Origin of the sequence: [Bacillus] enclensis, assembly GCF_001456935.1 — a bacterium.
Lineage (GTDB): Bacteria > Bacillota > Bacilli > Bacillales > Bacillaceae_B > Rossellomorea > Rossellomorea enclensis.
This window is the reverse complement of sequence record NZ_KQ758493.1, coordinates 1-52,599: the sequence shown is the minus strand read 5'-3', so window position 1 is coordinate 52,599 and position 52,599 is coordinate 1. Positions and strand designations below refer to the sequence as shown.

47 protein-coding genes, 2 tRNA genes, 3 rRNA genes and 2 riboswitches are annotated in these 52,599 nt (G+C 43.6%); of the genes, 7 read left to right on the top strand and 45 right to left on the bottom strand.

What is annotated here, in order from left to right; all coding sequences use genetic code 11:
* The 10 genes from AS034_RS21225 to AS034_RS21180 all read right to left on the bottom strand — a co-directional run.
* Window positions 1-177, bottom strand: a 16S ribosomal RNA gene (locus tag AS034_RS21225); the annotation flags it as partial.
* 416 nt (window positions 178-593) lie between these two features.
* Window positions 594-2,675, bottom strand: a complete 2,082-nt coding sequence (gene ptsG / locus AS034_RS21220; protein WP_058300075.1) for a glucose-specific PTS transporter subunit IIBC — start codon at window positions 2,673-2,675, stop codon at window positions 594-596.
* 305 nt (window positions 2,676-2,980) lie between these two features.
* Window positions 2,981-3,823 (bottom strand): glucose PTS transporter transcription antiterminator GlcT, encoded by an 843-nt coding sequence (gene glcT / locus AS034_RS21215; protein WP_032085378.1) that lies wholly within the window; start codon window positions 3,821-3,823, stop codon window positions 2,981-2,983.
* Window positions 3,824-4,007: 184 nt separating this feature from the next.
* Window positions 4,008-5,342, bottom strand: a complete 1,335-nt coding sequence (locus AS034_RS21210) for an NCS2 family permease (RefSeq protein ID WP_032085379.1) — start codon at window positions 5,340-5,342, stop codon at window positions 4,008-4,010.
* A 117-nt stretch (window positions 5,343-5,459) separates the two neighbouring features.
* Window positions 5,460-5,561: riboswitch (purine riboswitch) on the bottom strand.
* Window positions 5,562-5,703: 142 nt separating this feature from the next.
* Window positions 5,704-7,257, bottom strand: a complete 1,554-nt coding sequence (gene guaA, locus AS034_RS21205) for a glutamine-hydrolyzing GMP synthase (protein ID WP_058300074.1) — start codon at window positions 7,255-7,257, stop codon at window positions 5,704-5,706.
* A 385-nt stretch (window positions 7,258-7,642) separates the two neighbouring features.
* A riboswitch (purine riboswitch) is annotated at window positions 7,643-7,744 on the bottom strand.
* 40 nt (window positions 7,745-7,784) lie between these two features.
* Window positions 7,785-9,992, bottom strand: coding sequence for a transglutaminase TgpA family protein (locus AS034_RS21200; protein ID WP_058300073.1), 2,208 nt, complete (start codon window positions 9,990-9,992; stop codon window positions 7,785-7,787).
* A complete protein-coding gene (locus tag AS034_RS21195; RefSeq protein ID WP_058300072.1) occupies window positions 9,989-11,206 on the bottom strand; it encodes a DUF58 domain-containing protein in 1,218 nt (405 codons plus the stop codon). Before AS034_RS21195 ends, AS034_RS21200 begins: the two co-directional genes overlap by 4 nt.
* 1 nt (window position 11,207) lies before the next feature.
* A complete protein-coding gene (locus tag AS034_RS21190) occupies window positions 11,208-12,164 on the bottom strand; it encodes an AAA family ATPase (RefSeq protein WP_058300071.1) in 957 nt (318 codons plus the stop codon).
* Window positions 12,165-12,597: 433 nt separating this feature from the next.
* Window positions 12,598-13,425, bottom strand: coding sequence for an ammonia-dependent NAD(+) synthetase (nadE, locus tag AS034_RS21185; protein WP_058300070.1), 828 nt, complete (start codon window positions 13,423-13,425; stop codon window positions 12,598-12,600).
* A gap of 66 nt (window positions 13,426-13,491) precedes the next feature.
* A complete protein-coding gene (locus AS034_RS21180) occupies window positions 13,492-14,961 on the bottom strand; it encodes a nicotinate phosphoribosyltransferase (RefSeq protein ID WP_032085388.1) in 1,470 nt (489 codons plus the stop codon).
* Between the two features lie 629 nt (window positions 14,962-15,590).
* On the opposite strand from AS034_RS21180, the gene AS034_RS21175 reads away from it, so the two are divergent.
* Window positions 15,591-16,814 (top strand): IS110 family RNA-guided transposase, encoded by a 1,224-nt coding sequence (locus tag AS034_RS21175; RefSeq protein ID WP_058300069.1) that lies wholly within the window; start codon window positions 15,591-15,593, stop codon window positions 16,812-16,814.
* Window positions 16,815-17,347: 533 nt separating this feature from the next.
* On the top strand, window positions 17,348-18,034 hold the full coding sequence (locus AS034_RS21170; protein WP_058300068.1) for a hypothetical protein: 687 nt from the start codon (window positions 17,348-17,350) through the stop codon (window positions 18,032-18,034).
* A gap of 354 nt (window positions 18,035-18,388) precedes the next feature.
* Here AS034_RS21170 and AS034_RS21165 read toward each other — a convergent pair whose 3' ends face one another.
* The 19 genes from AS034_RS21165 to AS034_RS21075 all read right to left on the bottom strand — a co-directional run bounded on the left by AS034_RS21165 (window position 18,389) and on the right by AS034_RS21075 (window position 34,585).
* The gene (locus tag AS034_RS21165; RefSeq protein ID WP_058300067.1) at window positions 18,389-19,279 is read right to left on the bottom strand and encodes a sporulation protein; all 891 of its coding nucleotides are present in this window, start codon (window positions 19,277-19,279) and stop codon (window positions 18,389-18,391) included.
* A 14-nt stretch (window positions 19,280-19,293) separates the two neighbouring features.
* The gene (locus AS034_RS21160) at window positions 19,294-19,911 is read right to left on the bottom strand and encodes a hypothetical protein (RefSeq protein ID WP_058300066.1); all 618 of its coding nucleotides are present in this window, start codon (window positions 19,909-19,911) and stop codon (window positions 19,294-19,296) included.
* Window positions 19,908-20,489: a hypothetical protein gene (locus tag AS034_RS21155; protein WP_058300065.1), complete on the bottom strand. Its 582-nt coding sequence runs from the start codon at window positions 20,487-20,489 to the stop codon at window positions 19,908-19,910. Before AS034_RS21155 ends, AS034_RS21160 begins: the two co-directional genes overlap by 4 nt.
* 55 nt (window positions 20,490-20,544) lie before the next feature.
* Complete coding sequence (locus AS034_RS21150; protein ID WP_058300064.1) at window positions 20,545-20,958, bottom strand: hypothetical protein; 414 nt, start codon at window positions 20,956-20,958, stop codon at window positions 20,545-20,547.
* A 146-nt stretch (window positions 20,959-21,104) separates the two neighbouring features.
* Window positions 21,105-21,749 carry a hypothetical protein gene (locus tag AS034_RS22855; RefSeq protein WP_058300063.1) on the bottom strand — a complete coding sequence of 215 codons (645 nt, stop codon included), beginning with the start codon at window positions 21,747-21,749 and terminating at the stop codon, window positions 21,105-21,107.
* A gap of 75 nt (window positions 21,750-21,824) precedes the next feature.
* Window positions 21,825-22,031: a hypothetical protein gene (locus AS034_RS21140; protein ID WP_058300062.1), complete on the bottom strand. Its 207-nt coding sequence runs from the start codon at window positions 22,029-22,031 to the stop codon at window positions 21,825-21,827.
* Between the two features lie 20 nt (window positions 22,032-22,051).
* Window positions 22,052-22,711 carry a Tad domain-containing protein gene (locus AS034_RS21135; protein ID WP_058300061.1) on the bottom strand — a complete coding sequence of 220 codons (660 nt, stop codon included), beginning with the start codon at window positions 22,709-22,711 and terminating at the stop codon, window positions 22,052-22,054.
* A complete protein-coding gene (locus AS034_RS21130; protein WP_058300060.1) occupies window positions 22,698-23,099 on the bottom strand; it encodes a TadE/TadG family type IV pilus assembly protein in 402 nt (133 codons plus the stop codon). The genes AS034_RS21135 and AS034_RS21130 overlap by 14 nt, the downstream gene beginning before the upstream one ends.
* Before the next feature lie 14 nt (window positions 23,100-23,113).
* Window positions 23,114-23,827, bottom strand: coding sequence for a hypothetical protein (locus tag AS034_RS21125; RefSeq protein WP_058300059.1), 714 nt, complete (start codon window positions 23,825-23,827; stop codon window positions 23,114-23,116).
* Between the two features lie 12 nt (window positions 23,828-23,839).
* Window positions 23,840-24,661, bottom strand: a complete 822-nt coding sequence (locus tag AS034_RS21120; protein WP_058300058.1) for a hypothetical protein — start codon at window positions 24,659-24,661, stop codon at window positions 23,840-23,842.
* Window positions 24,662-24,667: 6 nt separating this feature from the next.
* The gene (locus tag AS034_RS21115; protein ID WP_058300057.1) at window positions 24,668-25,948 is read right to left on the bottom strand and encodes a hypothetical protein; all 1,281 of its coding nucleotides are present in this window, start codon (window positions 25,946-25,948) and stop codon (window positions 24,668-24,670) included.
* Window positions 25,920-27,320: a vWA domain-containing protein gene (locus AS034_RS21110; RefSeq protein WP_058300056.1), complete on the bottom strand. Its 1,401-nt coding sequence runs from the start codon at window positions 27,318-27,320 to the stop codon at window positions 25,920-25,922. The genes AS034_RS21115 and AS034_RS21110 overlap by 29 nt, the downstream gene beginning before the upstream one ends.
* Window positions 27,321-27,404: 84 nt before the next feature.
* Complete coding sequence (locus tag AS034_RS21105; RefSeq protein ID WP_058300055.1) at window positions 27,405-27,611, bottom strand: hypothetical protein; 207 nt, start codon at window positions 27,609-27,611, stop codon at window positions 27,405-27,407.
* A gap of 46 nt (window positions 27,612-27,657) precedes the next feature.
* Window positions 27,658-28,593 (bottom strand): type II secretion system F family protein, encoded by a 936-nt coding sequence (locus tag AS034_RS21100; RefSeq protein WP_058300054.1) that lies wholly within the window; start codon window positions 28,591-28,593, stop codon window positions 27,658-27,660.
* Window positions 28,594-28,597: 4 nt separating this feature from the next.
* On the bottom strand, window positions 28,598-29,524 hold the full coding sequence (locus AS034_RS21095) for a type II secretion system F family protein (protein ID WP_058300053.1): 927 nt from the start codon (window positions 29,522-29,524) through the stop codon (window positions 28,598-28,600).
* Entirely contained in the window at window positions 29,502-30,857 is a 1,356-nt protein-coding gene (locus AS034_RS21090; RefSeq protein ID WP_058300052.1) for a TadA family conjugal transfer-associated ATPase, read from the bottom strand. Before AS034_RS21090 ends, AS034_RS21095 begins: the two co-directional genes overlap by 23 nt.
* A gap of 19 nt (window positions 30,858-30,876) precedes the next feature.
* Window positions 30,877-32,037 carry a CpaE/TadZ family protein gene (locus tag AS034_RS21085; protein ID WP_058300051.1) on the bottom strand — a complete coding sequence of 387 codons (1,161 nt, stop codon included), beginning with the start codon at window positions 32,035-32,037 and terminating at the stop codon, window positions 30,877-30,879.
* 17 nt (window positions 32,038-32,054) lie between these two features.
* Entirely contained in the window at window positions 32,055-32,819 is a 765-nt protein-coding gene (gene cpaB, locus AS034_RS21080) for a Flp pilus assembly protein CpaB (protein WP_074440100.1), read from the bottom strand.
* A 557-nt stretch (window positions 32,820-33,376) separates the two neighbouring features.
* Complete coding sequence (locus AS034_RS21075; protein WP_058300050.1) at window positions 33,377-34,585, bottom strand: alanyl-tRNA editing protein; 1,209 nt, start codon at window positions 34,583-34,585, stop codon at window positions 33,377-33,379.
* Window positions 34,586-34,733: 148 nt separating this feature from the next.
* Here AS034_RS21075 and AS034_RS21070 point away from each other — a divergent pair, with 148 nt between their 5' ends.
* Window positions 34,734-35,909 (top strand): glycoside hydrolase domain-containing protein, encoded by a 1,176-nt coding sequence (locus AS034_RS21070; protein ID WP_058300049.1) that lies wholly within the window; start codon window positions 34,734-34,736, stop codon window positions 35,907-35,909.
* Between the two features lie 40 nt (window positions 35,910-35,949).
* Here the strand turns inward: AS034_RS21070 and AS034_RS21065 are convergent, their stop codons facing one another.
* The 3 genes from AS034_RS21065 to AS034_RS21055 form a co-directional block, all read right to left on the bottom strand.
* Window positions 35,950-36,891: a nucleoside hydrolase gene (locus AS034_RS21065; RefSeq protein WP_058300048.1), complete on the bottom strand. Its 942-nt coding sequence runs from the start codon at window positions 36,889-36,891 to the stop codon at window positions 35,950-35,952.
* 17 nt (window positions 36,892-36,908) lie between these two features.
* Window positions 36,909-38,606: a transglutaminase domain-containing protein gene (locus tag AS034_RS21060; protein WP_058300047.1), complete on the bottom strand. Its 1,698-nt coding sequence runs from the start codon at window positions 38,604-38,606 to the stop codon at window positions 36,909-36,911.
* Between the two features lie 334 nt (window positions 38,607-38,940).
* Window positions 38,941-40,185 (bottom strand): MFS transporter, encoded by a 1,245-nt coding sequence (locus AS034_RS21055; protein ID WP_058300046.1) that lies wholly within the window; start codon window positions 40,183-40,185, stop codon window positions 38,941-38,943.
* Window positions 40,186-40,346: 161 nt separating this feature from the next.
* Here AS034_RS21055 and AS034_RS21050 point away from each other — a divergent pair, with 161 nt between their 5' ends.
* Window positions 40,347-40,772: a MarR family winged helix-turn-helix transcriptional regulator gene (locus tag AS034_RS21050; RefSeq protein ID WP_058300045.1), complete on the top strand. Its 426-nt coding sequence runs from the start codon at window positions 40,347-40,349 to the stop codon at window positions 40,770-40,772.
* A gap of 474 nt (window positions 40,773-41,246) precedes the next feature.
* On the opposite strand, the gene groL is transcribed toward AS034_RS21050, so the two are convergent.
* Together groL and groES are read right to left on the bottom strand one after the other, a co-directional pair.
* Window positions 41,247-42,878: a chaperonin GroEL gene (groL, locus tag AS034_RS21045; RefSeq protein ID WP_032085421.1), complete on the bottom strand. Its 1,632-nt coding sequence runs from the start codon at window positions 42,876-42,878 to the stop codon at window positions 41,247-41,249.
* A gap of 54 nt (window positions 42,879-42,932) precedes the next feature.
* Entirely contained in the window at window positions 42,933-43,220 is a 288-nt protein-coding gene (gene groES, locus AS034_RS21040) for a co-chaperone GroES (protein WP_032085422.1), read from the bottom strand.
* 497 nt (window positions 43,221-43,717) lie between these two features.
* Here groES and AS034_RS21035 point away from each other — a divergent pair, with 497 nt between their 5' ends.
* Together AS034_RS21035 and AS034_RS21030 are read left to right on the top strand one after the other, a co-directional pair.
* The gene (locus AS034_RS21035) at window positions 43,718-44,461 is read left to right on the top strand and encodes a CPBP family intramembrane glutamic endopeptidase (RefSeq protein WP_032085423.1); all 744 of its coding nucleotides are present in this window, start codon (window positions 43,718-43,720) and stop codon (window positions 44,459-44,461) included.
* A complete protein-coding gene (locus tag AS034_RS21030) occupies window positions 44,458-44,664 on the top strand; it encodes a YdiK family protein (RefSeq protein ID WP_032085424.1) in 207 nt (68 codons plus the stop codon). Before AS034_RS21035 ends, AS034_RS21030 begins: the two co-directional genes overlap by 4 nt.
* 19 nt (window positions 44,665-44,683) lie before the next feature.
* Here AS034_RS21030 and tatC read toward each other — a convergent pair whose 3' ends face one another.
* Genes tatC through AS034_RS21015 form a run of 3 tightly spaced genes read right to left on the bottom strand, consistent with a single transcriptional unit; the run spans window position 44,684 to window position 46,375 of the window.
* On the bottom strand, window positions 44,684-45,457 hold the full coding sequence (gene tatC / locus AS034_RS21025) for a twin-arginine translocase subunit TatC (RefSeq protein WP_058300044.1): 774 nt from the start codon (window positions 45,455-45,457) through the stop codon (window positions 44,684-44,686).
* 18 nt (window positions 45,458-45,475) lie between these two features.
* A complete protein-coding gene (locus AS034_RS21020) occupies window positions 45,476-45,643 on the bottom strand; it encodes a twin-arginine translocase TatA/TatE family subunit (RefSeq protein WP_032085426.1) in 168 nt (55 codons plus the stop codon).
* Window positions 45,644-45,697: 54 nt separating this feature from the next.
* Window positions 45,698-46,375 carry a redox-sensing transcriptional repressor Rex gene (locus AS034_RS21015; protein ID WP_032085427.1) on the bottom strand — a complete coding sequence of 226 codons (678 nt, stop codon included), beginning with the start codon at window positions 46,373-46,375 and terminating at the stop codon, window positions 45,698-45,700.
* A gap of 224 nt (window positions 46,376-46,599) precedes the next feature.
* On the opposite strand from AS034_RS21015, the gene AS034_RS21010 reads away from it, so the two are divergent.
* Entirely contained in the window at window positions 46,600-48,546 is a 1,947-nt protein-coding gene (locus AS034_RS21010; RefSeq protein ID WP_058300043.1) for an ABC-F family ATP-binding cassette domain-containing protein, read from the top strand.
* Window positions 48,547-48,830: 284 nt separating this feature from the next.
* On the opposite strand, the gene tsaD is transcribed toward AS034_RS21010, so the two are convergent.
* The 8 genes from tsaD to AS034_RS20970 all read right to left on the bottom strand — a co-directional run.
* Complete coding sequence (gene tsaD, locus AS034_RS21005) at window positions 48,831-49,847, bottom strand: tRNA (adenosine(37)-N6)-threonylcarbamoyltransferase complex transferase subunit TsaD (RefSeq protein WP_058300042.1); 1,017 nt, start codon at window positions 49,845-49,847, stop codon at window positions 48,831-48,833.
* Window positions 49,844-50,281, bottom strand: coding sequence for a ribosomal protein S18-alanine N-acetyltransferase (gene rimI, locus AS034_RS21000; protein WP_232354014.1), 438 nt, complete (start codon window positions 50,279-50,281; stop codon window positions 49,844-49,846). Before rimI ends, tsaD begins: the two co-directional genes overlap by 4 nt.
* 20 nt (window positions 50,282-50,301) lie before the next feature.
* Window positions 50,302-51,000 (bottom strand): tRNA (adenosine(37)-N6)-threonylcarbamoyltransferase complex dimerization subunit type 1 TsaB, encoded by a 699-nt coding sequence (gene tsaB / locus AS034_RS20995; protein WP_058300041.1) that lies wholly within the window; start codon window positions 50,998-51,000, stop codon window positions 50,302-50,304.
* Entirely contained in the window at window positions 50,997-51,452 is a 456-nt protein-coding gene (tsaE, locus tag AS034_RS20990; RefSeq protein ID WP_058300040.1) for a tRNA (adenosine(37)-N6)-threonylcarbamoyltransferase complex ATPase subunit type 1 TsaE, read from the bottom strand. Before tsaE ends, tsaB begins: the two co-directional genes overlap by 4 nt.
* A 506-nt stretch (window positions 51,453-51,958) precedes the next feature.
* Window positions 51,959-52,035 (bottom strand) — tRNA-Asp (locus AS034_RS20985).
* Window positions 52,036-52,091: 56 nt separating this feature from the next.
* Window positions 52,092-52,165, bottom strand: a tRNA-Met gene (locus tag AS034_RS20980).
* Between the two features lie 79 nt (window positions 52,166-52,244).
* A 5S ribosomal RNA gene (gene rrf / locus AS034_RS20975) occupies window positions 52,245-52,361 on the bottom strand.
* Between the two features lie 99 nt (window positions 52,362-52,460).
* Window positions 52,461-52,599: ribosomal RNA gene (locus tag AS034_RS20970) — 23S ribosomal RNA — on the bottom strand; the annotation flags it as partial.

Sequence of the window (52,599 nt, the reverse complement as noted above, 5' to 3'; positions counted from 1 at the left end):
ATCCGGTATTAGCCCCGGTTTCCCGGAGTTATCCCAGTCTTACAGGCAGGTTACCCACGTGTTACTCACCCGTCCGCCGCTGATCTCAGGGAGCAAGCTCCCATCGATCCGCTCGACTTGCATGTATTAGGCACGCCGCCAGCGTTCGTCCTGAGCCAGGATCAAACTCTCCGATAAAAGTTTGAATAGCTCTTGTTTGCAACGATTAAATCGTTGCGGTAAATCTAGAATTAACGTTGACGTATTGTCTTGTCTTGTTCAGTTTTCAAGGTTCAATTTGTTGCTTGCTTCGTTTGAAGCGACTCAACCAACATACCAAGTTTCAAGCGGTTTTGTCAACAACTTTTTTAAAAAAGTTTTTTGGCTTTTCTATTAAATGAAGTTGTTCCCGCGTCTCACTTGCGACGGTTTTTAAAGTATATCAACCATTTCGAGTTGCGTCAACAGTTTTCGGTAAATTAATTCAAAACTTTTTAATAGAATTTCATACACCCTCTCAAATACGCTCCAACCAGGGGTTCCGGCACCCTTTTCTTCTATATAAAATAAAAGCCCCTGCACCTTTCTAAGGCGGAGGGGCTTTTAATACAAAATCAATCGATCTTGATGATGTCCTCATCGTTGCGATTCACTTTGCCTGTCTTTTCAAGAGTCACTTGCTGACCCTCTTTCAGGTTCGTGAATACAATCGGAGTCATAATAGAAGGAGCGTTTTCTTTGATGAAGTCTAAGTCTACTTCAAGCAGCGGTTGACCCGCTTCTACTTGGTCTCCCTCTTTTACAAGTGCCTCAAAGCCTTTTCCTTCAAGTTTCACTGTGTCGATACCAACGTGGATCAACACTTCGCGTCCGTTCTTGGATTCAAGGCCAAGGGCGTGTTTTGTCGGGAATACATTTACGACTTTACCATCTACAGGAGAAACGATTGTTCCTTCTGTAGGAAGGATCGCAAAACCGTCTCCCATCATTTTGCCTGAGAACACTTGATCAGGCACTTCTGTGATATCTTTGATTTCGCCTGTGATAGGCGCTACAAATCTTTCGTGCTTTTCTTCTTCAGTTGTTTGAAGAGCTTCTGGATTCACTTCTTCAATTTGCTGTTCTACTTCTTCACTTGCACTTGTTTGTGCTTTGCGTGGAGCTTTACCGCGCATAATATCCTGCATTTGTGATTTCAATGTATCAGATTTTGGACCAAAGATCGCCTGAATGCTGTTACCCACTTCAAGTACACCTGAGGCACCCAATTTTTTAAGTCTTGGCTTATCAACGTTTTTCGCGTCATTAACGGATACACGGAGACGAGTAATACAAGCATCAAGATGGGCGATGTTTTCTTCGCCGCCAAGCGCTTCAAGAACATTATATGGAAGTTCGCCTGCTCCACCAGCTGCTGCTGTACCTTCTTCATCTTCGTCTTCCACTTCTTCACGTCCAGGAGTCATAAGATTCCACTTACGGATAGCGAAACGGAAACCGAAGTAGTAAATGACTGCAAAGACAAGACCTACAGGGATAACGATCCATGCATTAGTCTGCGGGTTGATCAGACCGAATAAGATGTAGTCGATCAGACCACCTGAGAATGTCATACCGATTTTTACGTCCAAAAGGTGCATGGTCAAGAATGATAGACCTGCAAAGATTGTATGGATCCCGAATAATACAGGAGCTACGAATAAGAATGAGAATTCGATCGGCTCTGTGATACCAGTCAAGAATGATGTCAAAGCAGCAGATCCCATGATACCCGCTACTACCGCTTTACGCTCAGGGCGCGCTTCATGGTAGATCGCAAGTGCCGCAGCCGGAAGACCGAACATCATGAACGGGAATTTACCAGTCATGAAGGTACCGGCAGTAAGATCCTGCACACCATCTTGGATTTGTTTCATGAAGATTGCCTGGTCACCACGGATGATGTTGCCAGCTTCAGATGTATACGAACCAAATTCAAACCAGAATGGTGAGTAGAAAATGTGGTGAAGTCCGAATGGAATCAACGCACGTTCGATTACACCAAAGATGAATGCTGCAAATGCTCTGTTTTCACCAAGCATGAAGTTTGAGAATGAGTTCAAACCATTTTGGATCGGCGGCCAGATGACAAGCATCAATAGACCTAACACGACTGCAGATGCTGCAGTGGCAATTGGAACAAATCGTTTCCCAGCGAAGAAACCTAAATAAGATGGCAATTCAATCTGGAAGAATCGATTGTACATATACGCTGCCAGAATACCGACGATGATACCGCCGAACACACCGGTTTGAAGTGTCGGAATTCCGAGGACAAGTGCATACGCAGGGTCTACCCCTTCACCTGTAACATCTGGAATGCCGAGTCCTTCCACGGTTCCCATTGTTACGTTCATGATCAAGAAACCGACGATTGCTGCCAGCCCGGCAACACCTTCACCGCCGGCAAGTCCGATGGCTACACCGACTGCGAAGAGCAGCGCGAGGTTACCGAAGATGATTCCGCCGGCTTGCTCCATGACACTGGCAACCATTTCGACTCCACCGTTTGAAAGGAATGGAGCTATTTCTAATAGTGTTGGGTTCTGCAAAGCATTACCAAATGCAAGCAGCAGCCCGGCAGCCGGTAAGATCGCAACCGGAAGCATTAGTGCTTTACCGACTTTTTGTAAAACGCCAAAAGCCTTTTTAAACATATGAGTTTTCCTCCTTTTGATAATTGGTTTTATTCAGCAGATTGGATGATAGCAAACAAGAAAAGCGCAGGCGCCTCATTCAGCCCCGACCAACGCTCTTGGGCCGACCAGTGATGTCGTTCTTTGACTTCATTGGGCGGTCCGAAACGTCTCGAGGGGCTAGGCGCCGGAGCTGGCCATGAAAAAAAGGCATGAGAAAAGAGGATAATGAACGTATAGGGATAGACTGCCCCAATTTACACGTTTCAATTATCTTCTTTACTCATGCCTGATCGAATCAGTAACACGTAAGATAGATAAGTACATTATTTAACTTTAGTCTGTATGCGCTGCAGATGCATCGTCAGATACACCGCTTCTGCATCATAAACAGGTTTTCTTAATGTTTGCTGCATCATCTTGATCAGCTTCCAAGATAGATTATAGCAGAGAGGGTATTCCTCTTTCAACAGTTTTGCAATTTTTTCTGGTTCCTCCACCCGTTCTTCGCGGAGGACGCGTTCGATTGTGTATCGAATATGACGGACCAGCCTCATATAGTCTACACTCTCTTTGTTTATCTTCACGTCCAGCTGCTGTTCGATCATGGTCGTCAGCCTTGATATCAACTGGGAATGCTGGTTCACCTCGGAAAGATCTTTATTCATCATCGCACTATGAATATGGAGGGCGATGAACCCGACTTCCCCCTCGGGCAGATTCACGTCGGTCATATCGTTAATCATTTCCACTACTTCACGTGCGATTTCATATTCAAAAGGATAAAGAGTCCTTGTTTCCACCAGGAAAGGATTCCGGATTTCCATGCCCCTCATCAGCCTGTTGATGGCAAAGAGGATATGGTCGGTCAGGGCAATATGGATGTGTTCATTCAAGAACGAATTTGTCCTCTCCCTGATAAGTTCGATGGCAGAGATGGTTACATTGGACATGTTCTCATCAAGGAAAGGCAGAAGGTTTTTATACTGCTCCTGTTCTTTCTCTCCTTTCAGGACGAACATTTTTTCGGCTATATCGTTTTGAATCGGATCTCCTTTTTTCCGGTTAAACCCGATTCCCTTCCCGATCAGCACGACTTCTCCGTAACTCTCATGTTCGGCGATCAGAACATTGTTATTCAATGTTTTTTTAACACTCAAAGTAGACATATGAATTTCTCCCCATCATTTCGACCATTTTCGACAAGTATCCGATTTCATGATTTTAACGAAAATGAACACATTTATCAATAATATAACTTCCCTTTGAGTATTACATTCTCTCCGATTCCGTCACATCCTCTTTTCAAATGAAAAAACTGACCTCAAAGAGAGATCAGTTTTAAAGAATATGTTAAGCAATAAAAATGAAATACAGTACAAAGATGACGAACAGTCCGTACATGATCGGGTGGATTTCTTTCGTGCGCCCTTTGATCATCATCGTGATCGGGTAGAAAATGAATCCGATTGCGATACCTGTGGCGATGCTGTAGGTAAGCGGCATAGCAACGATCGTCAGGAATGCAGGTACTGCAATTTCGAACTTCTTCCAGTCGATTTCACCAAGCGATGAAACCATCAGGACCCCTACGATGATCAAGGCCGGTGCTGTGACCGGTGCTGTGATGACCGCTAGGAGCGGGAAGAAGAAGATTGACAGCAAGAATAGAATTCCGGTGACGACTGAAGCAAACCCTGTTCTTGCCCCTGCCGCAACCCCCGCGGAAGATTCGATGTACGACGTAGTGGTTGAAGTACCCAAAATAGCCCCTACCACTGTCGCACAAGAGTCCGCGAATAATGCTTTGCCGGCGCGCGGAAGTTTATTGTTTTTCATTAATCCTGCCTGGTTTGCAACGGCAACAAGTGTACCAGCCGTATCAAAGAAATCAACGAATAAGAATGTAAGAACGACAACGAGCATTTGGATGGTGAAAATGCTGCCCGCATCGTTGAACAGCGGATCAAGCGCAGCCCCGAATGTCGGCGACAGGCTCGGCGCCGCATCCACGATACCTTTCGGAGTATCGATGAGCCCGACGATCATCCCAACGATGGCAGTCGCGACCATCCCGATGAAAATTCCGCCTTTGACGCCTCTTGTCATCAGAATGACCGTAATGACAAGACCAAAAATCGCAAGCAGCGTGTTCCCGTGTGTCAGATCCCCTATTCCTACAAGAACAGCATCATTATTGACAATGATTCCTGCATTCTGAAAACCTACAAATGTAATGAACAGCCCGATTCCTGCTCCAACTGCAAACTTCAGTTCTGCAGGAATGGAATTGATGATTTTTTCACGTATTCCGGTAAGGGTCAAGGCAATGAAAATCAACCCTGAAATTAAAACGCCTGTTAGTGCGGATTGCCAGGAAACACCCATAGTCAGCACAACCGTGTAGGCGAAGAATGCGTTAAGGCCCATTCCCGGTGCAAGCGCAATTGGATACTTCGCAAGCAGCCCCATGATCAAAGAACCGATTGCAGCCGCAAGCGCGGTTGCCACAAATACCGCTCCGGCATCCATACGCATGCTGTCCGGCAGGTCCGGTACTGATTGAAGGGTCAACGTTAACGGGTTGACCACCAAAATATAAGCCATCGAAAGGAATGTTGTCAGTCCCCCGATTATTTCTCTTTTGTAGTTGGTTCCAAGTTGTTCAAACTGAAAGAAATTCCTCATATCCTTACTCCTCCCTCGTGCCGTCGCAGATCTCAAAATAAAAAAGCTCTGAACTACCGAAAGTTCAGAGCTTTGACTGTAAGATAAAAAACAGAAGGGACTTGCAGTAATACGAAGTCCATCTATCAATTACCTCGTAGTCAAGCCATTTACGGTAGCTTGGTAGAAACGCTCGGGCCCTATTCCCGAAATTATACGACGTAACAATTACTATTAAGATTTATTAAGACATGACTATTGTACCAACGAACACAGCCGCGGTCAATAGAAAAACCGAACATTTTATAAAAATAATTCATAAAATGTTCGGTTTGAGACACAGCAACCTTCCGATGGAGCTGATTTTATTTAGTTAAGAAGCTTATTCCCACTCGATCGTAGCAGGCGGCTTGCTTGTTACATCATACACGACGCGGTTGATGTGATCGACTTCGTTTACGATACGGGTCGAGATTTTTTCAAGAACATCCCAAGGGATGCGTGCCCAGTCGGATGTCATGCCGTCAATCGACGTGACGGCGCGGATACCGATTGTGTAATCATATGTTCTCGCATCACCCATCACACCAACGCTGCGGATATCAGGAAGAACGGTGAAATACTGCCAGATATCGCGGTCAAGACCGGCCTTCTTGATCTCTTCACGTAGGATATAGTCGGATTCACGCACGATTTCAAGCTTCTCTTCAGAAATCTCTCCGAGTACGCGGATTCCAAGACCAGGACCAGGGAACGGCTGCCTCCAGACGATATCATCCGGAATGCCAAGCTCTGAGCCCAATGCGCGGACCTCATCTTTGAACAATGTATTTAAAGGTTCGATCAGTGTGAACTGCATATCTTCTGGCAGCCCGCCAACGTTGTGGTGGGACTTGATTGTCTGCGCAGTCGCTGTTCCACTCTCAATGATATCCGTATACAGCGTCCCTTGAGCAAGATAATCGATACCTTCCAATTTTGTTGCCTCGTCATCAAAGACATAGATGAATTCGTTACCGATGATTTTACGCTTCTGTTCCGGATCGGATACACCTTTGAGCTTGTCCAGGAATCTGTCCTGAGCATCCACTTTGATCACGTTCATATTGAAGCCGTCAGCGAAAGTTTTCATGACACTGTCCGCTTCCCCTTTGCGAAGAAGGCCGTGATCCACGAAGATACAAGTCAATTGATCGCCGATCGCTTTATGAATCAGGACTGCTACGACAGAAGAATCCACTCCGCCGCTCAATGCGCACAGAACTTTTTTGTCTCCGACGACCTGGCGGATTTTATCCATTTCCATGTCGATGAAGCTTTCCATCGTCCAGTCGCCTTCACAGCCGCACACTTCGAATACGAAGTTCTTGAGCATTTCATTCCCGTGTACAGAATGGCGGACTTCCGGATGGAATTGTACAGCATACAGCCCCTGCTCTTCGTTACTCATTGAAGCAATCGGGCATGACGGGTTTGTTGCGTTCACTTCAAAACCTTCAGGGGCTTCTACAACAAGATCCCCGTGACTCATCCAGACAACCTGCTCATCTTCAAGGCCGGAGAAAAGCTTCGATGTTTTCTCGATATTGATGGCAGCCTTCCCGTATTCACGGTGCTTGGCGCGTTCTACTTTACCGCCGAAATGCATCGTCATCAGCTGCATGCCGTAGCAAATGCCGAGGATCGGGACATCAAGGTCGAAGATACGTTCATCACAACGGAACGAGTTTTCACCGTATACACTGTTCGGACCACCGGAGAAGATGATCCCTGTCGGATTCATTTCCTTGATTTCTTCAAGGGTGATGGTGTGCGGGTGCAGCTCGCTGTACACCCCGAATTCACGGATTCTTCGTGTGATCAACTGATTATATTGACTTCCAAAGTCTAAAACGACGATCATTTCCTGATTATGCAATTCCTCTTTACCTAGCATTCAGTTCACCTCATCCATTTATTTATCTCTCTTTTGTGTATGATTCCCTTACCATCCACAAATACATCCTTTTTGTTAGCAATTCTTTTTAAAATGGCCTTCTTAACAACGCTTTTGGTTTCCGTGCAGGACTTCGCTTTCCGCGGGTAGCTTGTGAGCCTCCTCGGCTATCGCCTCCGGGGTCTCACATCAGCTACTCTTCCCGCAGGAGTCTGCGTCCTGCACTCTAACCAAAAGCTGGATCCAGTAAAACCAACAGGCAGTCTACACAGAAAGCATTTAGTTTTACTGAATTCAAACCGCAAAATGACCTCTTTTAAAGCAAAAAAACTAGACTCCGCCTGTATAAAGGCAGGATTCTAGTTTTTGGACTTGCGTTGATGTCTAAATAGAACACTGCCTTCATAGTCCAGTCATTTACGGTGACCGGGTAGAAACTTTCGAACCATATTATCGAGGATATACGAAGGATGCTAACGAACTCTATTATTAAGTTGACATCATTTTAAACCTTGTTGATGAAGCGGTCAACCAGTTGTCTTTTTAATTAAATTTTCCCATAATTCTCTCATCTTAACCCAATCTTCATGATCAGGCTTATGACCATACAGCGTACGCTCATAACGGTTGGTCAGGCTCGTCATCTCATAGGTTCCGAAGAACGTATCAATGTAACGGGAATACCCGCGGAGGGTCTGGCCATCCTGCATTTTTAATCCATATCTGCCTAATTGTTTCACCAGGGAGATATACGCTTCCGAATAGACATCTTCAGACTTTCTCCTTCTGTAATAAATAATCAGGTAATACGGGAGCCAGCGCCTTCTGAAAATATAGGCCAACACCGCTGCAAGCACCAGCAGTAAAAATCCGATCAGTATTTTACCCCAGTTCTCGGCGAAGAAGGTTTTGATCGTTTCCCAAAGATCCTTGAAAGAAAAACCTCCGCCTGCCGCTTCATCTTCAGTTGGCTCCAGCGGCTTTTTAGGTGTTTCTTCTTTTTCAGGAATCGGGGCCTGATCTTCATCCGTATCCGGTACATCGAGGTCATACTCATAGGCAATGTTATTGCTGAAGCCGACGGTCGGCTCAAACGGTACCCAGCCCACTTCGGGGAAGAATACTTCCACCCATGAATGGGCGTTGTTATTCGACACCTCGTAAAGCTTGTACTGAGAATCGATCTGGCGTCTGTATTCCCCTTCTGTATAACCTTTTACCCAGCGGGCCGGGATACCGAGGGATCTGACCATGACAACCATCGAAGTCGAGTAGTTGTCGCAATATCCCCTTTGAGTTTCAAACAGGAACTGATCGACATAGTCCTGATCTTCTTCAGGCACCGGTACGTCGAATTGATCGTACACAAATGCCTCTTTTTCAAAATATCCTTCAATGGCACGCACCTTGTCATACCAGTCTTTTTTATCCTGCGTGATCTCCGCAGCCAGGTCCTTTACACGCTGCGGAGTGGAAGCAGGGATTTGCGTATAGCGCTCGACAAATTCAGGAACCTGCATCGCTTCCTGTCCTTCGTTTGCCGCTCTCATCCCTTTTTGGGAATAAGACGGCTGGCGGTAAGTGAGTGCATATTCACTTAAGTTTACAGGTTCACCCTTTTCATCGAGACTTCTTATTTTCTCTTTTACCGGCAGGAATTCAAAATTGCCCTTTTCGTTGCCGATCACATTTTCAACCCCATATGGATAAACCACATGAGAGTACCCTTTCTCGATTTTTACGTTTTCGGTTTCGAGGTCGCGCTCCTCATCTTCAGCCGTGAATGAGAACGGAAGCTCTTCACCAGAAGCGAACGGGACACCATCCTCTTCATCCAAGGATTGCTCCCATCCTTTTCCGGTATACATATCCTTGGTCTCGATCCTCCAGTAATGTTCCCTGGTCACTTCGGACGTGAAGACAACGGTCGGATCGCCGATGAACGGTCCCCCGAGCTGGGAATCGTCAGTATCGTACCCGAGCTTGTTTACACCGCTCAAGCCTCCGGATCCTTCCGCAAATGATTGAATATAAGGTACCGGATCCGGCCACAGCGGATCGGCTTTAGGTGCGGCAAACGCCACAATCGAGCTGACCCCGAGCATCACGGTAAGCGGCACGATCCAGCGGTGCCTGTTCATATTCGCTGCCAGCCCATTCAGTTTCTCACCCTGGATCAACCGTTCAAGGGCGAGGAGCCCCATCAGCAGGAATCCAAATACAACGACCCGTATGATCGCGCTGTCCCCTTCATACTCCGTGAACGTATCGATGACGCTGATATAGGTGACCGTCATGATATAAAAAAGCAGGATCGCTTTCCTGACCGACAGCCAGTAATGAATCAGATACGTCATCAGCCATAGGAGAATGAAGAACAGCAGGCTGCGATACACAAATGATAAACCGGACCAGTCCCTGCCCAGCGTCAGGCCGAGGTTCCGCCACACATCCTTTACAAACTCACCCAGCCAGGCAAGTCCCAGCAAGGAACCTTGAAAATAAAGGGCATGCAGGGCGACCAGGATGAACACGGCTTTTACCGTACCCGACAGTAAGAAGTGGACGCGGAAATAAGAAAGTGTCAGAGCAAGCAGAATGAACATGATAAAGTACGATAAATCACCGGTATCGGTGACCACCTTTAGCGGTTTCAGCCATTCCCATAAAAGCAGGAATCCGAACAGATAGATCAATATGGAATAAAATCGATTGCTTGATGCTTTTCCCTTCATGCCCGCTTCACCTCCGCAAAGGCTGATGAGAAGTCCCCGTCATAGCAGGCCTTCAGCCAGATTCCTCGTGAGGCCGCATAAGCTTTCAACGCTTTTTCCTCATCAGTATAGGACTCGCCCTTTGCCTTCACCAGGAAAATGACGACTGAACTGCTGCGCTTTGTATAATTGTTCACACTCATGATCATTTTTTTCGAAACTTCAGCCGTTACGAAAAACACGGCCGCGGACTGCGAGTAATTCAATCCTTCGCCCTGGAGCACTTTCCCCAGCGCAAACCGGCTGTCAGGCTGAACCTTCGCCAGATGATAGAAGAGCTGCCCCTGGTGTTCTTCTCCGCCCCTGATCGGGAATGATTGATGATCCTCACCGATCGACACCAGACCGACCTGCGCTCCTTTTTTGATAATGGAGCGAATGACGGATGCCGTGAAGGTGACCATCGGTTCAAAGGCCGCGGAATACTCACGGTCGAGCACGATGAGCACATCATGGGACTGCCTTTCTTCAAATTCCTTAGTCATCAATTCATTTGTCCGGGCGAACGACTTCCAGTGAATCCATGAAAAACGGTCACCAGGCTGATACGAACGAACACCCGTCGCCATCGTCGTATCCTTCTGTATTTTCACATTCGATGAGGTCATCCCCTGATCGTAGCGGTTCTCAAGCGGCCTGTATTGAACCTCTACAAATGAAGGATAAACTAGGAGCTGATCCTTGCACTCAATGACCGCTTCTTTTTCAAATACCCCGAAAAAGTCACCGGTTTTAAGGCGTACCGCGGAATAAAGATGTTCACCGCGCGGGAGTTCATCTATGAAGTAGGACAGCTTCACTTCCCTCCTGAAACCGGGGTAGATCATCGATTTCGCTTTTTGAAATGCTGACTGCCTGAATAAAGATTCCGTCACGACATCTTCAAGCACCATATAAAATAACGGAAAAGGAACCTTCCTTCTCAGCGTCAGCGTCACCTTCAATTCATCCCCCGCTTTGTATTCAAGCGACTCGAACCTTCTCTCCACATAAAAATCGGAAAGCGGATAAAAGAACACAAATAGTGAATACAGAGCGAAAGGAATGAAGCTGTAAAAAAGGAACCAGCTCACAAATCCCCCTTGAAACATTGCGTACGTAAACGTGATGGCAATCAATAGCAGAAGAAGCAAAAGCTTGCCGATCGGCTTTAGTATCTGAAGTTTGTTCTTCATGCTATCTCACTAGCCTTTGAACCGGTACCGGGATGCGCGCCATCACCCGCTCCACCACTTCTTCCGGTGTGATCCCCTCATAACGGGCTTCCGACTTCATGATGATCCGGTGGGCGAACACAAATGGTGCGAGGAATTGCACATCATCCGGAATCACGAAATCCCTTCCCCTTAAGAACGCATAGGCCTGACACGCCTTCATTAGCGCAATCGATCCACGCGGACTGGCTCCAAGATAAACATTCGCATGGATCCTCGTGCGGCCCGCTATATCCACGATATATTTCTTAATGGTGTCATCCACCAGTACTTCCTTCACTTCTTCCTGAAGATAACGGAGCTCTTCAAGGGTCATCACAGCCTCCAGCTCATCAATCGGAGGGTTCTTCTGTGCGCGGTGAAGAACTTCCATCTCTTCAGCCGGCTCTGGATATCCCATTTTCATTTTTAAAAGAAAACGGTCCAGCTGGGCTTCCGGAAGCGGATAGGTCCCTTCATACTCGATCGGATTCTGTGTGGCCATAACGAAAAACGGCTTATCCAGCCTGCGCGTGTTCCCGTCGATCGTCACACTTCCCTCTTCCATCCCTTCAAGAAGCGCCGACTGCGTCTTCGGGGAGGTACGGTTGATTTCATCCGCCAATATGATATTTCCCATGATCGGTCCCGGCCTGAAGCTGAACTCCATCTCCTTCGGATTATAGATCGATACCCCGATCACATCCGACGGAAGAAGATCCGGCGTGAACTGGATCCGCTTGAAGCTTGCCCCCACTGATTTCGCTAGCGCCCTGACCATCATCGTCTTCCCGACTCCCGGGACATCCTCAAGCAGCACGTGACCGCCGGCGAGTAACGCCACCACGCTCAACTCTGCCACCTTTCTCTTTCCTATCATGACTTTCTCTATATTTTCAACGACGTTCTGCAATTTCGGATTTACTACTTCCTGTGTCATGCGACCCCTCCTGAATCCCTTTTATATGTTTTTTCTCTCTAACTATTAATACTTTCGTTTCGTTTTCCAAAAATCCTCCATTCCGGGTGAAAAATAATACGAATTTTTAGGAAATTTGTCATACGGATGTGCCTGGCATCATTTTTTTCAGCGGAGCAGGTGAAGCTGGTGGTGATTGTTTCGTGGATTTGGGCTGCGGCGGCGCGGAATCTTTGAATTTTGAACGATAATCTTTTAATTTCACTGATTATTCTTCGAATTCGGCTGGAAAATCTTTTAATTTGACCAAAAATCTTTCGAAAACAGGTAATAATCTTCCAAATGACGTTTCGACCACGATTTGACACTCCACTCACCGTACGTACCTGCCCCAGCCGTGCCAAAACAAAAAAAGCCAACTCTCAATCATATGAGAATTGGCTTTTCATTAGTCTCATTTCCAAAAATCATCAAACACCGTAATAGGCAGATGACGTTTATGCTGTGATTTCAGATAATGTTTCTCGATTGTTTCCTTGGCTTCCTGAGGCACTTCTTTTCCTTCCAGGAAGTCATCGATCTGATCATAAGTGACACCGAGCGCTTCTTCATCAGGAACAAGCGGCTTGTCTTCTTCCAGGTCGGCTGTCGGCTTCTTATTGTAAAGATGCTCCGGGCAGCCAAGTTCTATCAAGAGCGATCTCCCCTGCCGCTTGTTAAGACGGAAAAGAGGGACAAGGTCAGCCGCTCCGTCACCGAACTTCGTATAGAATCCTGTGACAGCTTCCGCTGAATGATCGGTTCCAAGCACGACGCCATTTTTCATTGCAGCAACCGCAAACTGAACCTTCATCCGTTCACGCGCTTTTTCGTTTCCTTTGACAAAGTCGGACATCTCCATGCCTTCCTTTTTCAAGGAAGAAAAGCTTGCATCCACTGCCGGCTTGACGTTGACGGTCATGGACACGGATGGCTTAATGAATTCCACGGCGTCGATCGCATCCTGGGCATCACCCTGCTCGCCGTAAGGAAGGCGTATTCCGTAAAATGCATACTCATCCGATCCCGCTTCCTCGTTCAGTTCATCAACGGCCATCTGGGCAAGCTTCCCTAATAAGGTAGAGTCCTGTCCGCCGGAAATTCCGAGCACCATACTTTTTAAAAATGAATGCTTTTTCAAATAGTCTTTCATGAAATCGATGCTTCGTCGTATCTCTTTCTTCGGATCGATTTCAGGCGACACCATCATTTCATCAACGATCTGTTTCTGAAGAGAATCCATAGTTTCACACTCCATGTTAGGTTTTATCACATTATATCCGTTTATGTTACCCAATCACAAATCTAATTACCTGGCTGAGTGAAATCTTTCCTTCACTTCAGCCTTTACTTTCTGAATGAGGCTCATCTTATTTGTCCAGCACTCATCGCTTAAATCCACCGGATATTCTTCCGGATTCATGGAACGCTTGTACTCGTCCCATAACAGCTCCAGATTTTCATTGACGAATTCCCTCATCACTTGAAGCGAAGGTGTTTCATATACGAGCTCACCATTTTTGAATACATCAACATGAAGCTCCCTTGCTTCAAAATTCGTCACGAACTTGCTGATGTATGTGTGAACCGGGTGGAACATCTTGAGCCGGTCTTCATGCTGGGGATCTTCATGCTCAAGCGTAATATAATCCCCCTCTGATTTATGATTAACCTTATTGATGATCCGATAAACCTTTTTCAATCCTGGAGTGGATACTTTTTCCGCGTTACTTGAAATCTTGATGGAATCTTCCATCTCACCTTTTTCATTCTCGATCGAAGCAAGCTTGTAGACCGCACCAAGCGCCGGCTGATCGTATGCCGTGATGAGCTTCGTGCCGACACCCCATACATCGATCTGGGCTCCCTGCGCTTTCAAGTTCAATATGGTATACTCATCCAGGTCATTGGATGCAATGATCTTCGTTTCGGTAAAACCGGCTTCATCCAGCATCTTGCGGGCTTTTTTGGATAAGTAAGCCATATCCCCGCTGTCGAGGCGGATCCCCTTGAAATTGATCTTGTCCCCAAGCTCTTTCGCAACCTTGATCGCAGCCGGCACTCCTGATTTCAGGGTGTCATACGTATCAACGAGGAACACGCAGTCCGTATGGCTTTCAGCATATTTATGGAAGGCCGTGTAATCATCCTGATAAGCCTGTACCAGCGAATGGGCATGAGTACCTGAAACAGGCATTCCGAAAATCTTCCCTGCACGCACGTTGCTGGTCGCATCAAATCCACCGATGAACGCAGCACGCGTACCCCAGATTGCCGCATCCAATTCATGTGCACGGCGGGTACCGAACTCCATCACCACTTCATCATGGACGACCTGCTTGATACGGTTCGCCTTCGTCGCAATCAATGTTTGATAGTTAACGATATTGAGAATCGCCGTCTCTAGAAGCTGAGCCTGTGCAAGGGGCGCTTCGATCCGCAAAAGAGGCTCATTGGCAAAAGCAAGCTCCCCTTCCTGCATAGAACGGATTGTCCCGGTGAAGCGTAGGTCACGTAAGTAATTGAGAAACTCCTCCTCATACCCAAGTTCACTCAAATACTCAATATCACTCTTACTGAAATGAAAATTCTTCACAAACTCAATCACACGTTCCAAGCCGGCAAACACCGCATATCCATTACCAAAAGGCAGCTTTCGAAAGAATACCTCAAAAACAGCCTTTCGATTATGGAAATCATCATCCCAATAGGCCTTGGTCATATTTATCTGATATAAATCTGTATGCAAAGCTATGCTGTCATCTGTAAAATGTGTCATGATTTCTCTCCTTCTGCATTCCAACCGTTAGTCAATAACACCATTGTTTCTATTCTACCCAATTATAGCGGTTTTTCCGAATGTTTTGGTTGTGGAAGTATTGGAAAGTGCGAATCTGCTTATACACTGCGAGTCTCTCTAAACACCGCTATTGATTTCCGTGCAAGACTTCGCTTTCCGCGGGCGGTTGGTGAGCCTCCTCGTCACTGCGTTCCTGCGGGTTAGAAAAGCGGAAGGGCTTTGATTAGAGGCGGGTGGCATAAGGCGAATCGTCCACGAAGGCGTACTTTGCCTTCTGGGCGAGTTGACTTATGTCATGTGCCTCTAAGCCCTGAAGCTGGACAGGTCTCACCTAACACGCTTCTCCCGCAGTCATCCATGTATCGCAAAAAATCAGCTATACACCACAGAGAATGAAAATGGTTATTAGGTGGCCATACTTGTGCTACGGCTGGATGAGGAAGGTCGAGACTCCTTGGTGCGTGAGAGCCCTACCCGCAGTCTGACTCCTTCGACCACGGTGCATCACAGATTGTTGCTCCCTTACGGGAAGCACTCATGGTAGATTAACCCTATTCTGGTTGTTGCGCCAGCCTCTACAATTTTCCGCCGTAGAAAGGATGTTTTCAATGGATATTGTCATTGAGAATGCTTGTGGTTTGGATGTCCACAAAGATACCATTACGGCTTGCGCCATTACACCAGAAGGAAAGGAGATTGAGACGTTTTCAACTAAAACCATTTATTTAATCGAGTTGGTGGACTGGGTTAAGAAACATAAGTGTACCCATGTGGCAATGGAAAGCACCAGTGTGTACTGGAAACCTATTGTCAACCTGCTAGAAGCAGAAGAGATTGAATTTTTCGTTGTGAATGCCCAACATATTAAAGCTGTTCCAGGTCGTAAGACCGATGTAAAAGATGCCGAATGGATTGCCAAACTTCTTCGTCATGGATTGCTTAATTCCAGTTATATCCCTGATCGAAATCAGCGTGAATTACGAGAACTTGTTCGATATCGCCGGAGCATTATTGAAGAGCGTGCCAGACAACAGAATCGAATTCACAAAGTGCTAGAAGGAGCGAATATCAAGCTTGGGTCTGTTGTTTCTGACGTATTGGGTGTCTCTGGGCGTGATATGCTTCGTTCCCTGGCTGAGGGAAATGATGATGTTGAAGAATTATCAAACCTTGCGAGGGGCGTTATGAAAAAGAAAAAAGATGAATTGAAACTTGCGCTTCAAGGATATATTCAAGATCATCAACGCTTCATGATCAAAACGATACTGGATCATATCGATTTCCTGACCGATCAAGTCGATAAACTCGATATCGAGATTGAGAAAAGGATGGAAGAATCTCAAGAAGACATAGAACGTTTAGATTCCATTCCTGGGATTGGGAAAAAAGTGGCGGAACAAATGATAGCCGAACTTGGCACAAATATTAAGGAACAATTTCCTACTGCACCTCAAATGTGTTCATGGGCAGGATTGGTTCCGGGGAATAATCAAAGTGCGGGAAAACGAAAGTCGTCTAAAATCATGAACGGAAACAAATACCTTAAATCATCACTAATTGAAGCAGCTCATTCTGTTCGTGGATCCAAAAACTATCTTGGCGCCCTTTACCGAAGAACGGCTTCACGGAAAGGTAAAAAGCGCGCAGGAATCGTTGTAGCCCATGCCATGTTGCGAATCTCCTACTATCTCTTAACTCGAAAAGAAATGTATGTAGATTTAGGAGAAGATTACTTTGATAAACAAAAACAACAATCCATTGTCAGGCATTCACTACGTAGGTTAGAGGGATTAGGTTACACAGTGACACTTGAGGAACCAAGCGCATCTTAAATCATTCTCCAACTCACTAGAAATTTGAATAAGACGCTCTCCCTAAAAAAAGAAGAATGAGCTGCGTCTTCTTTAGTATTGCCGTTTTTCCATATTATAGAACTTTATTTTCATGGTAGGAGTCTTTGTCTTGCACTCCAATCAATCGCTGGGAATAGACCAAAATAATGGTTGGTGTACTAAAACCTTCAAATTTAAAAGCTTGAAGACTTTCTTCAAGCTTTTAAACAAACGTTTGATTAAATAAAAGATTACAGACAATGTCACATTTCTTCTTTCTGCAAACCTCCCTTGAAAGAGAGTTTTGTATTATTTCCAATTGAAAGCACCCCATTATTTTGACCATTATTTTCGAATCATTTTAATAGACACTTCTTGATAATTTTTATCCCCTCTAACTATTGGTTTCATTTTCCATTTATTGAAGCTTGTTGTCCAGATTTATAAAGTTATAATTTTATATAGAAGTAATTGTATGATTTTTCATACTTTTACAATAAAACGAAAAAATCTTTGCTGTTTAGGAGGTTGAAATGAGAGAAATTACGCCAGGATCGATAGTATCATCTACTCAGTATGGATATTTAAAAGTACCAAAAAAGGTCCGGACACAGTGCCCGGGTTGTCGTAAACAAGGAGAGTTTTCATTAAAAGCCAACTTTTATCAGATTAAGACCGGTGTTTTTTCAGAGGGAATTTGTTCTGTGTGCAAAAAACCCTCTACTTTTATTCTAATGATCAAGGAAGACTCATCGAAACAAACGAAAGAAGTCACCATCCACGTCTATGATCCAACTGCAACAAATGGCCCTCTTGATAAAATTCAAGACAACAAGCGGATTTCACAAGATCTTGTAAGGTCCTATCGTTCAGCATTAAATGTGAATCAGTCGAATGATCACTCAGCCACAGCCGTCATGACCAAGCGGGTTCTTGAAAGTTTAGTGAAAAACCTGAATACGGATAAAGCAAAAAGCCAGACATTATCCGAACAGTTTGAGCAGCTGCCAAAGAATGTTGATTTATCATCGCCCATTCAAACATTAAGCCAACTCACCCGTCCGGACACTCCATTTTTCCAAATGCTCGAGCTGGAAAAAGAGGTAGATGACAAAACAGCAGAACTGCTGATCGAGCTGTTAGAAGGTTTGATTGACTATTTGTATGTAGTTCCTGAAAAAATTGAGACCATAAAGCAGAAGATTGAAAAGAAATATTAGTACTTGAAGAGCCTGAGACAAACTGAATTTCACCACCTTAAACCGCACAGCTTAAGAGAGGGCTCTAAATACCGCTATTGATTTCCGTGCAAGACTTCGCTTTCCGCGGGTAGCCCGTGAGCCACCTCGGCAAGCCTGCGGGGTCTCACATAAGCTACTCTTCCCGCAGGAGTCTTCGTCTTGCACTCCAATCAATCGCTGGAAATAGCTAAACTCCTAAGTGTAGAATAAAAACCCGAACTAATTCGCCTTATCACATGCAATTTAGTTAGGGTGTGACTTAAATAATCACCTTTGTCCCAGCCTCTTCAAAACTTTGTATTCAGTTATCAAGATTTTTAAACAAACGTTTGATTAAACTCGTAATTCATCAGGTAGTTCTGTGTTTTCAAGGAGTTCCATCAGCTTCTTTTTGATGATCTCAGGGTCCTCAATTTCTTCATTTATGAAAGACAGCTTGTGGATTCTTTCATCCCGGTCGCTTTCACTTATGGCAGCACGCTTGAAGTAACCGCCAATCTCTTTCGGGATGATAAATTGGAGTTCTACATATAAATCCATGCCGTTTTCGCTAATATCGTATATAAACTCGATCTCCCGATATTTAGTCCTGAACTCTTCCGGAGGGAAATATTCGATTTCGTGAGCCACAGGCACCTGTCTGCTTGATAGCATCGGATAAAGGGGATGGTTCAGGATTTTTTTATCAATGACCCATTTCGGTTTGAACCCCGGATAGTGAATAACTTCTTCTCTATTTGTCTTCACAAACCCCAGCTCTTCCGTCACGATTTTATTTACGTATGGAAGAAGTGGATGTTCATTTACCTCGATAAAATCCATATCCCTCGGATCAAGCTTATAAGGAAGATCAATGTCCGTCTGAATCCAGCATTTTCTGTTTACTGCACTCTTCGGCGTAAAATAAGGAACTTTCAATTCGAAAGGCAATACCAACTCATTGAGCTCCTTCTGCTCCCCTGACAATCTCATTTCAGCAGTGATCAAAGAAAGATTAGCCACCGTATCATCAGAAAATGGGAACTGCTGCATAAGTGAAACACTTACCTTCTCTATTTCTTTAAACCCTTTCTTACTCGACAGCTGAATTTCACCAACAAGCGTACCACCGGGCGTCACCCGCTCTTCAGTCAGCACAGTGTCCACCTTGACGTGGCCGATTGTCCTGGTGATCAGTTTTTTAAATTTAGCGTTGCGCATGACTTTTTTGTGTTTGTTGAACATGGGGATCTCTCCTTTTAACATTTAGTAGAACTATTTATGTTGATGTCTTCTGGTTTTTTAAGGAAAGCTGGCAGTGTCATAAGGAGTAAAATAGATCCGATATAAAGCAGGATTCCATAGCCTATGCTACTATTCAGATCTTTGGCTTTCATAACACCAATGGATAGTGGAACCAACAGCAAAAAGCTGAATACAACGATGTGGTAGCCACTGCTAAACTTGCTCTCATAGATCTTTGAAAAAGCCTGAAATAGACCTTCCCTGAAAAAATGCAATAGGATAAAGCCGACAATCCAACAAGATGCAAAATAGATCCAGGCAGTATTATCCTTTTGCCAGAAATATTTAATGATTGGCTGAGCAAATAAGTGGGACAAACAGAAAATCAGGCAGTAACTCTGAATGGAAAAACACCTCACTTTAAGCTCCACCGTCTTCCAAGAAACAACAATCACCATCATTAATATGAAAGAAATCACCGCATTTACTTTAAACTGAGGTGTCGACCATTCTGGTAGAGCACTGAATAAAAAAGTAACAATCACAATCGAAACAGCCACATGAAGGATCCGGCTATCCTTAAAGGATAGGTCGTTTTTCTCTAACAAGCGCGATTCGTCATTCTGAATCATTTCTCCAGCTCCTTTACCCGACTTGGCTTAATCAACATTATTGGGGCTATAAACAGGAATAACAGAGCAAAAATGAAAAAGAAAGACGAAAGGGCAATTGCATTAGGATTCTCGGAGAAGTTTATGGTAGAAAAGAAAATTACTCCAAACCCGAAGATCAAGGTGAAAACGGTATAAAAGTACTTTCCAACGAGATTTTTAGAAGGGTTTACAAACCCTGTTGCTATCGATTCCCTATTAAGGAAAGGCAAAATAATCATAATGATGATCAATACCATTCCCAGCCAAGAGATAAGTTGACCAGCGAACACCCTAAAAAATGGAATGACAAAGTAGATGGCTAAAGCAATAATCATTACATAGGACAATAAAGAAAAATATCGTTTACTCTCATGTTTGGTCTTTAACCAAAAAACAAAAAATAGGATGCTGCATAATCCAGCGAGCCCCATATTCACCGCTAGAAGCGACCAGTTTTCATACGGTACAAAGCTTGCCAAAAAGCCCATTAAAACCAGCAGAAACGTCGTCGAAAAGATTCTGCTCTCTTTAAAGGGGACTGGTTTGTTTGTTGTCATACAATCACTTCCTATTGCGCGAATAAAATTTATACTAGTAAAGTTTTATATATATTTATAAAAATATGGATTCGGTTGTACTATCTATGTCTTTTTTATTTTTCAAGCGGTGGTATACAAACGCTGCATGCACACCTCGAAAGTATACAGCGATGAATAAAGCCATCATAATTAACCTACCTGTCCAAAAGCCCGCTGTTGTATTTTCTAATGAAAATAGCATAAGAACCTGTGCTAATAGATACATAAAGAGAAGACCGATCGCTGCTGTCCTGCTTTTCTTAGCAAACAGCCAAATGACTAATATGAGCCCGATTGCCAAATCAATAAAACTCCAGATATTCAATCCAGGAATTATCGACTGCCCAACCCCTATGGTAACAATAACAATCAATAGCTGTATTCCCAGACTAATTGAAGCAAGGATCCCCATTAAGTTTACTCGCTTCTTTGCTTCTACTGCATTCACTCAAATCATTCCTTATAAATTTCACTTTATACCAAGGATAGGTATTATGAATCTTAAATATTACTTAAAATGGAAGTTCGGTTATATAGAAAAAGCTTGAAAATAGTATCAAGCTTTTATTCCAGGAGAATAGAAAGAGGTTTAAACTATTGCAGTGACAGCTTTTCCCCATCAATCGTTTCAATTTTAAATGTCTTACCATCTAATATTCCTTTTTCAACGAGGAGATATTGTCTTGGGAATTTTCCTTCAGGATCTGTTTCTCCATAATAGAAATTAACCTTAATCGCAATCTCATTCTCATTGAGCATAAGGCTATCAGTTTTATAAGACTTACCTTTCATTTCTTCATCCGAAATCTGCCACAAGAGCATATCGTACTTATCCCAATCATATTGCTCATCGTCAAACATATCCGGATGATTTTCCTTTGTATAGATCCAAATTCCTGGGTTTGGCTGACGGTCTGGTGCCATATAATCGTGGAAGAAACTAATCCGAGTAAAGGGAAGTTGTTCCGATGGTGAAGATTGATTGGGTTCCACACCAGAACTCTCATCTTTTTCTACTTTTTCTTCATTTTTTTCTTCATCGTCTTCTCTTTTCTCTTCACCTATTTTTCCCTCATCATCTTTTTTACTCTCTTCAGATTCTTTTTTTACTTCTTCGGTTTTCTTTTTTTGATCTTTTTCATCTTTGGATTCAGAACTTGCTTCTTCTGAACTGCATGCTGCAAGCAACCCTACCATGAAAATGAGCAATAGCGTAAATAATTTATTTTTAGTATTCATCTGAAATCTCCTTTTCTACTGAATATCCTTAAAATGGAAGGAATGACTTGTGAAAAAGAGCTTGAACATAGATATTCAAGCTCCCGTATTTTCTTTCATCTGAATCTGTTGAATATGGTTCTTTCGCATATATGGCAACGCAATTCCCACTATAACTGCTGTGAGAGGAAGTCCGCCGTCTCCTGCCAGCCACTCTATTACTGATACCGGTACATATATGGCGTAGAAGAAAATCATCAAGAATAAGTAGAACCTTCTCCAGCGTTTTTCTTTTTTAGACATGCTACAACTCTCCTCGGAAATTAATTAGAAGATATTATTTGATTATTAAAATCCAATTCTTTAATAAATGGAATTCTTGGACCTTTTGAAACTTGTTTAATATTCTTTGTAAAGCTTCCAATAAAATTGTCAGCTTCAACTGAGTTAAACTTACCGGTCCCTTCAATTACAACCCGTTGATCATTATCAAAAAGTTTTACTTTGTAGTCAGAAGAACTAACGCTATTTGAAGAAAGTTTACTTGAAACGTTACCGGGGATTTCATTTACAGCGTTGTTAACTTCTTTTTTTATAGCATCTTTTAATTTGTCGTTGCCGGGAATTTCTTCAATAAGAACCTCATTGACCGAGAGTCTTAATGCCTTGCTTTCAGAAACATCACTGTTCCACACATATTCTTCTTTTCGGTCTTGAATTTTCTTTTCTATCGATTTTCCTTCAATTAACCCTTTTCCAATTCCTATTAGTGTCTCATCATATTTCTTTACACCGTCCAAAGTATAATCGTAAACAATATCGGTTGCGGTTAAAGCAGCTTGTTGAGAAGCTGTCGATGCTTGCTGTTTTACTGCAAACGCGCCCATTATATTTACAGAGAAGACAATAATCAAACCGGTTAAGAGAAGCAGCCAAATCATCAATATACTAATATGCCCTCTATTATTCTTAATTAAATTCACTGTCAATCACCCTACTGCTCGCAGACTGGTTAAACGTAATGGAAGAAATACTCTTCCACTTATCAGGTATAAACATTAAGTCAATCGACACATTTGCTCTAACTTCGAAATCCCCATCACTTTCTTGAGATGGGATAGTTAGACTATTCAAGGTTAAATAAGAGCTATTCCCTACTATCTTCTGGGCTGCTTGTTTAGATTCTGTAAGTGTATCTCCTTCTGCGTATACCTTTGCTGCTTCATTAACTGCTGATTGTGAGGTAATCAAGGCGTATCCTAGTACAAACCCTTGAAAAACCAGCAGCATAAACAGGAAGAAAAAAGGCAAGACTCCTATAAACTCCAGACTTATCGAGCCTTTATCATTTTTTAAAAGTCTTTTAAGCATGATTCCATCTCCTGTTACACAGATACTTCACGACTCTGTATCTTTTCAGAATGAAAATCAGCCATGTCGTACCATTTTTTTATATTTGCTGAAACGATGATAATTAGCAGTGGAAAAAGTAATAGATTAATAAGCATATTACAAATGACGAAAGCCAATGTGTTTTGTGTAATAAAAGAAATTCCTATATTTACCGCGTAACCCAGGAGCATTTCAATAAGAGAGATTGATACAAGTAACATCAATAGTTTAAAGAAATGCTTCTTAGCTAATAAGAAGGCGGTTCTCCATACTTTCCTTATTGGCTGATCCTTTAACACAGTGATATAAGGTAAAGGAAATAAAAACACCATGATTAAGATACCTGGTATCACGAAAGCTAAGAGTCCTAAAATGCTTAAAACTGTATAAAGGATCGCAAATAAAAATACAGAAAAACCATATTTCATGAACATCCCTAGTGATAGTTTCAGCTTATTTTCTTTATCATTTATTTCACCAAATGTGTAGGTAATAAAGGGGGTTTGACAAATCGTAAATAGGACTAAAAGAAATAAAATGTTGGACAAATCTCCAAAAAACGGTACTCCGTAGACGGTTGCAATGTAATAGCAAACATTTACTACATAGTTATGAAAAAGCAATGCAGGTAATAGCACTAAAAAAGAAATGAGCAAGATAGACTCTATATTTTTAAAATAAATTTTTAAGGGTTGATTTATATACATTCCTCAAGCTCCTTAATTCCTAATTAAAGGTACGATATTTTTTTCAAACATGTATCTTGTCTCGACATCTTGCAATCTCCTGAATTCTTTTAGATCTTCCTCTGAATATGACAACTTAGAAGCATCTCCAACTTCTTTTGATATAACTCCTTCAATAAACTCTTCAATTACTTTTAATCTTTTAATAGTTTTCAAGTTCTGAAGCGATTTATATAGCTTATTTGACTTTGGTTTTACATCTTCTAAAATTAAATCTAAATCAGAAAAATTTTCATATTGCATTATTTGTTCCTTAAAGAGTAATTCATGCCATTTAATAAATAGATAATATAACCTATTAAATGTCTCCTCGCTCAACGCCTTATCATACTTTTGAACTTTATGAGCAATTTGAACAATCTCTTTGTAAATTCGAACCAGTTCTTCGTGATTTTCATAAATGGTATGGCACATTTTCTTTAATAAACTTATCTCTTTGTGCAATGGGTGATTCATTGATATTTCTGGGTAAACTTCCTCAATTTGTTTTTCAATTTTCTTCATCATCCCCACAGGCCGATTTAAAGTATCTTTCATTTTTCTATTAGCGAACCCTATCATATTGTTATAACCATTTATTCTAAACACTATTGGTTTTGCTTCTTCTAAAGTAGGCATATGTCCATCTTTTCTTACAACAACAGCCCCTGACAATTTAAAAAGAAATGTTTGGTATAAAATATAATGATAGAATTCCCCTTCGCCTTCCACAGTATACGGAATAATATCTACTAACTCATTCCATTCTTTCTTCTTTTTATATCCTTTTCTAACTTTGTTAGGAAGAAAGTTCATTATTTATTAACCTCCAAATAATGTGGTCTTAGCCCAGTTCCATGCTTTTTTACCTTGCTCTTTTATTGCTTTAGCTGGCTTCGAGTCTAAAATTTTCTCCCCTACCTTAGATTTTCTAATAAAGCTTGAGAGTTGTTTTCTGTATTTATATGCTGTGGCACCTAACCACATCGCTCCACCTACAACTGCCATCCCCGCACCAATTACTTGTGCTCCAGGAATAGGAGCAGCTGCCACAAGCAAACTCCCATTCATTAATGTTTCTCCAACAGATCCAATGGTTTCTCCCATTAGTTGATTTCTTTCACTATCAGAAGTAGCATTATAAGCAGAATTCCATTTTGTCAATGATTCAATACCAGAGGTAACTGTTCCTACTGCAGCAACCCCTATATTTAACCTGGAAATAGGCTTCCAATTCGGCACTACTGGCGCACGCCCAAGAGCGGTCTGGATTTTACCATAAGAAACTTGAGCAACCTTATATGCATTATCAGCTGTGGTATAGGAGTTAATTCCTGTATCATAAACGTCACCAGTCCACTCGAGACTAGTCCCTTTGGTAGCCATTTTATAGACACCTGTAGTCATATTCCATTTGAAACTAGCTAAATTTTTCCACCCTGTCCTATCTAATGCTGCGGGGTTCATAGAGTCAGAATAAGCATTGCTTAATGCTGTCATATCCCCTGCAAAGTTAGCAGTTGTACCACCAATATCATTAGTCACAAACTTCATTGCATCTACCCATGAAACCTTCGGTTCGTCATCGGTTACTACACCTGGTTTTCCTGGTATGTTCCTAACTTCCAGCCTGTTCATGAGATCTCCATTGTTATTTATGTAAATGGCTAGATCGTTATTAAAATCAGGTTTTTTCTTTATTGTTGGCCTGTTTTCCGGTTGAACGGGAGTGAAGGTGCCATCCCCATTTGGTTTCAGCTTCACTCCATTTGGTAGTTCAATAGGTTTAACAGGGCCTACAGGTGCCAATATAGGAGTTTTACCTATGTTAGCCCATGGATCTGTTTCACTAACTCTTCCTTCTAGAGAGAAAGGTTCCACTTCCAAGTCATAGCCTATTACTTCTAAATTAAATCCTTCCTGATCTAAGTTAAAACCCTTTATATCCAAGTAGAAGCCTTCTGTTGCGTTAGCAGGTGTTAGAAAGGGAACTATGTTTAAAGAAAGCAGAAAAATGACAGCAAGCATTGCGAGAACTTTTCTACCCTTGCTTTTGTACATGTTTTTTCCCAACCTATTCTTTATTAGTATTGTATTTTTCATTGATAATTCTGTTCATTTCTTCAAAGTTTGCAGAATTAAGATTGTGCATATCTTTTTCAAATTCTTTCTTCATACTAATGATATTCTTTCTTCTTCCATCAACTTTTTCCGCCAAATAACTATACGCTTCGCCTGTGACTCTTTCATTTTCTCTTAAATAAAGCAAAGATCCCCTGAGGTTATTAGTTTCTTCCAGGTTATTGCTTCCCCAGTCACTAGCAAATTGAAAAATATCGCTCGTATTCAACACTTTTTCAGTTAGGTTTTTTCCCAACGCTTTTGTTTTCCATGATTCCCATTTTTCAGCAATCTCCTTGGCCCGGTCAAACTCGTTTGTTAATCCATCAAGATCATATACATTTGCATACGAACCATCAGCTGTGTGTGCAACCTCTTGTAATTGTTTTTGTCCAGCCGCATCTACATCAAATCCAAGGACATTGACAATCGGCTTTACATTAGACTCTTTTAGTTCTTTTGCCTCTGTAACTGGGTTTCCGTCACAAGTTTCAATTCCGTCACTGACTAGATATATAATATTTGTGTTTTGATCAGCTGGATACTCAGACAAATCTTCATTTGCTTTTTGAAGAGAATCGGCGACAGGTGTCCATCCCTTCGGCTGAATATCATTTAAAGTTTTGCTCATTTTGTCTTTATCGTAATTTGAAAAACCAAAGACTTTTTCATTTGCTTTACATGACAATTCTTTATCTTTATCACTACCGGATCCCTTATGACCATAAACTCTCAAAGCAACATTTGCATCACCTGGTAAAGTCTCCGTGAAATTTGCAATAGCTTCTTTGGCTAATTCCATCTTTGATTTCCCATCTACTTGCGCCTTCATACTTCCGCTTGCATCTAAAATAATTTCAACATTGAGATTTTCTTTAAATTGGTACCTCGGATCATCTATCTCCGGACTCCCAAAAGACTTTATTTTCAATGATTCTACCAATTGGTTCGGATCCTTATAATCCCTTGCAAACATTTGAACAAGGGTATTCCAATAAGCATCGTAAATTTCTTCACCTTCCGTCCCGTTCAAATCAGGAAGCTTTTCTAATTCTTTTACAATCATAGCTTGATCTTCTTCATCTCTAAATAATTTGTTCGCAAAGGGGCCAGAATGGTAATTTATTATTTCTTCCATTGTCACAGGTGCTTTAGGAGAGTTTTTAATGACCTCATATTTATCAGATTCATTGTTGCTACCGGACTCAGTTTCTTCATTTGATTTTTCTGAGCTATTGGAAGTTGTTTTAGATTGCTTAGAATCGCTCTGTTCACTTTCTTGACAACCTGTCACTACGACCAATGCAGCCAGAAGCATAACGAACAACACATTCAATTTGTATTTTTCAAACAATGCTTTTTCCCCCGTTTTTCTTAGAAGAATTTTTAAGTATATAGAACAAGCCTAGTTGAACTAGACTTGTTCTAAGTGAAGCTATTAATTCATCATTGATGATATTTTGTCAAAAATACTTCCTACCATTCCTGATACTCCGTCTCCGTTAGCACTAACTGCTGTAGACAATAAAGTTACAATCGTAATAATAACAGCTGCAACACCTATCCACTCTAGTGCTTGTGATCCTCTCTCATTTCCTGTATAAGTCTGTACCTTTGAATAAAATTTTGTGCATAAGTTTTTCATGTTTGTTCCTCCTAGAATGTTTTTTAAATATATTTAACCATTTTGGTTATTTCACTAGATCAAAAATATTATTATCTCCAAATAAGAGATTCATCACCATCAATCCACCGACGAGTAACATTGCTGTCGGTGCGATGATAAAAGTAGTAATTAATGTTATCTTTGGCGAAGCTTTAGCCGCCTTCTCTTTTACTTGTTCTTTTCTGATTTCCCTCATGTCATCTGCCTGTATTTTAAAGGTAGTTGCTATCGGAACCCCGAGTTTTAAACCCTGAATCAATGACTTTATCAAGTTTTGAAACTCAGGATTGCTGTTTCTTTCCATCAACTGGCGGTATGCTTCTTCCCTGGGGACTCCTAGATTAATTTCATGCAGGAACCTTGAAAATTCTTCTCTAAGTGGTCCATCAAAGAACTGAATCACCTCCCTAAGTGCCTTATCTAAATCAATTCCCGCCTGGAGACTGACGCTCACAGTATCCAAAAAATCAGGTAAATCATAACGAAGTTCCTCTTGCCTCTTTTTCGCCTGATTTTTTAATAGGATAATAGGAATGAAATACCCTGCAACCGGAAATAATGCGACTGCGAATTGAGACAAAGGGAATTGAATGATAAAAAGGATGATTCCACTAACCAGCCCTATAAATGCTAGATAAATTTTAACTCCTTGAAACCTCTCAACAGTCAATTCGAGTCTGTTTCCAGATTTACGAAGCCAGTCTTCAACGTCTTTTTCCTCACTGAAGAAGTTAACCCTTTGACCGATAGACGAAAAATCATCACCGTATTTCAGTACTTTCTTCAGGACCTTTGACGTCAACGTTTCTTTTTTCCTAAGTGACTGTTCAAAATTCGCAACCGACTCATTAAGATGTGTTTGCAGTTCCTGTTTCTTTTGCAGATAGACATATAAATGCCTCATGCCGAGAATAAACATAAACCAAAAAAGTATAATACAAACAAGAATTAAGGCATCCATCTTCTCACACCCTTATATTGGAAACTTTACGTATTAATACGAATGATAGGACGGTTCCTGCTATAAACATGATTCCGAGGATTGCCCCTGGTATTGTAAATAGATTATCCAGGAAACCGTCTACCATCTGGTTCATCATCAACAGAATAAAGACTGGCATGGCTGGAAGGATATAAGATACAAACCGCTGCTCAGCAGTCATGGTCTTTATTGTTTGTCCGAGTATTTTTCTTTCTTCCAGTGTCTTGGACATCTCATCCAGGACAGCATGAAGATTACCACCTGCATTTTTCTGTATGAGGAGAGTAGCTATAAAAAGCTTAAAATCCCTCGAAACATTCCGGTTCTGCATTTCCCTCAGAGCTTGTTCGAAATCAACACCCAGAGCCAATTCGTGGGATAATTTTTTGAACTCTTCTTTCGCTGGTGAACTGACTTCGTTACTTACCAATGTTAACCCTTGCTGGATCGTCATTCCGGCTCTAACTGAGTTACCGAGCAGCCGGCATACTTCAGAAAGCTGTTCATTCAGTCTCTCTTGATGTTTATTCTTTCTTAGTGCAAACAATAAATAGTAGATGATCACTACCAACACAACTGCAATAATTAAATTAAATGGAAATGAAATTCCGAAAAGACTGTTGGAAAATACGGCAATTGCCATACCTCCCACGATTAACATCCCATAAAACTCCGATGGAGTCAGAGGGACATTTGCTTCCCGTAACTTTTTTTGCATCGGCTGTGCCAGTTTAGTTTGATCAAACCGATCCCCTAATAGAACGATAAAGCTTTTTCTTTTTTCGCTTCCTTCGAACCACTTACCGACTTTCTGGCTCCATTTCCTTTTTTCAGAACGATAGCCAAGATAGCTGTATACGCCAAAAACCCCTACTAAGACAGCCAGGCTATATAAGATTGCTGGAAGCATAGCTCTCCCCCTCTTCAAACAGTTTAGGAGACAGGTCCTGACCGAAAATCTGCAGTCTTTCAATGCACTTTGGTCTATATCCCGTTGCTGTGAAATCGCCTAACACTTTTCCATCTCCATCAATTCCATATTTCTGAAATTTAAAGATCTCATGCACATGAATTTTCCCATCTTCATCAACAACTACCTCTGAGATAGAAGTGATTCTACGTGAACCATCTGTTAAGCGTTCTCCTTGCACGATGATATCCAATGCACCGACAATATATTCCCTAACTATATGAGTAGGCAGATCCATTCCGGCCATCACGACCATTCCTTCAATACGCCTTAATGCATCTGATGGCGTATTGGCATGGACTGTGGTGATGGAACCTTCATGCCCCGTATTCATAGCTTGAAGCATATCAAAGGCTTCAGGGCCACGTACTTCCCCTACAATGATTCTGTCAGGCCTCATTCTCAGCGCATTTTTAACCAATTGCCTTATGGAAACTTCTCCTTTTCCTTCTACATTTGGAGGTCTGGCTTCCATTCCAACTACATTGGATTTATCAAGTTTGAGCTCAGCTGAATCTTCTATGGTGATAACCCTCTCACGAACAGGAATTGAATTACCCAGAACGTTGAGCAGTGTGGTTTTCCCACTGCCTGTTCCTCCTGAAATCAAGATGTTCATCTTAGACTTTACAATTGCTTGAAGGAATTCACTCATGCCTTCGCTTAAAGAATTGAACGCTAGTAAGTCAAACATCTTAAAGGGATCCTGGCGGAACTTCCGTATTGAAATGAGTGTCCCATTTAAACTTACAGGAGGGATAACCGCATTTACACGGCTACCATCTGGTAACCTTGCATCAACCATTGGTGAGCTTTCATCAATTCTTCTGCCCAGAGGAGCGACGACTCTATCAATGATATGCCTAACGTGCTTTTCATCCCTAAAAGTAATATTGGTTAGCTCGAGTGCACCGCCTCTTTCAATAAATACTTCTTGGCTGCCATTGATTAATATCTCTGTAATCGATTCATCATTCAGCAGCGGTTCTAAAGGTCCGTAACCTACGGATTCATCTATCAGTCTAGTTAACAAGAGCTCTTTATCGTGACGGGGGATGACAACCTTCTCCTCGGTCATGAATTGACTGACAAGCTGTTCAATCCTGAGCCTCATTTCCCCTTGAGATAAATTAGTAAGTGCCTCTAAGTTCGCTTCTCTCAGCAGCCTTGCTTTATAGTGGTTTACCAATTCATCTACATACGGGTTATCCAGACTGGACCCTTTATGACTATCTTGAACCTTTTGTGGCCGGCTGTTTTTAAATAACGCCATTAACATCACCTATCTTTAGTTATCCCAGTTTAGAAATGACCCATTTGTGGATATCTTTCGCAAATGGAGGCAATTTCTTTTCATTAGCTTCTTTCCTTACAATTTCACCTTTATTGACATAGGATTGAAGTGCACGGGAATCATTTTTTATCTTCACTTCTATAGGGTAGTCGGTCAGGTTTTTGACATCCCCAGGCTGGATCTCGTTTTCCTTGCTAACCTTATTTACAATCAAAGTCATTCTCTCTTTAGCGTCGATTCCCAATCTGCTAAACAATAGCTCTACTTGTCTCAACACCTGCAGAGATGGTGTATCCAGATTCAGTACGTAATAGATACGGTCAGATTCTTCTAATGCCCGATAAGTCTGTTCATTGATTTGAACAGGAAGATCAACTACGACAAAGTCGTAATTCCTTCTGCATGTTCTTAAGAGAGTTGCTATAAACTCTTCAGTGACGCTCTCTCCTACTTCTGCATCCCTGGGACTAAGCAGTACCTCAAGCTTGGAATGTTTCTCTTTCTCAGAGACATTACGGATATGATTCTCGTTTAATTCATTGATAACAGGAGAGAGATCAGCAAGAGAGCGATTACTCTCAATTGATAAAAATGTTTCACTGCCCCCAAACTGGAGATTCAGATCAATAAATATGACTTGTGCCGTTGACTCGAGTTTCAACGTTTGTGCAAATGTAGAAGATACAAGTGTTCTTCCGGATCCTCCCTTACCGCTGTAAAAGGAATAAATCATTCCTCTACCCTTCTTAAAAGACTTTGTGTTTGTAGCTGCTGCTTCATCAGTTGAAGACTTTTTTTCCGTTGCCAAGTGATCAATCTTATCCAGCTTACTAGCTAATGAATTTAGTTCATCTGGAATCACAAAAAAGTCTGCAACCCCTGCTCTGGTAGCTGCCCTCAAAGTCTCGAATTCTGTATTAATCGCAATATAGATTAAGAGGTGATCGGTATTAATACTTTGCATATATTGGATTAAGTCAATCCCGCTATCTTCTTCACTTTGGACCAAAAACACAACATCGGGGGCAAGCCGGTCAAAGTCTGATTTAACATCGGCATATTTAATCGCTTCAACGCCATTGATGCCTGCAAGTAGACTTTTAAATTGGTCTGTCACTGATTGATTGTTACTAATGATTAGGTACTTGTTTTTATTCATTATGTCTGCCTCCAACATTACTGCTCTTTCTTCTTATCAGCATCTTCTTTCTTGGGTTCTTGTTTTGGCTCTTCTTGTTTTGGCTCTTCTTTTTTAGGTTGTTCCTGCTGTTTTGTTTCAGCCGGTTCAGACTCTTCTTTTTTTTCTTGAGGCTCTTCTTCAGTCGATGCTTTCCCAACATTGGCCTTTAGAATTCTAATACTGTCAGCATAGTTTTGCATATGGATTAAATTCGGTGCATCCTCCGCTGCTATCTCCAACGCCACACCCGCGAATTTTTTTTCTTTATTTGAAAGGATACTTGCCACCCTTACATCCTTCATGAAGAGTTCTGTTTTTGGTTTTCCATCAAGTGTTTGAGAAACAATTATATCGACACGATCCAGGTTTTCTAATTTTTCATCAAAATAAATCTTATCTGAACTCACCATTGTTACCAATCGATTGTTTGCATCACTTACATTCGAATATGGCTTGATTATATTCTTTGTGAGGATGTCTCCTTCTTTCAGTGCCACAATGGAAACACTATTTTTTAATTCTTCCCCTTTAGTTATATGAGACTCTGTTACAAACTTATTTGGAATACTCATGGTTGTAACTTGGCTGGGTTCCAGCAAGGTACGAGAATTGATATTTTCAGCCGCTACGATAACTTCTGTCATCCCGCCCAGCTCCGTATTGAGGGCTCTGACTTTTTGCAATACGAAAAAACCTGCTGTAAGAGCTAACAATAGTGATAAAACAATAAAAATAATAGCCTTCCTCTTCGATTCAAGCATTCACGATGTTCCTTTCTTTCTATAAGTGCATTTAATGGATTTATAGGTTGTTAGTTTGTAAGGTGCCTTTGAAGCTGTTCCCCTCCTTCTGGTTGTATTTACGATTCAGATGAAGATTCGATGTCAATCCCACCCATAAATGATACAAATGTATCAGTATTCAATATTTTGGAATTAAATCAACTCTTATTTACCACCAATTTCAGGTTTAAAAACCTGAATGTCATATTTTGTTCATAATTTTTTCCTATATATTAATTATCATCGGATGCTTCTAACGTCAATGAGGCCCATGGAATGTCGAATCTTGTCTGTTAGTTTAGGACTAGCAGGGACATTATAAATATGCAGAAACATAGGCATTAAGTGCTGAATCTAAAGTTTTAACAGTGAAAAATCAACTGTTGAAGAAGTTGCCGGGGTGGTAATTTTTAGGTGATTTATTACAATTGTTAAATTTAGTAGGTATTTGTAATTATTTGTTGATACTATTTCACAAAAATACCCCACCCCATAAAGAAAGCTCCCCGCTTGTCAGCGGAGAGCTTTCTTATTGTTTATTCTTCGTTGAGGAGATGTTCGATTTTATCCAATAAAGCTTTTGGGGAGAGGACTGGTTCCCCGCCGCCCTGGATAAAGTCTTCTTTTCCTCCGCCTTTGCCGTTGATGAGGGCAAAGATCTTTGGAGCGAGTTCTTTTAAGTTTGTGTCCCCCTGCTTCCCTCTTGCACCTACGATTTGCAGTTTAGCGTCATTTTGGACGGCCAGGAATACAATTGCCTCTTCCCTTGCAGCAATCAATTGGCGTGCAAGCTGCTGCAGCTCCTGGATGGGACGGTCCTGGTAGGCCCCTTTGATGAAGGCTGCACCACCGGTAAGCTTCACTGCTTCGCCTGCAAGATCCTTCGCTTCGTATTTCAGGAGTTCCTGCTTCACTTCTTCAAGCTGTTTTTCCTGGACCTTGATTTTATCAAGAAGCTGGACGGCTGCCTCTTTCATGTTGTCCTGCGGGGATTGAAGAACAGCGGTCAGATCTTTTAGCACGCCATTCTTTCGGTGAAGCTGTTCGAGCACCCGGTCTCCGCAAACGAATTGAAGTCGGATAAGCCCCCTGTGCTTTTCCCAGTCCAGTATCTTGATGGCTCCCACTTCTGAAGTGGAGCGCGGGTGGGTGCCTCCGCAGCCGTTGTAGTCAAAGTCCGGGATGATGACCAGGCGTACATCATCGGATACGGCAAGCCCCTTACGCAGGGGATAAGCGGCTGCTTCTTCCGACGTCATCCATTTTATCTCGATTGGCCTTGCCTCCCGGATCACTGCATTGGCCAAAGCTTCTGCCTTGCCGGCGTCTTCCTCTGACATGTTTTCAACAGCAAGATCAATTGTCAGGGTTTCTTTTCCCAAATGAAAGCTGACCGTTTCATATCCGAGGGTTTCTGCAAACGCTGCGGATAAAATATGCTGGCCGGCATGCTGCTGCATATGGTCAAACCGCCTCTTCCAATCAATCTCCCCCGTGATTGTTTCAGGGAGTTTCTCAAACGATTTTTCCACGTAATGCCTGATTTCCCCGTCCTTCTCTTCAACATCTACCACCGGTATGCCGTCGAGGTTCCCCTCATCAAACGGCTGGCCCCCGCCTGTCGGGTAGAACGCTGTCTGTTCCAATACGACAAAATGGCTGCCGTCTTCATCCTGCCCCTGCCGGCTGACAGCCGTCTCGAATCTGGTTATGTATGCATCATCATAAAATAGCTTCTTTGTCATAAAAATCCCTTTCCTTTCTTTTTTATTACTTTATCACATACGGCTCCGACACCTCACATATCTACACTTCCACTCATAAACTAACAGGGAAAATCCATTGCCTCATAATGGAACAGGCCTTTTAAAACGAATACGAAAAGGTGAGAATATGAAACTGGGCAAAAACATGATAACCCTCGTCACCTCTATTTTCATCCTCCTTTATTTAGGGACGCTGATCTTTTTCCTCAGGGATGGAAACCATCAAACAGGTAACGAAGCAGGGAAATTTCCTGGCAATGGCCAGTCAAATGCGAACATTACCATCCATACCAATGTACAAAATAATATCTACGGAAATTCCGACGTTGAAACCACGATTACAAATGACCTGACCAGTGACACGGATTATGATATTCAAAATGAAATCGACAATTTGGCAGAAGGCAGCGGGGATTCGTCTTTCTCCAATACGATCGATAACCGGTTTGACGGAAAGGCTGAAGGAACTCTGTCCAACTCCCTTAAACATTATCTGAACGGAAGCGGCAGCTACGGGCTGGATAATAACGTCCTAAACAATCTCGGGGTCGATGTGGATGTAAAGGTGAGGAATGATGTAGGGAATGAAACGAACGGCCGGAAAGGTAACGGAGGGGGTGGTGGCAGCGGCGGAGACGGGGATGGAAAGCCTGAACTCCTTTGGGGAATCGACTCTGCCAGTGAAACGACCGAAGAACTCTATGCTTGCGTGCGGGAAAACTTCGGTGATCCTGCCGTATTCGGCCGCTACCTCAAAACCAGGGACGGGGTCTCGATCGGTTTGTCCCCCGAACAGGTAGAGCTGATCCATTCCAAGGGGGATTCCATCCTCCCCATCTACAACAACTTCAGTGATGCAACCGGATTCGAAAACGGAGTGAAGCAGGCAAAGGCTGCGATCCAGGCGGCCGGAGACTTGGGAGTACCTGAAGGCACCGCCTTATTCGCAGATATCGAACCGACGTACCCCGTAGATTCAGAGTTTATCAGAGGCTGGTTTGAGACGATTTCAGCTTCGAACTATGAGTCTGGCATTTATGGAATATTCGATCAGGACAGAGCCCTTTTCAAAGCCTACACTCAAGCAGCAGAGGGCAACCCGGATATTTTAAAAGAAAACTATGTCTGGACGTCTTCACCAAGTGTCGGCATCACTACCCAGAAGGAAGCGCCGGAATATGCACCTCAAGCTCCTGATAATTCTCTTGCCCTTGGTTGGCAATACGGTATCGACGCAATGGCATGCAACATTGATACAAATTTATTCGACAGCGACTTGCTCGAGGTTCTTTGGAGGCCTTGATAAAAAAATGCAGCTGACCTTCTTGGCCGGCTGCATTTTTTCATTTATATTGTTTCAGTGTTTCAATCAGCATATTCCAAAACTTCTCATGATCCAGCTTCAATGCCACATTCACATTCGGCTCCCTGCCGGTCACACCGTGCAGATCCACAAGCGTCATCCCGTAGGTGAGTTCGCCTTTCGTCTCGATGTCGACCCTCAGCTTCTTCGTTTCAACCACGGTCGGATCGATGCAGTAAGCCACGCTGCACACATCATGGACAGGCGGATGCTCAAAGCCGAAGAACTCCAGGTATGTTTTCCTGAAATAGGTCAGTAATTCACTGACGAAGCCAGCTGCCGGATTGCCGATTTCTGCTATGCGGCTGCGGACGTGCCGGTCCGCGAGAGCCTGGTGAGTGAGATCCAGCCCCATCATCGTGATCGGGACACCGCTCTCGAATACCACCTTGGCAGCATCTGCGTCGACATAGATGTTGAATTCAGCCGCCGGGGTCCAGTTTCCGAACGTCCCGCCGCCCATGATGACGATTTCCTGTATCTTCGATAGGATCGCCGGCTCACGCCTCATAGCCATCGCAATATTGGTCAAGGGACCGACCGGTACAAGCGTAATATCACCGTCTGATTCCATCACTGTACGGATGATGAAATCGACCGCATGCTCCTCCCCCGCCTGCTTCAAAGGGTCTGGGAGGACAGGGCCGTCCATCCCGGAGTCCCCGTGTATGTCAGCCGCTGTTTCCCGTTTCCGGATAAGGGGCTGACTGTTCCCCTTCAGAACCGGAACATCGTCGATCCCAGCAATTTCGCATACCTTCAACGCATTCAGTGTCGTTTTCTCCAACTCTGCATTCCCCGCCACGGTCGTTATGCCGATAAGATCGATGGCTTCATGCCCTGCCGCAAGCAGGATCGCGATGGCATCATCATGTCCGGGATCGCAGTCAAGAATGATTTTTCGTTTTGTATGTGTCTGCATAGAAGATACCGCCTTTTCTAATATTCTACTCCATAGCGCGTATGGGTCTTATCAAATTCAGCCGGATCAGGATCGAAATATTTCTCATTGAAATCCGCTACAAACTTATCATCCTTGATGTAGCCCGATCCCCATGTCGGATCCAGCGTCAGCCACTTTCCGTCCACTTTCGCTTCGACCCACGCATGACGCTGCGGCCACCATCCGCCGCGTGCCATTCCCTCAATGAATCTCGCTTCGATATCGCTCGCCCTTAAGAGAGCGACGGCAAGATAGGCATAATCCTGGCACACACCTGTCTTTTCATCGAGCGTCTTGAGCGCACTGTCATCCCACTCAAATTCCGAGTTATCAAGCTTTTGCACGTCATAGCTTACGTTTTTGGCTGTATAGTCATAAATCGCCTTCACTTTATCACGTTCGCTCTTTTTTCCATTCGTCAGCTTCTGTGCCAGCTCCTTAATCTCCGGTGCTTCGGATTCCACACCCCTCGATGGCAGAAGATCCCGCTTATCCTCGCCGGTCGACTCCACCTCAAACTTTGCAAAGCCGTAGAACCTGAACGAATCACTGAATTCTTCCTTGATTTCCGGCACGCTCAGCGTCACTTCATACGTACCCGGACCGAAACGGAGATAGAAGGAGTCATCAAACGTAAAATCCTCGACCGGAATGACGTCCAGCGCCTCGTCCTCCCCTTTCTTCGTCGTCACATAAATGTGGTCGGTTTCAGGTCCGAACTCCGCTTCCGGATCGATCGTCCCTTTCACCGTGTACTTGCCGTCCGATTCACCCCCGCCGTATTGCGGGGATTCCAGTGTAACGCCGCGCTCCATGTACGCATTGGAGAATTCAATCGGGCTCATCGTCCGGTCGGATTTATTGTCGAGCAGAAGGCTCGTTGCAGTCTGGTAATAGTTCTCGCGCTCCTCATCCGGGACGAGCACTTCCAGTTCATGAACCCCTTTTCCATAAAATAAAGGCACATCATATGAAAACTTCCCGTCCTCAACCGGGATGACATGGGTCCATGTCTCGCTGTCTTTTTTCAGCTTAAGCATGACGGTGTCGCCGTCTTTCAACTCATCCGCTTTTCCCTTAAGGGCAAACACTTCATCTTCCTTCGTATAGCTGGAATCGGCATTTACTTCCATCCCGGCGTCGCGGCCGAACGGAGTATACGTCACATCCCGCTTCTGGTCAGGATTCACGTTATGGACAGTGAAAGATGCCGTATCATAAAAATAGTTCTCTTGATCTTTACTCGGGAGCTGAACCTTCACGCTGTATTCGCCTTCGCCGTTGAAGAAATGAATGGCCTGCTTAAACTTCCCGTCCTCTATCGGGGTGTAATATTCAAGCTGATCGCCTGCAGGACCTTCATCCTTTGAGCGGACCTTGATCCAGGCATAATCCGATTTCAAGCCGGAAGCCTTCTCGATAGCCCCTTTTACCACCACTTCCCCGTTCGCAGCAAATTCCTTATGAGAAGGTTCATCCAGGGTGGCACCGATTTCCTCGCTGTAAGAGGTCAGCTCGAGCGGTTCGAGCTCAAGTTCCTTGTTTTTCTCTTTCACAAGCTTTTCATATTTATCTTCTTCTTTTTTCTCTTCTTTTTTTGCTTCCGAGTCAGCCGAACTGCTGCAGGCCGAAAGGAACATCATACTCGCCATAAAGCAAAGCATCATGACAACGATGGGATTCTTTCTTTTCATCACATTCTCCTCCATTAATCTCCGTTTTGCATCTTCTCTTTTATGTACGTTTTAGACAAATTTTGGTTTCTGATGCTTTTTTACCATTCTGAATGTCTTTGTAAACCTGTTCAAGTGGAATTTTTTGGAGACTCTAAATAAAAAAGCCTCTCTAGAATAAAGAGAGACTTTTCAAGCCGCAATTGATTTCCGTGGAAGACTTCGCTTTCCGCGGGTGACCCGTGAGCCTCCTCGTCGCTGGCGCTCCTGCGGGGTCTCACATTAGTCACTTCTCCCGCAGGAGTCTTCGTCTTCCACTCCAATCATTTGCTGGAAAGTATATTAACTTTTTGTTTTAATGCCCGGCTCCGGCAATATCCACATGTTTTAGGTGGTTTTTGTTAAATAGGATAAAGACTACCGACAGCATAACAAATCCTGCTCCTACTATGAAAGGCAGGCTTGGGTTGTAGATTTCTGCAAGTTTTCCTGCTGTGAATGGTGCAATGGCTCCTCCGATGAAGCGAAGGAAGCTGTAGGCTGCCGATGCTGTCGAGCGTTCGACCGGTGCTGCGTTCATGACTGCGGTTGTAATCAATGTGTTGTTGTTTCCGAGGAACGCTCCAGCCAGTATGACGGATACAATGACGACCCATTGTGTAGATGTCCAGAGTCCCATCGCAAGCAGCAATAGAGCAAACAGTGTAAGCATTGCACACATGGACTTGATTGTCCCGAACCGGTGCTGCAGTTTCGGTGCCATGAAGACAGAAGTGACGGCAAGCAGCATCCCCCAACCAAGGAATACGTATCCAAGTCCGTGTTCATCAAGCCCCATGACGAATGGTGCGTAAGCGAGCAGGGTAAAGAAACCAAAGTTGTATAAAGCCGCAGCGATCCCGAACACGAATAACGAGCGGTGCTTCAACGCACGGAACGGATCGGCAAGCGTCGTTTTAGTTTGAGGCTTTTTGGCTGGATCTGCCTTTGGCATCAAGATTGTCAGACCGATGAACGCGATGACCATCAGTGACGCGACACCAAGGAAAGGCCCCCTCCAGGATATGGCGCCAAGCCAGCCACCGAGCAGCGGACCTACTGAAATACCAAGTCCGATTGCCGCTTCATACAGAATGATGGCTTTAGCGGCTCCGCTGTTTGAAAGCGATACGATCGCAGCCAGTGCAGTGGCAACGAAAAGCGCATTTCCGAGACCCCAGCCTCCGCGGAGTCCGACCAGCGTCCAGATATCGTTAGAAAAACCTCCGAGTGCAGAGAATATGGCTATAATGACGATTCCCGAAAGCAGCGTCCCCTTGATTCCAATTCTTGAAGAAAGCATCCCGGTAATGAGCATTGCCACCGCCATCACCGCATTATAGCTGGTGAAAAGCAGAGTGACCTGACTTTGGGATGCATCGAGCTGACTCGCGATCGCCGGCAGGATCGGGTCAACGAGACCAAGTCCCATGAACGCAATGATACATGCAAAAAAAACAGCCCAGACCGCTTTCGGCTGTGCCAAAATCCCTTTCTTCTCCACCTCGACTGGATCCAAAACAGGCGGCTGTGAAGGTACGGATGGTTGAGTAGATGACATTCGTATTCTCCTTTTCTGAATAAAATATATTTAAACCCACAAATTAGTTGTATGATGAAAGTTTATAATTGTATTATACAACTAAATTCCAGCACGTCAACAGCCTTGATCCATTTTATGTGGTATCATAATAGATATAACTTGTATTGCGGGGTTATTATATGAATGAAAAACATTTAGAAATGATTGAATTGGAGCTCGCCATCCTCATCCGCCGGGCAACCAATCTCTCTTCCCATAAAAAACTCGGTACCCTCGACCGCTCCGCCTATCTTTTACTTAGAAGGATCGCCAATAAAGGCGCAGCCGGAGTGAAGGTGCTTGCAGAGGAATTCATGCTCGACATATCCACGATCAGCAGACAGGCAGGCGCCCTTGAACAAAAAGGCTACCTGTACCGGATACCAGACCCTTTGGACGGCAGATCCTATAAACTCGACATCACCGAGCTTGGGACCACTGTCTTCAAGGAGCATAAACAGGCCCGCCTGGAACGGATATCCGAGAAAATCGAGGACTGGCCCGAGGACGAACGCGAATCATTTGGGAAATTGTTAAAGAAGTTTAATGAGTCGTTGATACTGTGAGGAATTTGGGAGTCTGGTTGACTCCCTTTTTTATTTAAGTATTTTTAGTTAAAACCAATAAATTTTCTAAAATCACTATAGTAAATAGATTTATTTACTTCTCCCGTGATTTCAAAACAAGCTTTTTTAGGTGAATTGATTGTTTTTTCGAATTTACGCATCCTGCTTGAACGGGAGAATGGATTTATTATCGAAAATGAAAAATTTTATTATCGATAATTCAACATTTATTATTGAAAACGAACATTTTATTATCAAATCTCGAAATGCCATTTTTAAAAATATTCTCTTATTGTTGATTCAAATTACTTATCATCACTTTTCCCGATTAATTATCGAAACTCATAAGTTGTTATCGGTGTTGTCCAATTAATTTTTCCCCAATAAAAAACTCCCATCAGCTCTAAACTGATGGGAGTTTTTCATGATTAGCCGCTTGTTTCAGGCGGCTAAATCAAAGGGTTGAGGGGCAGATTACATCATGCCGCCCATTCCACCCATGCCGCCCATATCAGGCATACCGCCGCCGGCATTTTCTTCAGGAATGTCTGCCACTACTGCTTCAGTAGTCAAGAACATTGCTGCAACGGATGCTGCGTTTTGAAGTGCGGAACGAGTAACTTTTGTTGGGTCAACGATACCTTTTTCGATCATGTTCACCCATTCGCCAGTCGCTGCGTTGAATCCTACACCCACTTCTTCTTTCTTCAGGCGTTCTACGATGATAGAACCTTCAAGTCCTGCGTTGTGAGCGATTTGACGGATTGGCTCTTCAAGTGCGCGAAGCACGATGTTGATACCAGTTGCAACGTCTGCGTCAGCTTCGATTGAAGCGACTTTGTTGTATACGTTCACAAGGGCAGTACCACCACCGGAAACGATACCTTCTTCCACTGCTGCGCGAGTAGAGTTCAATGCGTCTTCGATGCGTAGTTTACGCTCTTTAAGCTCAGTTTCAGTTGCAGCACCGACTTTAACGACTGCTACACCGCCTGCAAGCTTAGCAAGGCGCTCTTGTAATTTTTCTTTATCGAATTCAGAAGTAGACTCTTCGTGTTGAGCACGGATTTGGTTCACGCGTGCTGCAATCTTTTCTGGATCTCCAGAACCTTCTACTACTGTTGTGTTTTCTTTTGTTACGACAACCTTCGCTGCACGGCCAAGTTGAGTCACGTTTGCAGATTTAAGGTCAAGGCCTAAATCTTCGGTGATGACTTCACCGCCAGTAAGGATGGCAAGGTCTTCAAGCATTGCTTTACGACGGTCACCGAATCCAGGAGCTTTAACAGCCACTGCATTGAATGTTCCGCGAAGTTTGTTTACTACTAGTGTTGCAAGTGCTTCACCTTCAACATCCTCAGCAACGATCAACAATGGCTTGCCTTGTTGAACCACTTGCTCAAGAACAGGAAGTACTTCCTGGATGTTGCCGATTTTCTTATCCGTGATCAAGATGTATGGATTCTCAAGAACCGCTTCCATCTTGTCAGAGTCTGTCACCATGTATGGAGATGCATATCCGCGGTCGAATTGCATACCTTCCACTACATCAAGCTCAGTTGTGAATCCTTTGGATTCTTCGATCGTGATAACACCATCGTTACCCACGCGCTCCATTGCTTCAGCGATCAATTGACCGACTTCTTCGTCAGCAGCTGAAATCGCAGCAACCTGAGCGATTGAATCTTTTCCTTCGATCGGCTTAGAAATAGCTTTTAATTCTTCAACTGCAGTTTGAACCGCTTTTTCGATCCCTTTACGTACGCCTACAGGGTTAGCTCCCGCCGTTACGTTCTTAAGACCTTCACGGATCATTGCCTGTGCAAGAACCGTTGCAGTTGTTGTACCGTCACCGGCAATTTCGTTTGTTTTGCTAGCTACTTCAGCAACAAGTTTAGCACCCATGTTTTCGAATGCATCTTCAAGTTCGATTTCTTTAGCAATTGTTACACCGTCATTTGTGATAAGCGGTGAACCGTATTTCTTCTCAAGTACCACGTTGCGTCCTTTTGGTCCAAGAGTTACTTTTACTGCGTTTGCTAATTGATCTACCCCGCGAAGCATGGAACGGCGTGCTTCTTCGCTAAATTTAATATCCTTAGCCATATTCAAAGTCCTCCTCTTATTGTTTAAAGTATTGTTTTATTATCAGTTAGTTAATTATTCGCCAACAACAGCCAGAATGTCACTGTCACGAAGGATCAGATATTCTGTGCCTTGGTATTTCACTTCTGTACCAGCATATTTACTGAAGATGATTCGATCGCCGACAGACACTTCAAGAGCAACGCGCTCACCGCTGTCAAGAACGCGACCTGTACCTACAGCAACAACTTTACCTTCCTGCGGCTTTTCCTTTGCGGAGTCCGGAAGAACGATACCGCTTGCTGTTTTTTCTTCTGATTCGACTAGCTCGATAACGACGCGATCACCTAGTGGTTTTAACAAGTGAAACAACCTCCTTGAAATTATGTAAATAGTTTATTTATTAGCACTCGTTCATCGTGAGTGCTAACACAATTATTATAATAATTAATTCGTTTTCATTTTGCAAGAGTCCTGCTTAAAATTTTTTTCGTCATTTTCCTCCTTTTTTCACACCTCTCTATACTATGTTTGGGTTTGTCTTTCTATTCCTTTTCCAGCCTTAAAGCGGGCCGTTGATTTCCGCTGCAGGTGCTCGCTTTCCGCGGGGCGGGCGGTGAGCCTCCTCGTCGCTGCGCTCCTGCGGGGTCTCACCTCTCCCGCAAATCCCGCAGGAGTCGAGCACCTTCCGCTACAATCAACTCAGAAAGTGTAAGGAGAAATGACTAATTCACTCCTAAAACAAAATTACAATAACAACTCTCACAAAATCGGAAATCCACGCTAAAACCCCTACGATTTGAACACTCATCGATTTCTTAGTAGAATTGAACAAGATGATGATTAAAGGAGACGTAACGTTGAAAAAACATTTTGGATATATATTGATTGCGTATATTGTGATGCAGCTTTCGAGTATTGTCGGGGTCCCGCTCCTTTATAAGATCGGGACGGATGTGATGGGCGAGCCTGCAGACCAGGTGAAGCAGCTTGTACCGGGTTACTGGCTAGTGATCAGCTTTACACTGACCTTGATTGTCGTTTGGAGCATCCTGCGGAAGAGTGAAACAAGCACCCGGCTTGAAAGAAGTGCTCCCCTCAATGCCGGCAGTTCGATCGGCTGGGCGATTGCAGGGATTTTCATCGCTTTCTTCGCACAGTCCATTGCGATTCAGATTGAGTATGCACTCGGCATTAAGATGGGCTCGGAAAATACGCAGATGATTATCGGGATCATTGAAAAGGTTCCCGTTTCGATGCTTGTTGCCGCCGTGATCGGACCGATCCTTGAGGAGATCGTGTTCAGGAAAATCATTTTCGGCGTCCTGTATGAGAAGATGCATTTCTTCTTTGCAGCATTGATCAGTTCCGTCATTTTTGCCCTTGCGCATTTTGAACCGGAACATGTCATCTTGTATTCGGCCATGGGATTCACTTTTGCGTTTCTATATGTAAGGACAAAGAGAATACTCGTGCCAATTTTTGCTCATGTCGCGATGAATACATCTGTCGTGCTGATACAATCTATCTATAAGGACGATATTCAGAAGATCATGAAAGAAGCAGAACAAATTCAAGGATTTATTGGAGGATTATTTTCATGAGAAGATCACCGCTTTTCTCTGGAGTGATCTATCTCCTGCTCGGAATACTTTTCACATACTTTGCAGTACAGAATGTAAGAGATGATGGTTGGGGATTTTTCACTTATATGCTGGTCTTTCTGGCCACCCTTGATTTCGGGTCTGGACTCAGGATGATCATGATTCATTTCAAGATCAAGAAACAAATCAATAATAAAAAATAAGGATTGGTCCCCGCGGGGATCAATCCTTATTTATATCTTCATATTGTTCGATTTCAAGCTTCTGTTCCGCTTCCAGTACCTTTTTATATCCGATCTTTGAAATCCAGATGCTGATTTCATAAAGGATGAATAAAGGCACGGTCACCATCAAGTGAGAGATGATGTCCGGCGGCGTGATGAAGGCTGCAATGATGAAAAGCGCAAAGTAAGCGACCTTCCTTGCTTTTGCCATCACCATAGGGGTGATGATCCCAAGCCTTGTCAAAAACAGCATCACGACCGGCAGCTGAAATAAAAAGCCGAATGGAATCGTTATTTGAAATAAGAAATGAAAGTACTCATTGATACCGATGACCTGCTGAATCTCGAGATTCTCAGATAGTCCCATCATGAACTTCACCACATAAGGAAACAGGATGAAGTACGAAAAGGACAACCCTGCAAGAAAAAGAAGGACCGACACCGGTATGTAGCTGAGCGTTACCTTTCTTTCCCGTTCATAAAGACCGGGTGAAACAAATGACCATACCTGATAAAGGATGACCGGCGACGTGATGAGCACGGCGATGAAGATGATCATCTCCATGTAAATTTTAAGCGGATCTGTCACCCTGAATGCATTCATGGTCATCTCTTTTGCTTCATCGGCATGCTGTAAATATGTAATCAGCGGACCTGCAAGGAAGAAGCCTGCGATGACCGCCAACAAGAAGAAAACGACTACAATCATGAGTCGTTTTTGCAATTCTCCTATATGCTCATACAATGTCATTTCTTTCTGACTTTGACTCATGGCGTTCATCCTACTCTATTACTTAGCATCTTTTGATTTATCGTCATCATCTGCTAAGCCTTTTGTTGCATTTTTGAACTCACGTAAAGTATTTCCGAATGCTTTTCCGAGTTCCGGCAATTTCTTAGGGCCAAAAATCAGTAAAGCAACAATAGCGATTAATACGAGGCTACCTGGACCTGGCATAATGAGACACCTCCTCTTTTACATCTCTATCATATCGTAAATCATATGAAATGGCTATTCCGATATGATTCCATCTTGTGACATTTCCGTGTCATCCTCTGAATAATGTTTCAAAAAGTATACCAGTGACTGCAGTTCCACTGCCAAATCAATATGATGGATGCGGATATGATCCGGCACCGTCAGCCTTGCCGGTGTAAAGTTCAGGATCCCCTTGATCTTTGAGGATACCAGCCGGTCTGTGATGTTCTGAGCAGAAGAAGCCGGCACTGTCAGGATCGCCACTTCAATATTCTGATCTTCGAGCTTCTCTTCAAGGTCATCCAGGTGATAGACCGGAACATCGCCGACCTGTGTCCCAACTTTGGACTCATCCACTTCGAACGCCATCTCGATCTTCGTATTATTGTTTTTTATAAAATTATAATTGAGAAAGGCGGTACCCAGATTCCCGACCCCGATCAGCACAACCTTTGTCAGTGCATCCTGATCAAGCGTCTTTCTGAAAAAAGAGAGAAGATAGTTTACATTATATCCATAACCCTTTTTCCCTAATGCACCGAAATAGGAAAAGTCCCTGCGGATCGTGGCAGAATCAACCTTCACTGCTTCACTCAATTCCTTGGATGACACCCTCTGCTTACCCGATGAGTATAAATTCTTGATGAAACGGTAATAAAGCGGCAGCCGCTTCGCCGTTGCCTGTGGAATTTTCGTTGTATCCTGATTCATTTCGTATTCCCCCACATCTATTCAAAACCTCGTTACGTTGGACACCCGCCAGTCTGTGAACGCTTCCAAAATAACAATTAATCTTTTTCTCACGCTCTCCTACCCATCATACACTATATTCTATCCTATATGTGTGAAGATTAATAGTCATTCCTGGACATGTATCATTGCCGTTCTCCTCACAAATACGGTACACTAGCACTATGAAACAGAGGTGAAACGTCATGATTCTACTACAAGTGAATCAACTTAGCAAAAACTTTGGTGCAGATAATATCTTATCGAACATCAAACTTGAAATACAGACAAGGGACAGGGTTGCACTCGTCGGCCGCAATGGCGCCGGGAAGTCCACTCTTTTAAAAATAATCGCCGGCCAGCTTTCATATGATGACGGTGAAATCACCAAGCCAAAAGGCGTATCGATCGGTTATCTCGCCCAGAATACGGGCCTTGAATCCGAGCTTTCGATCTGGGAGGAAATGCTGACTGTCTTCGAAGATCTGCGAGCTCAGGAAAAACAGCTCCGTGTTCTTGAAACAAAAATGGCAGATCCGTCCGTTTATGAAAACGAGGAGCTGTATCAGCGGGTTCTGAAAGAATACGATGAGCTTCAGGTCAGCTTCAAAGAATCAGGGGGCTACCAATATGAAGCGGATATCAGATCCGTCCTTCACGGATTGAACTTTGCCGACTTCGACTATGATACTAAAATCTCCACGCTGAGCGGAGGACAGAAAACCCGTCTAGCACTAGGGAAGCTGCTCCTGACAAAGCCGGATATCCTCATCCTCGATGAGCCGACCAACCATCTGGATATCGAAACCCTCTCCTGGCTGGAGACTTACCTTCAGAGCTATGAAGGGGCTGTCCTGATCGTTTCCCATGACCGTTATTTCCTGGACAGCGTCGTCAACCAGGTCTACGAAATCTCGCGCAGGCGGAGCAGGAAGTACATCGGGAACTACAGCAGGTATCTTCAGCAGAAAGCGGAAGAATACGAAAAAGATGTCAAACTCTATGAGCGCCAGCAGCAGGAAGTCGCAAAGCTCGAAGACTTCATCCAGCGCAACATCGCCCGTGCCTCCACGACCAAGATGGCTCAGAGCCGCCGAAAGAAACTCGAGCGCATGGATTTGATGGACAAGCCGCTCGGTGATGAGAAATCTGCCACCTTCTCATTCGATATCGATCGCCAAAGCGGAAACGATGTGCTCAAAGTGAATGACCTGTCGATTGGATACGAAGCTCAGGACATCATCTCGAGCCACATCGACTTCTCCGTAAAAAAAGGAGACAGCATCGCTCTCGTGGGACCGAATGGAATCGGTAAATCCACCCTGCTGAAGACACTTGTGGATAAACTGAAGCCGTTAGCGGGAGACTTCAAGTTCGGATCGAACGTCTCAATTAGCTACTACGATCAGGAGCAGGCCGACCTTTCATCGAATAAAACTGTTCTCAATGAACTTTGGGATGAATATCCGATGAAAAACGAGAAGGAAATCCGGACTGTACTCGGAAACTTCCTGTTTTCAGGGGAAGATGTTCTGAAGCCTGTTTCGACTTTAAGCGGGGGCGAAAAAGCCAGGCTCGCACTCTCAAAATTAATGATGGAAAAGGGCAATGTCCTCATCCTTGATGAGCCGACGAACCACCTGGACCTCGACAGCAAAGAAGTCCTTGAAAATGCCTTGATCGGTTATCCCGGAACGATACTTTTTGTTTCACATGACCGTTACTTCATCAACCGGATCGCCACCAAAGTGCTTGAACTCTCGAAAAATGGTTCCACCGAGTACCTCGGCGATTATAACTATTATGTAGAGAAGCTCCAGGAACAGGAAGAACTCGCGGCTCTGGAACAAATAGAAAAAGGGCAGCCTGCACCTGGTGCGGCCACCCAGCAAAAGCAAAATCATAAAATTGACAAAGAGGCTAAGAAACTCGAACGTCAGCGCCGTAGAAGGGTCGAGGAAATCGAGACACGGATGGAAGAACTTGAAACAGTCATTGCAGAACAAGAAGAATTGCTGTGTGACCCCGTCATCTTCCAGGACCACGAAAAAGTCCAGGAAATCAACGACAAGTTGAACTCTTCCAAGGAAGAACTCGATGAGCTCCTTGAAGAATGGACTGAACTCGAGGAACTTCTCCAAGAAGAACAGTAATCCACAGGTTTGAGTGAAATCACATCACTCAAACCTTCTTTATTCCACATGGATATCCACATGTCGAATGTTGACGAAACGTTGTTCTTAGAAGTTTTCCACATTATCCACAGACAAATCCACAGTTATGCACAATTCCACATGGAATTACCCATATCTTTTTCACAAGGTGTTCACATCTTATCCCAAGTTATTAACAAATTATCCACAGACTGTTGATAAAACGTATGTTCCCTAAAAAAAGCCCCGACAAGGTGGAGGCACCCCATCGAAGCTTTACCAAATCAAAAATCCTCAATATCCAAACCAGGATTGGCGTTCATCGCCATATCCCCTCTTTTGCCTTGCTCAAACAATACAGTACCTGCGGCAGCAATCATCGCGGCATTATCTGTACACAGGGATAACGGTGGAATGACAAGCTCTGTATCCAGTTCCTTGAACGCTTCTTCCAAAGCAGCCCTAAGCCCTTTATTGGCAGCCACTCCTCCTGCCAGCAGCAGTTGTTCCACTTTATACTCATTCACAGCCCTTACCGTTTTTGTAACCAGTACATCGATTACACTGGCCTGGAAGCTTGCGGCAAGATCTTGTGGATAAATGGTCTGGCCTTTTTGCTTTGCATTATGAAGCGTGTTGATAACAGCCGATTTCAATCCGCTGAAACTGAAATCATATGACCCTTCTTCGAGCCATGCCCGTGGAAGGTCAAGCACCGGCTCCCCTTCATGGGCCAGACGGTCGATATGAGGACCTCCCGGATAAGGAAGGCTCAACGTTCTTGCCACCTTATCGTAAGCCTCTCCTGCCGCATCATCGCGCGTTTCGCCGATGACCTCGAAAGAACCGTGCTCCTTCATCAGCACGAGCTCTGTATGTCCCCCTGAAACGACAAGCGACAACAGCGGGAACTTCATTTCTTCCACCAGACGGTTTGCGTAGATATGCCCCGCGATATGATGGACGCCGACCAGCGGCTTGCTATGAGCAAATGCAAGAGCCTTTGCAGCATTCACACCGATAAGCAGCGCCCCTACCAGACCGGGCCCTTCTGTGACAGCAATGCAATCGATCTCTTCCATTGTCATTTCTGACTGTTCCAGTGCCTCTTCCAGCACAAGTGTCACCTGCTCTACATGGTGACGTGAAGCGATTTCAGGTACCACACCGCCGAATCGCTTATGGCTTTCTATTTGGGACGAAACGATATTCACCACGATCTCCGTACCATTTTTGATGATGGCCACGGCTGTTTCATCACAACTTGTCTCTATTCCTAACACATACGTATCTTTTTTCATAAATTCACCCACATTACTAAAGCATCTTCTTGATTATCTGAATAATACCGTTTCCGGATACCACCGTCTTGAAAACCCATCTTTCGATATAACCCCTTCGCTGCCTCGTTGCTCACCCTGACTTCAAGTGTCATCACACGGGCTCCGACCTGTTTGGCAATCTCCATGATCCTCTTCATGAGCGCTTCACCAAGTCCTTTCCCCCTGTAATCAGGCAGGACCGCGACATTCGTGATATGCGCCTCATCCACAACAAGCCAGACTCCGCAGTAACCGGCTATACACTCCCCGTCCTCCACGACGAGATATGTAGACAGGTGATTTTGTTCTATTTCGTTGTAAAAGGCCTCACGGGTCCACGGAATACTGAACGAACGATGCTCGATTTCCATCACTGCATCCAAATCATCAACCGTCATAAATCGAATTTCCATATCCTGAACGATCCTTTTTCTTATTTAGAATTTTTTTGTGCCTCTAACCATTTCACTTCAGCCTCAGCCAAGCGGATATAATTAGGAACGACTTCATGAGCTGTCTTTTCTTCCATTTGGGCACCTATAAAAGCAAGCTCGGAAGGACGTGGATTATGGCTCACGAAAGGAGCGATCCTCGCCTGATCTCCCAGCACTTCTTTTATAACAGCCTCATGAATGCCGACATCGTTTCCGACAAATAAAATCTCCCCGTCATACTCTTTCAGCTTTTCCACCCAGTCAGCGAGCAAGAGATTCCGGTCTTCTTCAATCTGCTGGATCGTATCTCCTTCAAACTTATACAACCCTGTATATACCTGCCCTCTTCTAGCATCAAAGATAGGAGATATAAAACCATTAAAATGGCGGCCGGAAGAAGCGAGCACCGCCAGACTGGATACTGGGACCAGCGGTATATTCAGCGACCAGGCAAGTGTCTTTGCCATCGTGACCCCTATTCGGACCCCAGTATACGAACCGGGTCCATTCGCCACCACAATCTTCGTCAGCTCTTTCGGTTCCGTCTCACACTCTTTCAAAAGCTGCTCAACGGCAGGCATGGCCCTTACAGAATGATTTCTCTTAAAATTGGTGATATACTCACCAATCACTTTTTCTTCATCAATTAACGCAACCCCAAGAGGATAGTTCGAGGTATCGATCGACAATATCTTCATGAAACAATCTCCTTACATAACTCATTATACCTTTGCCCGTAAGGCTTTAACACAATTCTCCTGGTCGTGTCGCCTTCCCTGTAAATCGACAAGTTCAACAATTCGCCCGGCAGCTGGTCTTTAATCAAATGAGCCCATTCGACGACCGTCACTCCCTCACCTTCAAAATACTCATCAAACCCCAAGTCTTCAAAGGAATCATCCAGGCGGTACACATCCATATGATAAAAAGGCAGACGCCCCTTATATTCTTTAATAATGGTAAACGTAGGGCTGTTCACCGTCCTTTTCACTCCAAGCCCTTTCGCAAGCCCCTTCGTGAAAGTCGTCTTCCCGGCACCAAGATCACCTTCCAATGTTATCACATCTCCAGGCTGAAGGTATTGTGCCAGTCTCTCTGCAAATGCCCCCGTCTCCTCGGGATTCTCCGTCATCATTTCATACTGGTCCATATCTATCTCCTCAACTTAAGTAGAGTATAAAAAAACCTTAGGACAGCACCTAAGGGATAATGTATATATGTAGTTTACCCTTTTTGGGGTATTTGAGTAAAGTGTATGAGAATGGTTGTCCATATTTAAGGGAAGAAAAAGGTTTTTTTGGGTTTTTGCAGCACTCTTTGAGGTATTCTGAAAAACTCATACATAATTGGGGCTGCTAGTTCCGTAAAGTTCCTTTTCACGGTTATAATTAGGTGGCCAGAAGCACCCCGTGATCTTTGCTTGGGGATTTATGAGCCGTTTTCCAGATTTATAATCCTAATTCAGGATTTATGATCCATTCTGAAAATATATGATCCATTTTAAAACTTTATGATCTTTTAATAATGATTCTAAATAAAATTCTTAGATAGAAACCCCTTCTTCATGCCACGCACACTCTTCCATTCCAGTGATCAATATAAAGAATTAAGACAAATAAAAAAACGAAACAAAAGTTTCGTTTACGTGTAAAGTAATGGCGGTCTGGACGGGACTCGAACCCGCGACCTCCTGCGTGACAGGCAGGCATTCTAACCAACTGAACTACCAGACCAAAGATTTTTGCGTCAGCAAAATATCTTTCAATATTATGTTTTTGCAAAAATGGTATTGCGGGGACAGGATTTGAACCTGCGACCTTCGGGTTATGAGCCCGACGAGCTACCGAACTGCTCCACCCCGCGACGATAAGATTAGGTACTATATAGAGTATACCACACTATATGATACCGATGTAAGATTGTGCAAAAAATTTTTATATTCGCCTGGCGATGTCCTACTCTCACAGGGGGAGAGCCCCCAACTACCATCGGCGCTGAAGAGCTTAACTTCCGTGTTCGGCATGGGAACGGGTGTGACCTCTTCGCCATAATCACCAGACGAATATTCAATTGAAGGGTTTGTTCCTTCAAAACTAGATAAAGGATTGATGTCAAGAATACCGGTATTGCCGTGTTGTTCATTTAAAAATGACTCTTTGTGGTTAAGTCCTCGATCGATTAGTATCAGTCAGCTCCACATGTCGCCATGCTTCCACCTCTGACCTATCTACCTGGTCATCTTCCAGGGATCTTACTCACATAAAGTGATGGGAAATCTCATCTCGAGGGGGGCTTCA

What these genes read in the sequence shown, in the direction of transcription:
- tatC (WP_058300044.1), bottom strand. Translation starts at nt 45,457, where the DNA reads ATGAGTCAAAGTCAGAAAGAAATGACATTGTATGAGCATATAGGAGAA.
- AS034_RS21050 (WP_058300045.1), top strand. Translation starts at nt 40,347, where the DNA reads ATGAATGAAAAACATTTAGAAATGATTGAATTGGAGCTCGCCATCCTC.
- AS034_RS21190 (WP_058300071.1), bottom strand. Translation starts at nt 12,164, where the DNA reads ATGACACAGGAAGTAGTAAATCCGAAATTGCAGAACGTCGTTGAAAAT.
- AS034_RS21100 (WP_058300054.1), bottom strand. Translation starts at nt 28,593, where the DNA reads ATGGATGCCTTAATTCTTGTTTGTATTATACTTTTTTGGTTTATGTTT.
- AS034_RS21065 (WP_058300048.1), bottom strand. Translation starts at nt 36,891, where the DNA reads ATGCAGACACATACAAAACGAAAAATCATTCTTGACTGCGATCCCGGA.
- nadE (WP_058300070.1), bottom strand. Translation starts at nt 13,425, where the DNA reads ATGGATTCTCTTCAGAAACAGATCGTTGATGAAATGATGGTGTCGCCT.
- AS034_RS21160 (WP_058300066.1), bottom strand. Translation starts at nt 19,911, where the DNA reads ATGATTCAGAATGACGAATCGCGCTTGTTAGAGAAAAACGACCTATCC.
- glcT (WP_032085378.1), bottom strand. Translation starts at nt 3,823, where the DNA reads ATGTCTACTTTGAGTGTTAAAAAAACATTGAATAACAATGTTCTGATC.
- AS034_RS21105 (WP_058300055.1), bottom strand. Translation starts at nt 27,611, where the DNA reads ATGAAAAACTTATGCACAAAATTTTATTCAAAGGTACAGACTTATACA.
- ptsG (WP_058300075.1), bottom strand. Translation starts at nt 2,675, where the DNA reads ATGTTTAAAAAGGCTTTTGGCGTTTTACAAAAAGTCGGTAAAGCACTA.
- AS034_RS21125 (WP_058300059.1), bottom strand. Translation starts at nt 23,827, where the DNA reads ATGTATATAAATCAACCCTTAAAAATTTATTTTAAAAATATAGAGTCT.
- AS034_RS21180 (WP_032085388.1), bottom strand. Translation starts at nt 14,961, where the DNA reads ATGACACATTTTACAGATGACAGCATAGCTTTGCATACAGATTTATAT.
- AS034_RS21095 (WP_058300053.1), bottom strand. Translation starts at nt 29,524, where the DNA reads ATGCTTCCAGCAATCTTATATAGCCTGGCTGTCTTAGTAGGGGTTTTT.
- AS034_RS22855 (WP_058300063.1), bottom strand. Translation starts at nt 21,749, where the DNA reads ATGAATACTAAAAATAAATTATTTACGCTATTGCTCATTTTCATGGTA.
- tsaD (WP_058300042.1), bottom strand. Translation starts at nt 49,847, where the DNA reads ATGAAAAAAGATACGTATGTGTTAGGAATAGAGACAAGTTGTGATGAA.
- AS034_RS21115 (WP_058300057.1), bottom strand. Translation starts at nt 25,948, where the DNA reads ATGAAAAATACAATACTAATAAAGAATAGGTTGGGAAAAAACATGTAC.
- AS034_RS21015 (WP_032085427.1), bottom strand. Translation starts at nt 46,375, where the DNA reads ATGAATCAGGATACAACGAAAATTCCACAGGCAACGGCGAAGCGGCTG.
- guaA (WP_058300074.1), bottom strand. Translation starts at nt 7,257, where the DNA reads ATGCTAGGTAAAGAGGAATTGCATAATCAGGAAATGATCGTCGTTTTA.
- AS034_RS21140 (WP_058300062.1), bottom strand. Translation starts at nt 22,031, where the DNA reads ATGTCTAAAAAAGAAAAACGCTGGAGAAGGTTCTACTTATTCTTGATG.
- AS034_RS21175 (WP_058300069.1), top strand. Translation starts at nt 15,591, where the DNA reads ATGGATATTGTCATTGAGAATGCTTGTGGTTTGGATGTCCACAAAGAT.
- AS034_RS21070 (WP_058300049.1), top strand. Translation starts at nt 34,734, where the DNA reads ATGAAACTGGGCAAAAACATGATAACCCTCGTCACCTCTATTTTCATC.
- tsaE (WP_058300040.1), bottom strand. Translation starts at nt 51,452, where the DNA reads ATGGACCAGTATGAAATGATGACGGAGAATCCCGAGGAGACGGGGGCA.
- AS034_RS21085 (WP_058300051.1), bottom strand. Translation starts at nt 32,037, where the DNA reads ATGAATAAAAACAAGTACCTAATCATTAGTAACAATCAATCAGTGACA.
- AS034_RS21130 (WP_058300060.1), bottom strand. Translation starts at nt 23,099, where the DNA reads ATGCTTAAAAGACTTTTAAAAAATGATAAAGGCTCGATAAGTCTGGAG.
- AS034_RS21165 (WP_058300067.1), bottom strand. Translation starts at nt 19,279, where the DNA reads ATGTTCAACAAACACAAAAAAGTCATGCGCAACGCTAAATTTAAAAAA.
- AS034_RS21155 (WP_058300065.1), bottom strand. Translation starts at nt 20,489, where the DNA reads ATGACAACAAACAAACCAGTCCCCTTTAAAGAGAGCAGAATCTTTTCG.
- AS034_RS21075 (WP_058300050.1), bottom strand. Translation starts at nt 34,585, where the DNA reads ATGACAAAGAAGCTATTTTATGATGATGCATACATAACCAGATTCGAG.
- AS034_RS21030 (WP_032085424.1), top strand. Translation starts at nt 44,458, where the DNA reads ATGAGAAGATCACCGCTTTTCTCTGGAGTGATCTATCTCCTGCTCGGA.
- AS034_RS21020 (WP_032085426.1), bottom strand. Translation starts at nt 45,643, where the DNA reads ATGCCAGGTCCAGGTAGCCTCGTATTAATCGCTATTGTTGCTTTACTG.
- AS034_RS21195 (WP_058300072.1), bottom strand. Translation starts at nt 11,206, where the DNA reads ATGAAGAACAAACTTCAGATACTAAAGCCGATCGGCAAGCTTTTGCTT.
- AS034_RS21200 (WP_058300073.1), bottom strand. Translation starts at nt 9,992, where the DNA reads ATGAAGGGAAAAGCATCAAGCAATCGATTTTATTCCATATTGATCTAT.
- groL (WP_032085421.1), bottom strand. Translation starts at nt 42,878, where the DNA reads ATGGCTAAGGATATTAAATTTAGCGAAGAAGCACGCCGTTCCATGCTT.
- AS034_RS21055 (WP_058300046.1), bottom strand. Translation starts at nt 40,185, where the DNA reads ATGTCATCTACTCAACCATCCGTACCTTCACAGCCGCCTGTTTTGGAT.
- AS034_RS21060 (WP_058300047.1), bottom strand. Translation starts at nt 38,606, where the DNA reads ATGAAAAGAAAGAATCCCATCGTTGTCATGATGCTTTGCTTTATGGCG.
- AS034_RS21210 (WP_032085379.1), bottom strand. Translation starts at nt 5,342, where the DNA reads ATGAGGAATTTCTTTCAGTTTGAACAACTTGGAACCAACTACAAAAGA.
- AS034_RS21170 (WP_058300068.1), top strand. Translation starts at nt 17,348, where the DNA reads ATGAGAGAAATTACGCCAGGATCGATAGTATCATCTACTCAGTATGGA.
- rimI (WP_232354014.1), bottom strand. Translation starts at nt 50,281, where the DNA reads ATGGAAATTCGATTTATGACGGTTGATGATTTGGATGCAGTGATGGAA.
- tsaB (WP_058300041.1), bottom strand. Translation starts at nt 51,000, where the DNA reads ATGAAGATATTGTCGATCGATACCTCGAACTATCCTCTTGGGGTTGCG.
- AS034_RS21120 (WP_058300058.1), bottom strand. Translation starts at nt 24,661, where the DNA reads ATGAACTTTCTTCCTAACAAAGTTAGAAAAGGATATAAAAAGAAGAAA.
- AS034_RS21010 (WP_058300043.1), top strand. Translation starts at nt 46,600, where the DNA reads ATGATTCTACTACAAGTGAATCAACTTAGCAAAAACTTTGGTGCAGAT.
- cpaB (WP_074440100.1), bottom strand. Translation starts at nt 32,819, where the DNA reads ATGCTTGAATCGAAGAGGAAGGCTATTATTTTTATTGTTTTATCACTA.
- AS034_RS21090 (WP_058300052.1), bottom strand. Translation starts at nt 30,857, where the DNA reads ATGGCGTTATTTAAAAACAGCCGGCCACAAAAGGTTCAAGATAGTCAT.